Raw genomic sequence first — 56,201 nt, forward strand, 5'->3', positions numbered from 1 at the left:
GGGGAGGGGGGGGACCCGGGGGGGTGGGGGGGGGGGGAGGGGGGGGGGGGGGGGGGGGGTGGGGGGGGGGGGGGGGGGGGGGGGGTTGGCGACGGGGACGCCGGGTCCTGTCGAGCCGCTGACGGTGGCGGGTTTGTGCCGGGTCGCCGACGGTGGCGGGTTTGTGCCGGGTCGCCGACGGTGGCGGGTTTGTGCCGGGTCGCCGACGGTGGCGGGTTTGTGCCGGGTCGCCGACGGTGGCGGGTTTCTGTCGGGTCGCCGACCGTGGCGGGTCCTGTCGAGCCGCCGACGGTGGCGGGTTTGTGCCGGGTCGCCGACCGTGCCGGGTTCTGCCGGGCCGACGGTGCCGGGCCGCCCGCCGGTGCCGGGTTCCGCCGGGGCGGATGGTGCCGACTGCCGCCGGGGCGGCGACGCCGGGTCGAATGCGGCCGGCGGTGCCGGTCCTGGCTGACTGGTGGTGCGGGGTGTTACGGGACTGACGGTGCGGGTCCCGTAGGCCGCGAGCGCTGGACCCCGCCGGGCGCCGGCATCAGGCCCTACCGAGCCGAGGAAGCCAGGTTCCGCTGGGCTGGTGACGCCGAGTCGAACTCGACTGACGGTGCCGGGTCCGGGCCCGATCGACGGTACCGGGCTACGCCGAACCGGTGGTGCGTGGGCCGACGGTGCCGGGTGTCGCCGGGCGCTCGACGCCGGGGCCCATCTGCCAAGCGGCACGCGACCCCGCCGGGCCGGGGCAGCGCCGGAACGCTTCGGGCCGAGGGCATCTGGTCCAGCCTCACCGAAGACGCGGAGTCCCCACGGATCGAGGGCGCCCGGTCCGACCTGACCGTGGACACCGGGCCCCGGATGACAGGAGGCGCCCGCTCCCGCGCCGCCAAGGACACCGGGCCCCTCTGAACGAAGGGCGCCCGGTGATCGGGGGTGTGGGTGGCGAAGCCCCCACCACGCGCGGCGAAGCCGCGCAGAAACAGAGATGGCGAGCCGGTCCGCGCTTTCCGCGGACAAGACTCGCCATCGCCATCGTGCGCCGCCAGGGACTCGAACCCCGGACCCGCTGATTAAGAGTCAGCTGCTCTAACCAACTGAGCTAGCGGCGCCTGCTGACGTCGTAGACCTTAGCATCCTGATCGGCGGGAGGAAAAATCGATATCCGCACCGCCGACCGGGCGGCACGTACCGCCGCCCAGAGCACGACTTCGGGGCCGGGCAGCCAGGGATGCCGGGTGTCGGGGGCGACCAGCCAGCGGGCCGTGCCCGAGTCCTCCGCGCAGCCCGGCGCCGGGACGGTCACCGCGTCGCCGGGCCCGTGGCACAGCAGCGGCGGCACCGCGTCGGCCCGGCAGGCGTGGGAGCCCCACTCCTCCCAGGACATCAGCGAGGGCAGCCGCTGGGCCGTACCGGGGGAGGTGAACAGCAGCACACGGCCCCGGAACATCGCGACCGGACCCGAGCCGGGGCCGTCCTCCCATAACCGGTCCAGCATCCGCCGCCCGAAGATCGCCGGCGCGCTCACCACGTCGAAGACGGTGCCGCAGGGCAGGGCGACCGGGGCGTCCGGCTGCTCCTCCCCGTGGGCCGGCGCGCCGCGCGGGAATGTTCTCGCCGAGGCCAGCCAGGCGGCGCCGTCGGCGGTGGCACAGGTGACGTCCGGTGTGCTGCTCATGTCGTCAACAAGTACCGGTAGTGAGCGCTTGGTTCCCCTGGGTTGCCGAAAACCGGGACAGGGGCACGCGCGACGGAGTATCTTGCCCGCCCGGCATATGCCAGGTGCGGACTGACAGCGGTCTACAGCGGATCCGCGGACACCCGCCCCTCGTCGCCGCCCCGCATCAGGTCCCGGCCGAACTCGACCATCTTCTTCGCGTAGTCCTCGGTCCACTCCGCGCGGTCGGCGATGTCCCCCGGGGTGAGCCGGTCGAAGCGGCGCGGGTCGGCGAGCTGGGCCGCCGCCATCGCCTGGAACTCCACGGCCCGGTCGGCGGCGGCGCGGAACGCCTGGGCCAGTTCGGTGGCCCGGGACAGCAGGGCGCGCGGATCCTCGATCGACTCCAGGTCGAAGAAGTGCTCGGGATCCGAGGACGCCTCCGCGGGCTCGAAGAGCAGGGGCGCGGGGCGTAGCCGCGGTTCATGAGGACGCGGCGTGGGCTCCGCCATGTCTGGTCTCCTCCTCGTTCGTTCGCTCGGCACCGCCTTCCGGCGGACCACCGTCCATTCTCCCGCGCCCACGCAAGGGGCCCCCATGGCCGCGGTTTCACCCGCCGTCGACGCCGACGCGGCCCGGGTTCCGGGCTTACGGCCGCCAGGTCACCCGGTGTTCCGCCAGATGAGCCAGCACCGCGTGATTGGCCTCCCAGCCGTCCGGGAACTTCACCAGGGTTCCCAGCTGGACCGGTTCCGTGGACGGGTAGTCGTCCAGCAGCTCGGTGACGCCGGCGCGGCAGACGACGACGCAGGCGTGCCGGTGCCGGGAGGCCAGGACGCACAGGCGGCCGGTCTCCAGATGGAAGGCGGTGGCGTCGGGGCGCCCGGAGAGCGGGTGCAGGACGACCGTGACGTCGTACTCGCGGCCCTGCAACCGGTTCGCGGTGTCCACCGTCACGCCGGACACCCCGAGGTCGGCCAGGGCCGCGCGGACCGCCGCCGCCTGGTCGCGGTGGGCGGTGCCGACGGCGATCCGGCCGGCGGTGAGCGGCACGGGGTCGGGGGAGCGCTCGGAGACGGCCGCGCCGCCCCGGTCCAGCAGCCGCCGTACGACCGCCGCGACCGCGCGCACCGCCTCCGGGTCCGTGCGCGGGGTGTGCCGGGCGGGCAGCTCCAGCAGGCCCCAGCCGGAGCCCGCCGCCTCGTCGATCACCCGGTCCGGGCCCGAGCCGTCGGAGGGCACCGCGAAGGACAGCCGGCGGTCGCCGTGCCCGGTGCCGCTGCGGAACGGGGTGAAGGGGTAGAACGCGTCCGAGACCAGCGGCGCCGCCGAGGCGGGCAGCCGCCAGGACACCGGCAGCCGGTGCTGGGGCAGCCCCGGATTGTGCGCCAGCAGCGTGCTGACCGCCGAGGCCGACGGGTCGTACGACAGCCCCGCCCACTGCTCGCTGCCGACGATCGCGAACGGGTCGAGCTGCCCCGGGTCGCCCACGAACAGCGCCCGCTCGAACAGCCCGGCCACGGCGAGCAGCGCGTCCGAGCGCATCTGGTACGCCTCGTCCACGATCGCGTGCTGCCAGGGCTCGTCCACCGTCACGTGCGCCCACTTCGCGGCCGTGGACAGCACCACCGGCAGACCGGCCAGGTCGGCCGCCTTCGCCGACGTCCGCACGTGCGGCAGCGCGTCCAGCGCCTTGTCGTAGGCGTCCGCGTCGCTGCTGTGCAGCCGGCCCACCGGCAGCTCCGGGTCCTTCTCCGCGAGCCGCAGCACCAGGTCGTCCACCTGCGCGTTGGTCTGCGCGACCACCATCAGGGACCGTCCCGCGCCGGCCAGTTCCAGCGCGGCGCGGACCACCAGCGTGGACTTGCCGGCGCCGGGCGGGGAGTCCACCACCACACCCCGCTCGGTGCCGTGCAGGGTGTCGTGCAGGATCGCGTCCGTGGCGCGGGCGGCGGCGGCTCCGGGCTCGAAGTCGACGGTCGTCACAGCACATCCCCCTCGGTGACGGTGTCGGGCGCCTCGGCCACCGGCTCGCCGGGCGGCCCGCCGTGGGTCCAGGGCGTCTCCTCCGGGTCGGGCAGCTTCGCCCCGCCGCGCTGCTCGTGCTCGAACAGCGTGAAGCAGACCCGGTCGCCCTTCTCCGGCACCGAACCCGGCTCCGGCTCCTTCCCGCGGCCCATCTTGTCCAGGATGCGCAGCACCAGGCCGCCCCCGTCCGCGTAACCGGCGAACTCCGCCGACTGGGGTCTGCCGCCCAGCGAACGGAACACCTTCGCGCGCTCCGCCAGCCGGGGCTCGTCGTCCGTGCGGACGGTCACCAGCGGGCGCGGGCTCGGCCGCCTGCCCTCGCTGTACGCCATCACCACATCGGTGACCTCGCCCGCGAAGGCCTCGCCGGCCAGCCGCCGCCCGGCCATCTCCAGCGGGTCGTCCAACGCCTCCTGCGCCTCCAGACGGGCCTGCTCGCGCTCGCGCGTGGCCAGCTTGTTCGCCGCCGTCACCGCGTCGTCCCGGCGCGGCTGCGGCGGCTCGCCGGCCAGCACCCGGTCGCGGTGCCCGGTGAACGACCAGCGGTCCCGGGTCCAGCGCTCCGCCACCCGGGCGCCCTCGGGCAGCGCCCACAGCAGGTCCAGGCCCCGCCAGACCGCGTCCCAGGTGGGCCGCGTCCGGCTCTCGACCAGCTCGCGGACCGCCCGCTCGGCGACGGTGAGCGCGGCCAGCCGCTCGTCCGCCTCCACCGGGTCCTCGGCGGCGGCGAGGGCGGTACGCGCACGGTCGTAGCGCTCGAACGCCGGGGCCAGCAGCTTGTTGTCGAACGCCGGGTCGGTGGCCGGGCCGGCCGGCGGGCACAGCAACTGCCCGGCCGCGTCCCGCGCCAGCTCGGCCCGCCGGGCCGCCTCGGCGCCGCTGGTGCCCGCGGGCGGGTCGATCCAGGCCAGCAGCGCGCCCAGGTGCTGGTCCTCCAGGCCGGACTGGCCGGTCGCCCAGTGCCGGGAGAGCAGGTCGGTCAGTGCGAGCAGCAGCGAGGAGCCGGGCACCCGGGCCCGCTCGCCGTAGTGCGTCAGCCAGCGGCCCAGCAGCGGCACCCGGGGCGGTGCCGGGTAGGGCGCCTCCGGGTCCTGCTCGGCGGTACGGCGAAAGCGCGTGGAGCGGCCGAGCAGCCGCACCAGGTCGAGGCCGGCCCGGCTCGGCACGATCAGCTGGGGTGCGTCCGCGCACAGCTCCGTCTCGACCTTGACCCGCTTGCCGGTCTCCGGGTCGGTCTCGGTGCGCTCGGCCGCCTCCACCGACTGCGCGTAGGAGTCGAGGTACGGCAGGATGACATCGGCGAGTTCGGCCAGGAACGTGAAGCGCAGGTCGCGGTCGCGGGGCTGCGGCACGACCAGCAGCCGGGGCGCGTCCCGGTCGGTGCCGACCAGCGCGCCGAGCGGGGCGCCCGCCTCACCGGCCGTGATGAGCGGCACGAACACCAGCGGGCGGTCGGACAGATGCCGGTGCCGGACGGTCGCGGCGGCCCGCGCGCACCCGCTGTCGACGGCCTCCAGCCGGGCGAGGGTGGTGATCAGGGACATGAGACCGCCCCCCGCCCACCGGGTACGGCCTTCTCGGGCCGCTCGTCGGATACGGCCGCCTCTGCCCTCCCGTGGGGCCCGGCCGCCTCGGCCCGCGCGTGGGGTACGGCCGCCTCCGCCAGCGCCTCCGCGCGCAGTCTCGCCGCCCGGCGCAGGGCGGCCACCGCCGGGTCGTCCGGGTCGCCGCTCTCGCCGCGGGCCGCCGCGAGGACGTCCCCGACCGTGGCAAGCCCGCCCAGCTCGGCCCGCAGCGGGCGGCCGAGCCGGGTGACCGCGCCGGCCGCGCGGGAGCGTTCCCGGCAGTGGAAGGCCAGCTCGCAGGCGGCCAGGCACTCCGGCGCGTACTCCGCCGGTACGGCCTCCACGGCGGCCGTCAGCTCCTCGGGGTCTTGGTCGGGCGCGAAGCAGGTGCCCTCCGGCAGGGCGCCGGCGATCTCCTCGACGCGGGTGAGCCGGGCCAGCTGGCGGGCGGTGACGGCGCGCTGCTTGCGGACGTCCACGGCGGAGCCCGCGGGCAGGTTGGAGAAGTCCTTGGGGCACACCAGCAGCACCCGATGCCGTACCGGCGGGGCGGGGTCGAGGCGGGCGGCGACCTCCTCCAGCGCCAGTACGTACACCGCGGCCTGCCGGGCGGCGGCGCCCACCTTCGCCGGGTCGGCGGCGCCGTCCAGCATCGGGAAGGACTTGATCTCCACCACCGACCAGCTGCCGTCCGGGTGCACCACGACCGCGTCCGGCTCCAGGAAGGCGAGCGAGCCGGCCACGTCCAGCGCGAGCATCGGGTGGTCCAGCAGGGTCCAGCCGCCCGCGCGCGTGGCCTCGCGCAGCGCCAGCGCCGTCCGCGCGGTGCGCCCCTCCGGGCCGTGCGCGGTCAGGTCGGGCAGCGCGGCGCCCTCGGGCGGTGCCGCGCCGGGGTCCAGGCGGGCGTGGGCCAGGCGGAGCAGCTCGGCGCCGTCGTCCGCCTTCACCCTCGCCTCGAACGCGTTGCCCCGGGTCAGCGCGAACTGCGACTGCCCGAAACCGGACGGCGCGCCCAGCGCGCTCGCCAGCCGGGCCTTGTCCACCCCGGCGCCGTCCAGGATCGCCCGCCGCGCGCAGCCCGGGTTCGCGGCGAGCGCCGCGAGGGCGCGCGCGTCCAGCGACTTGGCCGGTACGTCGGGACCGCGCAGCTCAGCGAGCCGGTGCCGGAGCGCCGTCCCCCGCGTCCGTGGGGGCGGTGTCCGGTTCGCCTCCGGCGTCGAGCCGCGATGCGCGCTGCCGTGGAATTCGCTCACCCGCGGAAGTCTGGCATCCGGCACTGACAATCGGGGAACCCGTGACCGCCGGGACGGGTGCGGAGCGTGGGAACAGCCGGGCGCGCAGCGCGTCCGCGGCCCGGGTGACCCGCGGTGCCAGCAGCAGGCCGACGCCCATCACGGCGACGCCCGCGACGGCGTCCAGGAAGTAGTGGTTGGCGGTGCCCATGACGACGATCGCGGTCAGCAGCGGGTAGGCCACGCCGAGGACCTTCGTCAGGCAGTTGCCGCCGAAGCGCCACAGCATGACCCCGCACCACAGCGCCCAGCCGACGTGCAGGCTCGGCATCGCCGCGTACTGGTTGGTCATGCCGCCCATGCCCCGGGGCGCGCTGGCCTCGCCGCCCCACCAGCCGTACGAGCTGTACTGGGCCATCGTGTCCACGAAGCCGTGTCCGGCGGACAGCAGCCGGGGCGGACAGGTCGGCAGCAGCGTGAAGCCGATCAGGCCGATGAACGTGGACGTCATCAGCCAGGTCCGGGCCGCCCGGTAGTGCGCGGCACGGGACCGGAACAGCCAGACGAGCACGACGGGCGTGACCAGGTAGTGCAGCGAGGCGTACCAGAAGTCGGCCGGTATCCCGATCCAGGGCTCGCGCGTGAACAGCCGGTTCAGCGGGTGCTCGGCGTTCAGGTACAGCGTCTTCTCGACGCGCAGGATCGCCAGGCCGTGGTCGACGGCGCCGGAGACGTCTCCGCGCGCGAGGAGGCGGCCGGCCGAGTAGCAGCCGTAGACCAGGACGATCAGCGGCAGCTCGGTCCACCAGCGCAACCGGGGAGGTGCCACCTCGGTGCCCGGTGTCTCGGTCTGCGGCATCCGATCGCCCTCCCCCTGCTCGCTGTACGGCGCGCCCCGGCGGGCGACCGTGCCACTTTACGATGTTCGTACGCCGCCCCCGCAGGCGCTTCGGTCCTCCAAGACGCCGAGAGCGGCCGACGGGTTGCCCCGGACGGGTGAGCGATGATGGAGGGGACTCGGCATATCACCCTTTCGTCGGAGAGGTCTCTTCATGGCACCGCGCATCCTGTTGGCCCGGCACGGACAGACCGAGTGGTCGCTGTCCGGCAAGCACACGGGCCGCACAGATGTGCCGCTGCTGGAGGAGGGGCGGCGCGGCGCGAAGCTGCTGGGCGAGCGGCTGCACCGGGCCCCACTGGACGGCCTGCCGGCGGCGGAGGTGCGCACCAGCCCGCTGTCCCGCGCGCGTGAGACGTGCGAGCTGGCCGGCTTCGGCGACCGCGCCGAGCACTGGGACGCGCTGCTGGAGTGGGACTACGGGTCCTACGAGGGCATGACCCCGGCCGAGATCCAGGCGGTGCGGCCCGGCTGGCTGATCTGGCGCGACGGCGTCCCCGACGGCGAAAGCCTCGCGCAGGTCACGGCACGCGCCGACGAGGTCGTGGCATGGGCCCGCGCGGCCGACCGGGACGTCCTGGTCTTCGCCCACGGCCACATCCTGCGCTCCATCGGCGCCCGCTGGCTCGGCCTCCCCCTCGACTTCGCCGCCCGCATCCGCCTGAACCCCACGTCCCTCTCCGTCCTCGGCTGGGCCTACGGCGAACCGGCCCTGGAGAACTGGAACGACGTGGGGCACCTGGCGGCCTGACGCGTCCTGGCCTGATGCGTCCTGGGCCGGCGCGTCCGCCCTTCGGGGGCCTACGCCGGCGTGGTCCGCGGCAGCGAGGCGTGCCGGTCCAGGAAGGCCGCCACCCCCGATGCCCGCCGGTGCGGCAGCAGTACGCGCGCGGTGGCCGCCAGCATCGTCTGGATGCGGGACGACTGGACCTGGTCGAGCAGGGTCAGCACGCGCAGGCCGGCCTCGGCCGCCTCGTCGGGGCGGCCCTCGCGCGCGAGGTCGTCGGCCAGCTCGGCCGTGTAGAGAGCGATGTTGCGGGTGAAGTGCGGGTCCTGGAGCCGGGCCGCGCGCCGCGCGTGCCGGGACGCCCGCCGCCAGTCGCCCAACGTGGACCAGCACTGCGCCTCCAGGCCCGCCAGCTCGGCCTCGCCGTAGAAGCTCATCCACTCGGGGTCGGCGTCCGAGTGGCCGCGGGCGAAGAGGGCCTGCGCCCGCACCAGTGCCTGTTCGCACCCCGTGCGGTCGGCGAGCCCCGCCCAGCCGCCCGCCTCCCGCAGCGCGAGCAGGGACATCAGCCGCGCGGAGCCGAGCGGACGCGCGGCCCGCTGGGCGGCCTGCGCGGCCCGGACCGCCTCCCGGGGGCGGCCGGCGTCCCGGGCCAGGAACGCGGTGTTGCAGAAGGCGTGCGCCTCAAGGCCCGGGTCCCCGGTCATCCGGGCCGTGGCCAGCGCCTCCGCGTAGTGCGAGCGGGCGTCGTCGAAGCGCCCGGAGTCGTGGGCGAGCCAGCCCACCGAGATGGCCAGTTCACCGGCGCCCGCGTGCAGCCGGTCGACGGTGGTCTGCCGGGTCGCGCCGGCGTCCAGCAGCGCGTAGGCGGCGCGCAGCGGAGCCGCCGCGCGCTGGTACAGGCCGTCCGCGCCGTGCCGGTCGTCGAGCAGCCGGATACGGCGGACGGCGTCCTCCAGGGCGACCGCCTCGGCGCCGCCGGGCCGGCGCGGGGCCCGTACGGCGGCCGCTGCGCCGGTGGCGAGCCCGAGCGGGCCCAGGGCGGCGGCTGCCACGGTGGCGCCCCCGGTCATGAATGCGCGACGCAGCACGTCGCTCTCCTCGTGGTTCAGGTGGTCACTCGCGTACGCCTCACGTGGGCCGTACGGTTCGATCGGGGCGGACGGTTCGGGTGGGTCGGTCAGTTCGTGCGGGTCGCTCAGTTCTCGCGGGTCGTACGGCCCCTCCGTGTCATACGGCCTCCCCGTGTCATGCGGCCCCTCCGTGTCATACGGCTCGGCCGTCTCCTCCGTCTCAAACGCGCTGCCACTCTCGTCGGTGACCTCGGCCGCCGGCCGTGCCGCCCGGCCGCGGACCGAGGAGCGCGGTGCGAAGCCGAGGTCGCTGAGGGTGCGGCCGGGGAACATGTGCAGGAACACCCGCTCGTACGCGTAGTTAGGGCAGCGGATCTCCCCCGCCTCGACTCGGCCGACGTAGCGCGCGTCACAGCTCACCCGCTCACCGATCTCGCGCGCGGCACGCCGTACGAGCGCCGCGAACTCCGCCGGTGACCGCCTGCCGCGCAGGTGCCGGAAGGCGAGGTTGGGCCGGGACGGCCGGTCGGGCTGTGACGAGGCAGCGTATGACGACGCCATGGCCGGTCCTCTCGTGCGAACCGTCGAACCGTCGATCCGTGCCGGTGCCGGGGCGATTCGGGACGAGTTGTCCGAGTGACGCCCTGGTTCCGGCGGGCATGAACGTACCGGCTGTGCGGGACCCGCCACGCGGTGTTTGGCTACAAACCGGATATCTCATCCACGATCTGCCATGAAGTGCCATCCTTTGCGGCGCACTTGTGCCGTAGCCGTTGACACGCTCGCGCGTTGGACTCCATGGACCGCAACAGGGCTGTGTGGTGGAGGCCGGCATGGCGAGCAGCGCGAGCAACGAACCGTGTACGTCACCGCTTTCGGTGCCGTCCGCTCCGGCGGGTGACCCCGAGTGCGATCTGGTGACGGTACCGGCCCGGCAGGGCCTGGAGGCGGTCGACATCCTGCGCCGGGCAGCCGCGGCCGCGGTGGGACCCGTGCTGCACGACGACGGCGACGGCACCCTCGGCTTCGTGGTGCCGGCCGGCACCGCCGCCTGCTGGGACGTGCCGGGCAGCACCTGCACCGGGACCGACGGCCGGGGACTGCGCCTGAACCCGGAGCCGCCGGTGGCCGGCTCCGACTGGCTGCTGCCGCCGGGCGAGGCCGACCTCGCCACCGACCCGGTGGTGCTGCGCCGGGCCCTCGGGGAGGCGGCCCGGCTGATCGAGGCGGCCGACAGCTGCCGGTGAAGCGCCCGCTCCGGTCACCTGCCAGACTGGACGGATGGGCAGGTCCAGGAACACGCGGCGCGGGCCGGGCGCCGTCGAGGCGGTCGTGGAGGCGGTCGACGGCGGGCTCGCCCAGCTCGTCCCGGACCCTGACCGGGCCCGCGCCTGGACGCTGCTGATCGACGGGGCACCGCAGTCCCACGTCGACCTGGACGACCCGGCGTACCTCTCCTTCGAGTACCAGCGCCGCCTCGGCCATGTCATCGACCTGGTCGCCCCGCCCGGCAAGCCCGTGCACGTCGTGCACCTCGGCGGCGGCGCCCTCAGCCTCGCCCGGTACGTCGCGGCGACCCGGCCCCGGTCGACCCAGCAGGTCGTGGAGCGGGACACCGGTCTCGTCCAACTGGTCCGGCGGGAGTTGCCGTTGGACCCGAACGCGCGGATCCGGGTGCGGTCGGCGGACGCCCGCGCGGGGCTGGCCAAGGTGCCGGACGGCTGGGCCGACCTGGTCATATCCGACGTCTTCAGCGGCGCCCGCACCCCGGCCCACCTCACCTCCACGGAGTTCCTCGACGAGGTCCGCCGGGCCCTGAAACCCACCGGGACGCACGCCGCCAACCTCGCCGACGGCCCGCCGCTCGCCCACCTGCGCGGCCAGATAGCCACCGCCGCCGCCCGGTTCGCCGAACTCGCGCTGATCGCCGACCCGGCCGTACTGCGCGGCAAACGCTTCGGCAACGCCGTCCTGGTCGCCGCCGACCAGCCGCTGCCGCTGGCCGAACTCACCCGCCGCGCCGCCTCCGACCCGCATCCCGCCCGGGTCGAACACGGCCGCCCGCTCATCGACTTCACCGGTGGCGCGGCCCCCGTCACGGACGCGGCGGCGGTCGCCTCCCCGGCCCCGCCGCCCTCGGTGTTCCGCTGAACGGCCGGCAGGCGCCGGTCGACAGCGCCGGTCAGTAGGTGCCGATCTCCACGTGTGGCGGCCCGTCGTGCCAGGTGCAGAACACCGACACCCGGTCCGTGCCCCGCGCGAACTCCACCCGGATCCACGTCTCGGTCTTCCACACCTGCATCGACCAGCCGGTTCCCGGCGTCGCCGAGACCAGCGTCGCGTCGGCCGCGCCCAGCTCGAACACCGCCCGCCCGCCGTCGGTGTCGTACGCCTTGACGTGACCGGACGCAGAGGATGCGGAGGGCGCGGAGACGCTCGGGGACGGGCGGTTCGTGTCGGCCGGGGTGCGCGACGCGGACGGGGCCGGTGCGGGGGACCGGTCACGCGCCGGTGCCGAGGACGGCGGACTCGACGGCGCCTTCGCCTCCCGGGCCGGTGCGCCCGCCGCCGTGACCGGCAGGGCGCGCGGCGGGTCGTACGCGGTGCCCGCCAGCACCGAGTGCACACCCCACCACGACAGCGTGACCGCCGCCGCCGTCGCCAGCAGCCACGCCAGTACGTGTACGAGTCCTCTGCGCATCGCGCCCATACTGCCCCACCGGCACCGCCTGCCGCACCGCTTGTCCACAGCGCTGTCCCCAGGGCACACACTCGGTCCGGAGTAGTCAGACAACCCCGCCCCGGGCGGCCTCGCCCGAGGCCAGGGAACGGCTGACAGCCGAAACACCTCCTGCGGAAGCGCATTGAGGACGGTTCGGGACGAGGGCACATCCCTTGGGGTGTCGGCAGGCCCCGGCCTGAGCATGCTCGGCCGGGGCCTGTTCAGGCACCAGTGGGTTCAGGACTGAGGCGCTGCCTCGTGCAGTCGGTCGTGCGCGGCTCTCATCAGGCCCCGTGACCACTCGGCACGCGTGACGCCCTCGGGCGGCCCCATCGACTCGGCATGGCCGGCACCCAGCGCACGGGCGATCGCCTCGACGGCGAGGCGCCGCACGAGATCGTCGTCGTACTCACCGCGGCCCTCCTGGGCGAGCTTCAAGAGGGCGCGCAGCAGTCCAGCGTCGAACGCGTCGTGCAGAATCTCCCCCGCGCCCGAGACCGCGGCTATGAAAGCGTCGTCATTGAGGTCCCAATCGGGAGAACCCAGCAACTCGATGATCTGCTTCCGGTACTTCGCTCCCACTCGCCAGTGCCCGGTGAGTACCTGTACGGCGAGCGCTGAGACCTCCGGGTCCTCAGGATGGATCAGATAACCGGCTACCAGCGACTCGTATGCCGGACCACCCGCGCGGGCCACGGCGTACAACAGCCGGTAGAGGTCACGGCCGGCCCGCCCCTCTGAGAGGGTCTGGGCGATCTCCCTCACCTCTCGCTGCGGGATGGTGCCGTCCTTCGCCCGCGCCGTCAGTTGCCGTACGTATTCGTCATGCGTCACTGTCACGCTCCAATCACCCCCTAGGGACGAACTGCTCGGAGAAGTCCAACATCCTGCTGGCCCGACCCAGGTCCGCGACGAGAAGGTCCCGTTCGGCACCACTCGTCTTGGGATGGGCCATTTTCCTGTTGATGTTGCCGATCGTCTTGGTGCCGGTGACCTTCAGCGGGAGCTCGGCCGCGGCGTCGCCGTCGCCGGGGCCCTCGGCCTGCGCTGCGCCTGCGGCAGCGGTCCGGACGAGTTGTGTGGCGACGCAGGCAGAGGCAGAGCCGTTGGCCGGTGTGTCGCCTGCCGGGTCCCACATCCGCCCCGCCGGGCTTTCGAACACCGGGCTGCCGTCACCGTCGCGCGCGACGAAACCGCCGTCCGCTGTCGGGACGATGTCCAGACCGCCCCCGGAGACGGTCATCCTGATCTTGGCGAGCGCCGGATTCCAGGCCGCCTCCGCGGTCTTGACCACGAGCACGGACGTGTAGCCGGAACTCTGCGCGGTCACTCTCAGATCGACGTCCGGGAGGATCCTGCCGTACGTGGCAGTGTCGCCGTCGAGCCGGGGCTCGGGGAGCGCGGTCGGCCAGCCGAGCCGCAACTCCTGCCCCTCGTCCGTCAATGTCACCAATGCGGCCTCGGTACCACCCCCGGAGAAGGCGATGTCGGCCGTCGTGTTCTTCGCACGCACAGAGCCATCGGCTTTGCGCACGAGGATGGTGTCGATGGGCGCCCAGCTTCCGTCGTCCTTCCGGGCGCGGACGGGGGCAGCACTCATCTCCCGGGTGAAGGTACCGTCCGGGTTCGCGAAGACCTGGGAGGACTCGTCGATCGCCGACTCCACTGCTACGCGCTCACCTGACTCCGCCGCGAGAGCGCTCGCCTTCGACTCCGGTGTGCCTGCCGCTGTCGCGGGCGCACGCTCGCTTGCCTGTGCGATGGCCGTCCCAGCCCCCGCTACGGGTACTGCGGTCCCCAAGAGGGCAAGGGCTATCGCCCCGACCCACACCCCGTGACGCCGACCGCGCCACCCATGCCGCGTAAACACACCCCGCCCTGCCCTTATGTGTTTCTTACCAAGATCATGTGTTGCGCTTAACCGAGGGTTCGGGCTTGCTTGCGTGTGTGGGGGCGCGGGCAAGCCGCGACGCGCATGGACGCCTGTGGGGGAAGTGGACGGAGGAAGCGTCTGGTGAGTGGTGCACGGGTGTGCAGCGGCCTCGCAGACAGGAGGAAGCGGGGTTCCACCGCTTGATCCACGGTCCGGCGCATGACTCGTGTGCTCAGCGGTGCATCCGGTAAGACCGATCGCCCAGGCGCTCGGCAGACGCCTTTCCACCTGATGGGCCCGGCCGTATCCGGCCGGGCCGGAGTTGTCCACAGGCCCCGGCCGGGTCCGTCCGCATGGCGTACGGTGCGGCGCATGGCAAGTGTGCTCGTGGTCGAGGACGACCAGTTCGTCCGCTCGGCGCTCATCCGGCATCTGACCGACGCCTCGCACATCGTGCGCAGCGTCGGCACGGCACTGGAGGCGCTGCGCGAGGTCGCCCATTTCCGCTTCGACGTGGTCATCCTGGACCTCGGACTGCCCGACCTGGACGGCTCCGAGGCCCTGAAGATGCTGCGCGGCATCACCGACGTGCCCGTCATCATCGCCACCGCCCGGGACGACGAGACGGAGGTCGTCCGGCTGCTGAACGCGGGCGCGGACGACTACCTCACCAAGCCGTTCTCCGTCGAGCACCTCTCCGCCCGTATCGCCGCCGTGCTGCGCCGCTCCCGCGCCGGGGCGGCCGAGGCACCGCCCCCCTCCGTGCTGCGGGTCGGCGGCCTGACCGTCGACCCGCGGCGCCGCCAGGCCGAGCTGGACGGCACCCGACTCGACCTCACCCGCCGCGAGTTCGACCTCCTCGCCTTCCTCGCCGGCCGCCCCGGCGTCGTCGTCCCGCGCCGGGAACTCCTCGCCGAGGTCTGGCAGCAGTCCTACGGCGACGACCAGACCATCGACGTCCATCTGTCCTGGCTGCGCCGGAAACTGGGGGAGACGGCGGCCCGGCCCCGCTATCTGCACACCCTGCGGGGCGTCGGCGTGAAGCTGGAGCCACCGGTGGACGGAGGCCCGCGATGAGGTGGGCCCTGGTCAAGGTCTGCCTGGCCGTCACCACCATGGTCGTGGTCGCCTTCGCGGTGCCGCTCGGCCTGGTCGTCAAGGAGATGGCCCGCGACCGCGCCTTCGCCAACGCCGAGCGGGAGGCCGCGGCGGTCGCGCCCGCGCTGTCCATCACCACCGACCGGGACAAGCTGGAGCGGGTGGTGGCCTCCGCCGGCGCCGACTCCGGCATGGCCGTGCACCTGCCTGGCGACGGCGGCCGGGCCGCCCTCGACCTCGGCCGGCAGCGCGCCGCCGACCGCGACATCCGGGCCGTGCGCGCCATGGGCCGCGCCTCCACCACCACCGTCACCGGCGGCTCCACCCTCCTCCAGCCGGTGGCACTCGGCACCGGCTCCATCGCGGTCGTCGAGGTCTACGTCCCCGAGGCCGAGGTCACCCACGGCGTCGGCACCGCCTGGGCGGTCCTCGCGGCCGTCGGTCTCGCGCTGATCGTCGGCTCCGTCGCCGTCGCCGACCGGCTCGGCGTGCGCATGGTGCGCCCGGCCCAGCGCCTGGTGAAGGGCGCGCACGAACTGGGCGAGGGCAGACTGGGCTCCCGTGTCCCGGAGGACGGCCCCACCGAACTGCGGCTGGCCGCCGTCGCGTTCAACTCGATGGCCGACCAGGTGGTCCAGCTCCTCGCCAACGAACGCGAACTGGCCGCCGACCTCTCGCACCGGCTGCGCACCCCGCTCACCGTCCTGCGGCTCAACACCGCGTCCCTGGGCGCCGATCCGGCGGCCGAGCAGACCCGGGCGGCCGTCGCCCAGCTGGAGCGCGAGGTCGACACCATCATCCGCACCGCCCGCGAGGCCAAGCCGCAGACGGCGGCGCCCGGACCCGGCGTCGGCTGTGACGCGGCCGAAGTGGTCCGCCGTCGCATGGAGTTCTGGTCCGCGCTCGCCGAGGACGAGGGCCGCACCTGGCGGCTGGCCGGCGTCGACCACCCGGTGCGGGTCCCCGTGGCCCGCACCGACCTGGCCGCCGCGCTCGACGCCCTGCTCGGCAACGTCTTCCGGCACACCTCCGAGGGCACCGCCTTCGCGGTCGACGTGCACAACGCCGAGGACGCGGTGATCGTGCTGGTCTCCGACGCGGGCCCCGGCATACCCGACCCGGACGCGGCGATGGCCCGAGGCCAGGGCTCCGGGCACGACGGCTCGACCGGGCTCGGCCTCGACATCGTGCGCCGCCTCGCCGAGTCCACCGGCGGTGACGTCCGGATCGGCTCCTCCGTCCTCGGCGGCACCGAGGTGCGCCTCTGGCTCCAGCTCGACAGCCGGCGACCGGTCGGCCGGGGCCACCGGGGGGCCGTGCGAAGACGGCGAACGGGCAAAGCGGGCGCGACCTTTAACCGGCTCCGATCGCTTCCTTAAGCGAACCCTAAGGTCGTCGGCAGCCGTCCCGATCAGCCCGTTTGCCCGTTTCCCGGCCGCTAGCGTGCTCCCGCACCTCACCCCCGTGAACAGCGAAGGCAGGCACGCGCATGAGCACGCACCGGCGCAGGATCAGTGGCAGGAACAAGGCGATAGGCGGTCTGGTCGCCGCGGCCGTGATCGGTGGCGGCGCGGTCCTGCTCACCGGCACCGCCAACGCGGCCGGGGTGAACGCCGCCTACACCAGGACCAGCGACTGGTCGTCCGGGTACAGCGGCCAGTACGTCGTCACCAACAACAGCGGCGGCACCGAGAAGACCTGGACGCTGGAGTTCGACCTCCCGGCCGGCGCTACCCTGTCCTCCCTGTGGAACGGCGAGTCCACGGTCAGCGGCCGGCACGTCACCGTCAAGCCCGCCAAGTGGGACACCGAGGGCCTCGCCGTCGGCAAGTCGGTGACCGTCGGCTTCGTCGTCAACGGCAGCGGCGCCCCGAGCGGTTGCCGGATCGACGGCACCACCTGTTCCGCCGACGGCGGCGCCACCCCCGAGCCCAGCGGCCGGCCCACCGACCCCCAGACCCCGGCCCCGACGCCGACGCAGACGGCCACCCCCACCCACAGCGCCACCCCCACCCCCACCGGCGGCACCGGCAGCGGCACCGCCGACTCCGCCGGCTTCGCCCCCTACGTCGACACCTCCCTCTACCCGGCCTTCGACCTGCTCGGCGCCGCCGACGCCACCGGCGTGAAGAACTACAACCTGGCCTTCGTCACCGACGGCGGCGGCTGCACCCCCAAGTGGGGCGGTGTCACCGACCTCACCGCCGACGGCGTGGCCGCGCAGATCGGCTCGCTGCGCGCCAAGGGCGGCGACGTCCGGGTTTCCTTCGGCGGCGCCTCCGGTTCCGAGCTGGCCACCACCTGCTCCTCGGCGGACGCCCTGGCGGCGGCGTACGGCAAGGCCGTGGACGCCTTCAAGCTCACCAAGGTCGACTTCGACGTCGAGGGCGGCGCGCTGCCGAACACGGCCGCCAACACCCGCCGCGCCCAGGCCATCGCCAAACTCCAGGCCCAGCACCCCGGCCTGGACGTCTCCTTCACCCTCCCGGTGATGCCCGAGGGCCTCACCCAGGACGGAGTGAACCTGCTGTCCAACGCCAAGTCCAACGGCGTGAAGATCAACACCGTCAACATCATGGCGATGGACTACGGCGCCTCGTACAGCGGTGACATGGGCGGCTACGCCGAGCAGGCCGCGACCGCCACCCAGGCGCAGGTCAAGAGCGTGCTGGGGTTGTCGGACACCGCCGCCTGGAAGGCCGTCGCGGTCACTCCGATGATCGGCGTCAACGACGTCTCCTCCGAGGTCTTCAAGGTCGACGACGCCACCCAGCTGGTGAACTTCGCCAAGTCCAAGGGCCTCGGCTGGCTCTCCATGTGGTCCGCCACCCGCGACAAGCAGTGCGACGGCGGCACCAAGCCCACCGCCGACGCCACGTGCAGCTCCGTCACCCAGGACAAGTTCGCCTTCTCGAAGGCGTTCGGAGCGTTCCACTGAACTGATCCACTGAGCTGATCCGCTGACGGGTCCCTTGAGCGGGGGCGCGGTGACTCCGGGGGGAGGGCCGCGCCCCTTTCCCGTGGGCCCGGAACCCGGGGGCTCAGACCTCGGCCGTCACCGGCGGCAGCACACCCGTCCGCGCCGCCCGCGCGTACCACCGCGCGCTCGACTTCGGCGTCCGCTCCAGCGTCGCGTAGTCCACGTACACCGCGCCGAACCGCTTGCCGTACCCGTACGCCCACTCGAAGTTGTCCAGCAGGGACCACAGGTAGTAGCCGCGCACGTCGGCCCCGTCGGTGAGGGCGCGGCGCACCTCCGCCAGGTGGCCGTGCAGATAGGCGATGCGCTCGGGGTCGTGCACCCGGCCCTCGGCGTCGGGCTTGTCGTCGTAGGCCGCGCCGTTCTCCGTGACGTACAGCGGCAGCCCCGGGGCCTCGCGGGTGTAGCGCATCAGCAGGTCGTACAGGCCCGTCGGATCGATCGACCAGCCCATCTCGGTGCGCTCGCCCGGCGTCTGGTGGAACAGCACGTCGTCGGCGCCCGGCCAGGGCGAGTGCTCGCTGGCACCGTGCCCGTCCGCGCGCGGACCCGCGACCCGGTCCGGGGCCGCCGAGACCAGCGCCGGCGTGTAGTAGTTCAGACCGAGCGCGTCCAGCGGCGCCGCCTTGATGATCCGCAGGTCGGCGTCGCGCACGTACGACCAGTCGGTGATCGGCGAGGTGGCGTCGATCAGCGAGGAGGGGTACGAGCCGTGCAGCAGCGGCCCGTGGAAGACCCCGTTGGCCAGGTCGTCGATCCGGCGGGCCGCGGCCAGGTCGGCCGGGTCCTGGGAGAGCGGCCGTACCACCGAGGAGTTGAGGCTGATCGCGATCTCGTTGCGGGCCGGCATCACCGCGCGCAGCGCCGTGGCGGCCAGCCCGTGCGCGAGGTTGAGGTGGTGCGCGGCGCGCAGCGAGGCCACCGGGTCGGTACGGCCCGGCGCGTGCACCCCCGAGCCGTAGCCGAGGAAGGCGCTGCACCAGGGCTCGTTGAGGGTGATCCAGTGCTCCACCCGGTCACCGAGCGCCTCGCCGACGACGGACGCGTACTCGGCGAAGCGCAGCGCGGTGTCCCGCTCCGGCCAGCCGCCCGCGTCCTCCAGCTCCTGCGGCAGGTCCCAGTGGTAGAGGGTGACCGCCGGCCGGATGCCCTTGGCGAGCAGCTCGTCCACCAGCCGGCGGTAGAAGTCCAGGCCCACCTGCACCGCCGGGCCGCGTCCGGTCGGCTGCACCCGGGACCAGGAGACGGAGAACCGGTAGGCGTTCAGGCCCAGGTCGGCCATGAGCGCCACGTCCTCGCGGTAGCGGTGGAAGTGGTCGACGGCGATGTCACCGGTCTCACCGCCGGCCGTCTTCCCCGGTGTGTGGCTGAAGGTGTCCCAGATCGACGGCGTACGGCCGCCCTCCCGCACCGCGCCCTCGATCTGGTACGCGGAGGTCGCCGAGCCCCAGAGGAAGGCGGGCGGAAAAACGGAGTCAGACATGAAAGCGCTCCCAGGGGGGTCGTGAGAGGACCGACGAGGTGAGGAAGGAGAAGAAGGAAAGAAAAGCGAAAGAGGGGAAGGAGCCGGGACGGAGACGACCCGGCCCCCGGGCACCGACCCACACGTCAGCCCTTGATCGCGCCCTGCATGATCCCGCCCACGATCTGCCTGCCGAACAGCAGGAAGGCGAACAGCAGCGGCAGCGTGCCCAGCAGCGCGCCCGCCATGATCACCGCCTGGTCCGGGACGTACCCGGTGCCCAGTGAGTTCAGGGCCACCTGCACGGTCGGGTTCTGCTGGTTCAGGGCGATGATCGGCCACAGGAAGTCGTTCCAGGCGAACACGAAGGTCAGCAGCCCGAGCACCGCCATCGCGGGACGCGCCGCCGGGAACACCACGTGCCAGACCACCCGGAGACTGCTCGCCCCGTCCACCCGGGCCGCCTCGATCAGCTCCGTCGGCAGCGCCTGCAGCAGGTACTGCCGCATGAAGAACGTGCCGAAGGCCGTCACCAGGCTCGGCAGGATCACCGTCTGGAGCTGGTTCGACCAGCCGAGGTCCGACATCCACAGGTACAGCGGTACGACGGCGAGCTGCGGCGGGATCATCATCGTGCCGATCGTCAGCAGCAACAGCAGTCCCGAGAACCGGAACCGGAGCTTGGCGAAGGCGAAGCCGGCCAGCGTGGCGAACAGCACCGTGCTCACCGTGATCGTGCCCGCCACCAGCACCGAGTTGACCATCGCGGTGCCGAGCCCGGCCTGGTCCCACGCGGTCTCCAGGTTCCGGAACAGGTTGCCGCCGAACCACAGCGGCGGCGGGGTCTGCGCGAGCCGCCGGTCGGTGCGCGAGGCCGCGACCGCCGTCCACACCAGCGGGGCCAGCGACACCAGCGCGAACACCGTCAGCACCACGTACGTCACCGGACCGGCGTGCGACTGCTTGCCCGCGCCGCCCGGCATCCGCCGCCGGCGCCGCGGTCTCGCGGTCTTCGGCAGTGTCAGTTCAGTGGTCGTCATGAGGTCTTCCTCAGCCGTCGGGTGAGCAGCAGATTGACCGCGGCGACGAGCAGCAGGATGAGGAACATCGACCAGGCGATGGCGGACGCCTTGCCCAGGTTGCCGATGATCCAGCCCTGGTCGTACATGTACAGGCCGAGCGTCTGGTACTGGTGCTCGGAGCCGCCCTTGGACCCGCTGACCCCGCCGAACAGCAGCGGCTCACCGAAGAGCTGGGTGGCGCCGATGGTGGAGACGACCACCGTGAACCAGATCGTCGGCCGCAGCTGCGGCACGGTCACATGCCGGAACTGCTGCCAGCGGTTGGCGCCGTCGAGCGCCGCCGACTCGTACAGGTCGGCCGGGATGGCCTGCATGGCGGCCAGGTAGATCAGCGCGTTGTAGCCGGTCCACCGCCAGATCACGATGGATGACACCGCGAACCGCGAACCCCAGTCGGACTCGCGCCAGTTGACCGCGTCCACGCCGAAGAAGTGCAGGATCCAGTTGACCATCCCGCCGTCCCACGAGTAGAGCAGCGAGAAGACCAGCGTCGCCGCCGCCACCGAGGTCGCGTACGGCGTCAGCATCACGACCCGCCACCCGGTCGAGCCGCGCAGCTTGTAGTTCAGCAGGTGCGCGAGCCCGAGGGCGGCCAGCAGCTGCGGAACGGTCGAGATGACCCCGATCATGAAGGTGTTCCGGAGCGCGTTCCAGAAGAAGTCCGAGGACAACAGGTTGCGGTAGTTGTCCAGGCCGGTCCAGGTCTGGTGGTCCAGCGCCGACAACTGCACGTCGTGCAGCGAGTACCAGGCCGTGTAGAGCAGCGGGACCAGGGTGAAGGCCCCGAACAGCACGAAGAAGGGGGCCACGAACGCGTACGGCGACGCCTTCGTGTCCCAGCGGTAGAACCGGCCGCGCCAGGAGTCGGCGCCCGCCGGCGTACCGCGACCCTGAGCGCCCCGGGCCGCGCCCGGCGGGGTGCCGGGCGCGGCGTCGGCGCTCGACGCGGTGCGCGCGAGGGCCTGCTTGGGGCTGGTCACTGGCCGAGCACGTCCTTGATCTCCTTGGCCGCCGCGTCCCAGCCCTGGGACGGCGACTTGCCCTTCTGCTCGACCTGGAGGATGCCGACATCGCTGATGGCGCTGTCGATCGGCTTGTCCTTGGGGCCGAGGGGCTGGCTGGGGATGGTCTTCGCCGCGTCGGAGAAGATCTGGGTGAGCGGCGCGTCGGAGAAGTAGGCGGTGGTGTCCGCGGCCGGCTTGAGGTCCGCGTAGGCGGCCGGGGTGGAGGGGAAGCTGGCCTGCTTGGCGAAGACCTTGGCCTGCTGCTCGGGCGCGGTCAGCCACTTCGCCAGGGCGATGGCCTCCTTCTGGTGCTTGCTCGCGGTCGGCACCCCGAGGAAGGAGCCGCCCCAGTTGGACGCCGCCGGCGCCGCCGCCACGTCCCACTTGCCCTTGCCGGAGTCGCCGGACTTCTGCTCGATGTAGCCGACCATCCAGGCCGGGCAGGCGACGGAGGCGAAGGTGCCGTTGGCGAAGCCCTGGTCCCAGGTCGGGTCGAACTGCTTCAGCTTCGCCGACATGTCACTGGTGGCCACGCTCATGGCGGTGTCCCAGGCCTTCTTCACGCCCGGCGACTTGTCCCAGACGACGTTGCCGTCCTTGTCGTAGTACCGCTCGCTCGCGCCGCCCACCGCCGCGTTGTAGACGGAGGACGCCGAGTCCACGAACTTGGTGCCCTTGGGCGCCTTCTTCATGTACTGCTTGCCGACGTCGACGTACTTGGCCCAGTCGCCCTTCCACAGCTCGGCGAGCTTGGTGCGGTCGGTGGGCAGCCCGGCCTTCTGGAACAGGTCCTTGCGGTAGCAGATCGCCATCGGGCCGGTGTCGGTGCCGAGCCCGATGAGCTTGCCGTCCTCGGTGGTGGCCTGGGCGTTCTTCCAGTCCAGCCACTGCGACTTGTCGACGTCCTTGCCGAGGTCGACGAACTTGTCCCCCTGCGTCCGCACCGCCTCGGTGATGTTGCCGACCTCGATGGCCTGGATGTCGTCGGTGCCCGCTCCGGCCTGGAGGCGGGTGAGCACCTTCGGCCAGTACACGTCGGTCCGGGTGGTGACGTTCTCCTTGATGGTGATGTCCTTGTGGAGCTTCATGTACTCGTCGTAGAGGCCGGCCTGCTTGTAGCCGAAGACGCCGAAGGTCCCCACGGTCAGCGTGGTCCTGCCGCCGCCGTTGCCGCCGTCCGAGCCGCCGGACGCGCCGTCGTCCGAGTCGTCGGCGCAGCCGGCCAGCAGACCTGTGGTCAGCGCGGCGACGGCCACCAGGGCCCCCAGCCCGCGTGACCCGCGGATGGTCGTGCGCATTGCGTCCTCCTGTTGCCTGACGTGCCGACCCCCCGGCCAACTGCATGGAAAACGGGCCCGTTCGTGCTCGCTGCGGCTCGGGCGGGGAACGTGCGGGATGTGTATGAGTCAGGTACCGTGGGAGCGCTCCCACCGGTGATGGGTTGAAGAGTCCCGGCTCCGGCGCGGGGTGTCAAGGGACCGGACGACGGCAACCGCGTTCAGTTATCGGCCTGTTAAGTGGACCACCGGCCTCCGGCGATTGTGGTCCCGGCGTACAGGAAAAGCGCGCCCCTTGCCGCCGGGCGAGGGGCGTTCCGGCCATGGTGAGCAGGCCGCCGTGCCGGAGCGGGCTGTTACATTCCAGGCCGGCAGCGGGAATTCGGTCGTACGAGGTCGAGAGGGGCGGAGCCGATGGCAGGCCACGGCGGGCGGGGCCGGAGCGAGGGGCGGGGCCGGAGCGGCGGGCGGCCCACCCTCGAAGAGGTCGCGGCCCGGGCCGGGGTGGGCCGGGGCACGGTGTCCCGGGTGATCAACGGCTCGCCCCGGGTCAGCGACGCCACCCGGGCCGCCGTCGAGGCCGCCGTCGCCGAGCTGGGCTATGTGCCCAACACCGCCGCGCGCGCCCTGGCCGCCAACCGCACCGACGCGATCGCCCTGGTCGTCCCCGAGCCGGAGACCCGGTTCTTCGCGGAGCCGTACTTCTCCGACATGCTGCGCGGCGTCGGCGCCGAACTCTCGGACACCGAGATGCAGTTGCTGCTGATCTTCGCGGGCAGTGACCGGGAGAGACGGCGGCTCGCGCAGTACCTCGCCGCCCACCGGGTCGACGGTGTCCTGCTGGTCTCCGTGCACGCCGACGACCCGCTGCCCGACCTGCTGGCCCAGCTGGAGATCCCGGCCGTGATCAGCGGCCCGCGCTCGGCCGGCGAGACGCTCACCTCGGTGGACTCCGACAACTACGGCGGCGCCCGCTCGGCCGTGGAGCACCTGCTCTCCCGGGGCCGCCGCCGCATCGCGCACATCACCGGCCGGCTCGACGTCTACGGCGCCCAGTGCCGCGTCGACGGCTACCGCGAGGCGCTGCGCGACGCGGGGTACGGGACCGGTGAACTCCTCATCGAGTCAGGGGACTTCACCGAGGAGGGTGGACGCCGGGCGATGTCCGCGCTGCTGGCCGCTCATCCGGACCTGGACGCGGTCTTCGCCGGTTCGGACGTGATGGCGTCCGGCGCCCGCCAGGTGCTGCGCGACGCGGGCCGCCGCATCCCGGACGACGTGGCCCTGGTCGGCTACGACGACTCCGCCATCGCCCGCCACATGGACCCGCCCCTCACCAGCGTCCGCCAGCCCATCGTTGAGATGGGCCGCGCCATGATCGACCTGCTCCTCGCCGAGATCGCCGACCGCCGCCCGGCGCCGGTCCGGAGCGTCGAACGCCGGCACGCGGTGCTGCCGACGGAACTGGTGACCCGGGCGTCGTCGTAGCCGTTCGCGGGCCGGGAGCAAGGTCCTACGCGGGTCCTACGCGCTCCGCTCCCGGTCCGGCCGCACCCCGTGCCACCCCCGCTCCAGCAGGTCGAAGGCCGCCTCGATGGTGGCGGCGGGGGTGGGGGCCGTGCTGGTGAGGGCCCGGGTCTCCAGGGTGAAGTGGGCCAGAGCCGTGCAGGTGGGGTCGTCGGTGTCCACCCCGAGGTCGGCGGCGATCGCCTCCGCCAGGGCGCGCGCGTGGCGCATCCACATGCGGCGGTAGTAGTCGAACAGCGCCGGGGTGCTGTTGATCAAGTCGTGGAACGCGGTGATCTGCCGCTCGTGCTCCGGCTTGAAGACCCGGGCGTGCAGCATGTGCCGGCGCAGGGCGTCGAGCAGGGGAGTCCCGGGGTCGCGGTCGCGGACCGCCGTGACGAGGGCGGCCTCGACGTCCGCGTCCATGTCGAAGACCAGCGCCTCCTTGCTCGGGAAGTGCTTGAACAGCGTGGTCGTGGAGACGTCCGCCGCCTCGGCGACGTCCTTGATGCTCACCGCGTCGAAGCCGCGCTCCAGGAACAGTTCCAGGGCCGCGTCCGCCAGCGCCTTGCGGGTGGCGGCCTTCTTCCGCTCGCGGCGGCCCGGGACCGGCCCGGCCCCGGCGGTCGTCGTCTCCGTCATGCACGGCAGCCTAGCGCGGCGGGTTGCCTCGGACAAAAAGTTGAGTCATTGCACTTATTTATCGAGTGTGCTTTTCTGGGACCCTTCCCGCCCCCTCCCTCCCTGAGGAGCACTCACCCATGCCCACGCCCATGCCCGTCGCACACGTCCGCTGGACGTTGCTCGGCGTCATGCTCGCCATGCTGCTGGCCATGCTCGACAACAACATCGTCGGTACGGCGATGCCCACGATCGTCCGGGACCTCGGGGGCGCCGAGCACCTCTCCTGGGTCGTCACCGCCTACACGCTGGCCACCGCCATAGCCACCCCGGTATGGGGCAAGCTCGGCGACCTCTACGGCCGCAAGACGCTGTTCCAGGCCTCGGTCGTCGTCTTCCTGATCGGCTCGCTGCTGGCCGGCGCGGCCCACTCGATGGCCCAGCTCATCGAGTTCCGCGCCCTCCAGGGCATCGGCGCGGGCGGCCTCGGGGCCGGGGCGTTCGCGCTGATCGGCACCCTGGTGCCGCCCCGCGAGCGCGGCCGGTACCAGGGCATGACGGCCACCGTCATGGCGGTCGGCGTGGTCGGCGGCCCGCTGGTCGGCGGCCTCGTCACCGGCCACCTCGGCTGGCGCTGGGCGTTCTACGTCAACCTGCCGCTCGGTCTCGTCGCCCTGGTCTGGGTGCAGCTCATGCTGCGGCTGCCCGCACCGCCCGCCCGGGTCCGGCCGCGCGTGGACTGGGCCGGCATCGCCGTACTGGCACTCGCCGTCGGCGCCGCCGTGCTCGCGGCGACTTGGGCCGGTACGACCTACCCCTGGACCTCCTGGCAGATCGTGGCCCTGTGGGCGGTGGCCGTGCTCGCCACCGGGCTCTTCGTCCTGGTGGAGCGGCGGACGGCCGAACCCCTCCTGCCGCCCCGGGTGTTCACCGGGCACCGCAACTTCCCGCTGGCGATCGGGCTGCTGGCGGCCGTCGGTGTGGTGATGTTCGGCTCGGCGCTGTACCTGCCGCTGTTCCAGCAGAGCGTCCAGGGGGCCACCGCCACCAGCTCCGGGCTGCTCCTGCTGCCGATGATGGTCCCGGTGGTCATCGCGTCCAACATCGCCGGCAAGGTCATGTCCCGCACCGGCCGGTACAAGGTGTTCCCGGTGCTCGGCACGCTGCTGCTGACGGCGGGCGCGGCGCTGCTCGCCACGGTGGACACCGGCACCTCCCGGTTCACGGCCGGGTGCGCCATGGCGCTGCTCGGGACCGGCCTGGGCTTCACCATGCAGATGGGCACCACCCTCGCCCAGAACAGCGTGGACCTACGGGACATGGGAGCGGCCTCCGCCGCGGCCAACCTGTTCCGCACCCTCGGCGGCTCCCTCGGCGTCGCGGTCTTCGGCTCCCTGTTCACCCGGGCGGTACCCGAGGGGGCGACGGGGGAGGCGTACCGCCAGGGGGTGGCGAGCGGCACGCAGCACGTCTTCCTCACGGCGGCGCTGGTGTGCGCGGTGGCGTTCCTGCTCGCGTTGTCGCTGGAGGAGGTGCCGTTGCGGAGCGGGCCGGGCGGGGCGGCGACGAAACAGCCGGTGACCCGCCTCTCGACGAAGTCCCCGGCTGATGGCAAAGGGTGAGTGACGGGACCCGAACCCCACTGTTCCGCTGTTCCGCGCGGGTGACTACTCAGGGCCCGCCGCTGCCGCCGGCGGCTTGCGGTGCCGCCCGGTGCCGGCGCGAAGGGGATTCGGCGCCTGCCCGGGGGCCTGTACGGGCGGCTCCTGGGCCGCGGGATACAGGACGCGCTTCGCCTCGGCGAGGTCGGCCGCGAAGCCGTATGCCTCCCAGGTGTACCCGTTCCACCGCTGGATCAGGCGAGGCGCCTCCGGTGCCAGGTGTCCGGCCCGCGGGCCGTCACCGGGGATCAGCGGGACGGCGCGAAGCCGTCCGATCCTGGCGTCACGGCGGTCCGCCCATGCGGACAGCGGTTCGTCGTCCACTCCGCTTCCCCATGACTCGACGGCTGCTCGTCCAAGAGGGTAGTGCCCTGGCTCGGTTGAGGCGGCGCTTCCGAGTTCCCGGCGCGGTTGACGGAGCGGCCCGGCTCACAGATCAGTTCGGCCCAGGCCACCACCCGGCTTGCCCTGGCCCAACTCCACCAGCGGGGCATCGACCAGGCGTGTGCCACAGCCTCCGGGGCCTTCGACCATATGAAGGGAGGTCCTCTTCCGGGCCGGATGCGCACCCTGCTGGGCGACTTCCAGCGGGACCTGATCACCCTTGCGCCGGACGCCTGGACCGCACAAGAGCGGGCGGACCCCTACCGCACCGAAGGGAGCAGGACCTGAACTCCTCGCTGCCGTCCTCTTGGAGGACGTCACGCATCCCAAGGTTCAGGACTCCTCCGTCAGCTCGCGTAGCGAGCGGACTGCGAAGAGAGGGATGCCGCGCCACCCACGAGGGCACCGCCGAAACCGATCAGAGCCGAGAAGAGCTGGTGGTCCGGGCGTCGCCGGAAACGCAGCAGCCGGTGACCCCGTCTTGCGACGGAGTCACCGGCTGACTGCTCAGGGTGAGTGACGGGACTTGAACCCGCGACTTCCTGGACCACAACCAGGTGCTCTACCAGCTGAGCTACACCCACCATGACCGGCGTTGGAGCTTTTCGTTTCCCCGACCGGCTGAGAAGAAGTCTACAGGGTCCGAAGGGATGCTCGCGCACACGTTTTCGCGCGAGCCCCTCGGGCGGGCTACCCCGCGGGCAGGACGTGCTTGGCGGCGATCGTCTTCGCCGTGTCGGAGTCCGGGCCGGGCTGCGGGACGAAGATCGCCTCGCGGTAGTAGCGCAGCTCGGCGATCGACTCGCGGATGTCGGCGAGCGCCCGGTGGTTGCCGTTCTTCTCCGGGCTGTTGAAGTAGGCCCGCGGATACCAGCGCCGGGCCAGCTCCTTGACGGAGGAGACGTCGACGATCCGGTAGTGGAGGTAGTCCTCCAGGGTCGGCATGTCGCGCAGCAGGAAACCGCGGTCGGTGCCGACGGAGTTGCCGCACAGCGGGGCCTTGCCGGGCTCCTTGACGTGCTCGCGGACATAGGCGAGCACCTGCTCCTCGGCGTCCTGGAGCGTCGTACCGGCCGCCAGCTCGTCGAGCAGTCCGGACGCGGTGTGCATCTGGCGCACCACCTCCGGCATCGTCTCCAGCGCCCGGTCCGGCGGACGGATGACGATGTCCACACCGTCGCCGAGCACGTTCAGCTCGGAGTCGGTGACGAGGGCGGCCACCTCGATGAGAGCGTCGTCGGACAGCGAGAGGCCGGTCATCTCGCAGTCGATCCACACCATGCGATCGTTCATGCGACCACCCTAAAGCGGGTGTGCGGTTTTGGATGCCCCCCGGACCCTCAGACCCCCAGGCCCCTGGCGGCGGAGGGCGGGAACGCGCGCGGCCCCGCCGCCGGGCCCGGGAAGAGCCCGGCCGCGAGGCCGGTCGTTCGTGGCCTCCGCCGGAGGCCGTCCGCCGGACGTCAGCCGCCGCTGCGCGGTCCCGGCAGCAGGCTCACCGCGCCGGCCGGCGTCCGCCGGCTCTGCATCGGCACACCGCTGTCCGGGTGCAGCAGGGGCATGTGCCCCATCGGTCCGGGACCGGTGGCCAGTCCCGGGGGCGGACCCGGCTGGCCGGCCGTCGCCATCGGGGCCTCCGGCTCACCGGGGCGTTCGCCCTGCGGCCGGCGGGCCCGGTAGGCCGCGCGGTAGGCAGCCGGGGACGAGCCGAGCTGGCGGCGGAAGTGCCCGCGCAGCGCGACGGGGGAGCGGAAGCCGCACCGGCCCGCCACCTCGTCCACCGAGTAGTCGGACGTCTCCAGCAGCCGCTGCGCCTGCAACACCCGCTGCGTGATCAGCCATTGCAGCGGCGCGCTGCCGGTCAGCGAGCGGAACCGGCGGTCGAACGTACGGCGGCTCATGTAGGCGCGTGCCGCCAGGGTCTCCACGTCGAACTGCTCGTGGAGGTGTTCCAGCGCCCAGGCGACGACCTCGGCGAGCGGGTCGGCGCCGATCTCCTCTGGTAAAGACCTGTCCAGGTAGCGCTCCTGGCCGCCGCTGCGGCGCGGCGGGACCACCAGGCGCCGGGCGAGCGCGCCGGCCGCCTCGTTGCCGTGGTCCGTCCGCACGATGTGCAGACACAGGTCTATCCCGGCCGCGGTGCCCGCCGACGTCAGGACGTCCCCGTCGTCGACGAACAGCTCCCGCGGATCGACGTGCACCGACGGGTAGCGCTTGGCCAGCGTCGGTGCGTACATCCAGTGGGTGGTGGCCGGCCGGCCGTCCAGCAGTCCGGCCGCGGCGAGCACGAACGCGCCCGTGCACAGCCCGACGATGCGGGCACCCTCCTCGTGCGCCCGGCGCAGTGCGTCGAGCGCTTCCTCCGGCGGTGGTGAGGTGATCGAGCGCCAGGCCGGTACGACGACCGTCCCTGCGCGTGAGATCGCCTCCAGCCCCTGTGGCGCGGTGAGTTCCAGGCCCCCTGTGGTCCGCAGCGGGCCTTCCTCGCCCCCGCACACCAGCAGTCGGTAACGGGGCACGCCGGCGTCCTGGCGGTCGATCCCGAACACCGACAGCGGAATGGAACTCTCGAAGATGGGGCCGCCGCTGAACAGCAGCACCGCGACGATCTCCTTACGGCGTCGCCCGGAGAGTTTCCGGGCCACGGCTTCCGGCGCGGCGGTGGAGTCGTGGCTCATACTGCTAAGCCCCCCTCGGTGGTCGCGGCTCCTCGGTTGTGTGGCTCCTGCACGTTTCCCCTCGGTCCTGCACGAGTCCCCCGCCGTAAAGACAGTCAAGATCGAAATCTACTGGCTGCCGCGGTCTTACGGTGGCCAGTTCGACACGCCGAAGATTGTCGACATGACAACTTGGCGTGAAGCATTCGATCACGAAGGGTTGCACTCGCGGACCCCGCAGGGAAGTACGCCTCGTACCAGTGGCCAAACCGCGTAGGGTGCGCAGCGCCCCTGAGACCCTTTCCGTGCAGGTGGAACGGGGGTTGGGGGGTGGTCGGACCCCCTCCGGGGCGATATCCAGAAGTTGGCTGAAAAGATGCGTCCGAGGGTGCGGAAACCGGTCAGTCGACCGGTGTCCGGGTCCGGGTGTGACGTCCACCTCTTTGCGCGGCGCAACGCTCGGCGTACCGCTCGGCGCACCGCTCGGACCGGCGCAGCAGTACCCGGCAGACGGCCGTGACGGCGGCCAGGCCCAGCGCGGTGCCCGTCGCGCCGGCCAGCGAAGTGCCGAACCAGAGCAGCACCACGGGGACGAGTACGCAGCTGAAGGCAGCCCAGCGGATCAGGTCGCTCACGGTGTCCGGCCTGGCGCGCGGTCCGGCGTCGGGGCGGGGTCCGGGCATCTCGTACTCCCTGGGGCGGTGGCTCACCCCGGTTCAACGCGCGGGCGGCACGACGGTCACCGGGCGCGCATTCGTGAACGCCGTGCAAACCGCCTGTACGGGGCAGCAACCATTGCGTTACGGGCGCGGCTCGTGCATGCTCCGGGGAACCCCTACGGACAACGGGGTCACCGCTCACGGAGCGTGCGCGGTATCTGGGCGCGAGAGGCGTGCCGCCGTACCCTTGGGGGTATGGGGTTGGGAAGATGTTTCCCGGACACAGCTCCGCCGCACCCCTCCGCCGCACCTCGTCGTCCCACCCATAAAAGGATCACAACGCCGAGACAGTCATGGCCGGTCACGAATACTTCGAACCCGCGGACCGCAAGCGGCCGGTCGCCGATCCCACGGCGGCCGACCCCCAGGCGGCGACAGAGGCGCGCCCGTCCTGCGACCCCGCCTTCCGGCACGGAGTGGTGGTCGGCTTCGACGGCTCCACCTCCAGCGAGCGTGCCCTGTCCTACGCGATCGGCATGGCCCACCGCTCCCACTCCGGCCTGATCATCGTGCACGTGGCCAACCGGCTGCCCACCACGGTGTGGGCCGGCTGCGAGCCGCCCGTCTTCGTCGACGTCCCGGACCACCGCACCGAGGTGCTCGGTCTGGAGCTGGCGTGCGCGGACTACCTGGCGGAGGTGCCCTGGATCCTGGTGGAGCGGGGCGGCGACATCTGCCACGAACTCGAAGAGGTGGGGCGGGAGTACGAGGCCGACGCGATCGTCGTCGGCTCCACCCACGGCATCGTCGGCCGCATCTTCGGCTCGGTCGCGGGGCGGCTCGCCAAGCGGGCCCAGCGGCCCGTCATCGTCATTCCCTGAAGCAGCCCCTGAAGCAACCCCTGAAGCAGCCCCCGAAGCATCCCCTGACGGGAAACTACCCGCGCGTAGAGGTGGGTTGTGCCCTGCTGAGGGGCATATACCCGGCACCGCACGACGGCAGACGACGACTCACGACGGCACAGGCCGTGCCGCCGGCCGGGGGGTGACGGCCACCGGCTGATAGCAGCGGCACGGAACGGACCCCCACGCGCACGGGTGGCACGCGTGGGGGTCCGCTCTGTGAGGTTCCCGGCCCGCTACTCGACCGTGACCGACTTCGCCAGGTTGCGCGGCTTGTCGATGTCCCGGCCCAGGGCCTTCGCCGTGTGGTAGGCGAGGAGTTGGAGCGGGATGCCCATCAGGATCGGGTCCAGCTCGTCCTCGTTCTTCGGGACCACGATGGTCTGGTCGGCCTTCTCCTGCGGCTGGTGGGCGACCGCGAGGATCTTGCCCTCGCGGGCCTTGATCTCCTCCAGGGCCGCGCGGTTCTTCTCCAGCAGGTCGTCGTCGGGGACGATCGCGACCGTCGGCAGCGCGGGCTCGATGAGGGCCAGCGGGCCGTGCTTCAGCTCGGAGGCGGGGTAGGCCTCGGCGTGGATGTAGGAGACCTCCTTGAGCTTCAGGGAGGCCTCGCGGGCGACCGGGTAGCCCCGGACGCGGCCGATGAAGAGCATCGAGCGGGCGTCCGCGTAACCCTCCGCGAGCTGCTTGATCTCCTCCTCCTGCTTGAGGATCTCGGTGATCTGCTGCGGCAGCCGGCGCAGGCCCTCGATGATCCGCTTGCCGTCGCGCACGGACAGGTCGCGGGTGCGGCCGAGGTGCAGGGCGAGCAGCGCGAAGGCCACCGTGGTGTTGGTGAAGCACTTGGTGGAGACCACGCACACCTCGGGACCGGCGTGCACGTAGACGCCGCCGTCCGCCTCGCGGGCGATCGCCGAGCCCACCACGTTGACCACGCCGAGCACCCGGGCGCCCTTGCGCTTCAGCTCCTGGACGGCGGCGAGCACGTCGTACGTCTCACCGGACTGGGAGACCGCGATGTACAGGGTGTCGGGGTCCACGACCGGGTTGCGGTAGCGGAACTCGGAGGCCGGCTCGGCGTCGGCGGGGATGCGGGCCAGCTCCTCGATCATCTGGGCGCCGATCATGCCCGCGTGGTACGAGGTGCCGCAGCCGAGGATCTTCACCCGGCGGATCTGCCGGGCCGCGCGGGCGTCCAGGTTGAGGCCGCCGAGGTGCACGGTGGAGAACCGGTCGTCGATCCGGCCGCGCAGCACGCGGTCGACGGCGTCGGCCTGCTCGAAGATCTCCTTGTGCATGTAGGTGTCGTGGCCGCCCATGTCGTACGACTCGGCCTCCCACTCCACCGTGGTCGGCTCGGCGGTGGTGCGCGTGCCCTCGGTGGTGTAGGTGCGGAAGTCGTCGGCCTTGAGGGTGGCCATCTCGCCGTCGTCCAGGGTCACTATCTGGCGGGTGTGGGTGACCAGGGCGGCGATGTCCGAGGCGACGAACATCTCCTTCTCGCCGATGCCGAGGACGACCGGGGAGCCGTTGCGGGCCACCACGATGCGGTCCGGGAAGTCGGCGTGCAGCACCGCGATGCCGTAGGTGCCCTCGATCAGCCGGACCGCCTGGCGGACCTTGTCCTCCAGCTTCTCGGCGGTGGCGCGGGCGATGAGGTGGGTGAGGACCTCGGTGTCGGTCTCGGAGAGGAACTCGACGCCGTCCGCCTCCAGCTTGCGGCGCAGGTCGGCGGCGTTGTCGATGATGCCGTTGTGCACGACGGCGACCTTGTTGTCGCCCGACATGTGCGGGTGGGCGTTGGCGTCGGACGGCGCGCCGTGGGTGGCCCAGCGGGTGTGGGCGATGCCGGTGGTGCCCTTGAAGCGGGCCGGGACCTTGGCCTCCAGGTCCCGCACCCGGCCCTTGGCCTTGACCATCTTCAGGCCGGGCGCCTTCGGGGAGGTGACGACGATGCCCGCCGAGTCGTACCCGCGGTACTCCAGGCGCTGGAGGCCCTCCAGCAGGAGAGGGGCGACGTCACGCTTCCCGATGTATCCGACAATTCCGCACATAGATATAGATATCCCTTGGGTGTCGCTGGTCCGGTCCGGTCGGCGCTCAGCCGTAGACCATGCGGCGCAGCTGCCTGAGCGTCAGCTCCGGCGGCGCCACCGCCCGGTAGTGCAGGTCCGCCTCGATCCGGTCGAAGATCTCCGTGTTCACCAGGCCCTGGGCCTGGAGTTCGCGGTGGCGGCGACGGACGAACTCCGGGGTCGTCTCGTCGAAGTAGGCGAGCACGTCCTGGACCACCCGCAGCGCCTCGCCCCGGTTCAGGGTCGTGGACCGCGTCAGATGATCAACCAGTTCGTCGTGCACTCGGTAGATCCTGGAGTACCGGACGCCGTTTCGCAAGAATCCTGCCCGATTCCGGGCAGCGGCCGGTTGGTGCTTTCATGGTGCGCTGTTCGCGGGCCCGTCACTCCATGTCCTGTGTCCCGTTGCCCGGACCCACGAGTTTCGGACGCCATGGACATTCCTCGTATGGGCGTTCCCGAGAAGCTTGCCGCGCGCCTGAGCATGGCGGAGCAGCACGAGTACCTGCGTTCCAAGTTCTCGCGGCGCAGCATGATCCGGGGCGGCGCCGTCACGCTGGGCGCCGTCGCGGGCGGCGCGTTCGTGCCGGGCGCCACCGCCCAGGCCGCCGCGCCGACGGCCGCGCGCACCACCTCCACCGAGCCGGTCGACGGCGCCCTCGTCGCCCCCTTCGCCCGTCACCTCGCCTTCGGCAACGACCCGCGCACCGAGGTCACCGTCTCCTGGCAGGTGCCGGTCGCGGTGAAGAAGCCCTTCATCCGCATCGGCGCCCACCCGTGGGACCTCTCCCGCAAGATCCCCGCCGAGGTCCGCACCCTCTACACCCCGGCCGGTGTCGGCGCGAGCGGCGACCACACCCAGTACTACGTGCACGCCAAGCTCACCCACCTGCGCCCCGGGAAGACCTACTACTACGGCGTCGGCCACCAGGGCTTCGACCCGGCCCAGCCGCACCTGCTCGGCACCCTGGGCACCTTCACCACCGCCCCCGCCCACAAGGCGCCGTTCACCTTCACGGCCTTCGGCGACGAGGGCGTCGGCTACCACGGCCTGGCCAACAACGCCCTGCTGCTCGGCCAGAACCCGGCCTTCCACCTGCACGCCGGCGACATCGCCTACGCCGACCCGTCCGGCGCGGGCAAGACCGCCGACACCGGCTTCGACTCGCGCACCTGGGACCAGTTCCTCGCCCAGACCGAGTCGGTCGCCAAGCAGGTCCCGTGGATGCCGGCGTTCGGCAACCACGACATGGAGGCCTGGTACTCGCCGAACGGCTACGGCGGCGAGGAGGCCCGCTGGAACCTTCCGGACAACGGTCCGGACAAGGCGAACCTGCCCGGCGTCTACTCCTTCGTCTACGGCAACACCGCGGTCATCTCGCTCGACGCCAACGACATCTCCTTCGAGATCCCGGCGAACCTGGGCATATCGGGTGGTACCCAGACCAAGTGGCTGGAAAGCCAGTTGAAGCGGTACCGTGCCGCGCACGACGTCGACTTCATCGTGGTCTTCTTCCACCACTGCGCCTACTGCACCTCCACGGCCCACGCCTCGGAGGGGGGCGTGCGCCAGGAGTGGGTGCCGCTGTTCGAGAAGTACACGGTGGACCTGGTCATCAACGGCCACAACCACCAGTACGAGCGCACCGACGTCATCAAGGGGAACAAGGTCGCCAAGGAGCTGCCGATCGGCGGTACCGCCTACCCGGAGACCGACGGCGTGGTCTACGTCACCGCGGGCGCCGCGGGCCGCAGCCTGTACGCCTTCACCGCGCCGGACTCCTACGAGGGGCACGAGCACGACACCGACTCGGTCGCCTCGTTCGTCAACACCAAGGACGGCAAGGTCAACGAGACCGTCGCCTGGTCCCGGGTGCGCTACCTCGACTACTCCTTCCTGCGCGTGGACGTGGTGCCCGCGCCGAAGGGCCGGCACACCACGCTGAAGGTGTCGGGCATCGCCGAGACCGGCGACCGCATCGACCACTTCACGGTCTCCCGCCGGGCCAAGTAGCCGCCGACGCTCTTCGGATGAATTCCGCGGCGCGGGGATTGTTTCCCCGCGACCGCGGAAGAACAGGTCTCGACCCCATCCGAAGGGAGCGCATGTGACACCGAACCACAGCACGACTCCCCGAACCGCCCGAACCACCCGGACTCCCCGCCTCCTCGGCGCGCTGCTGCTGGTCGCCGCCGCCGGAGCCGCGACCCTCGGCGCCGCGCCCGCCGCGAGCGCCGCCGCGCCGACCCCGCTGGACCGGGTGATCCCGGCACCCGCCTCGGTGCGGCCCGGCGGCGGCGCGTACCGCGTCACGAGCACGACGGCGGTCCGCGTCGACGACTCCGCCGCCGTCCGCGCCGTCGGCGGCTACCTCGCCGGCCTCCTGCGGCCCGCCACCGGCTACCGGCTGCCGGTCACCGACCAGGGCACCGGCGGCATCCGACTCACCCTCGCCAAGGGCGACTTCGGCGCCGAGGGCTACCGCCTGCACAGTGCCGCCACCGGTGTCACCCTCACCGCGGCCACCACCACCGGCCTCTTCCACGGCGTCCAGACGCTCCGTCAGCTCCTCCCCGCCGCCGTCGAGAAGCGGACGCGCCAGAGCGCCACCTGGCAGATCGCCGGCGGCACCATCGAGGACCGCCCCCGCTACGCCTACCGGGGCGCCATGCTCGACGTCGCCCGGCACTTCCGCCCGGTCGCCGAGGTCAAGCGGTACGTCGACCAACTCGCCCTCTACAAGATCAACGAGCTGCATCTGCACCTCAGCGACGACCAGGGCTGGCGGCTCGCCATCGACTCCTGGCCGCGCCTGGCCACCTACGGCGGCTCCACCCAGGTCGGCGGCGGCAGGGGCGGCTACTACACCAAGGCCGAGTACCGCGACATCGTCCGGTACGCGGCCTCCCGCCACCTGGAGGTCGTCCCCGAGATCGACATGCCCGGCCACACCAACGCCGCCCTCGCCTCCTACGCGAAGCTCAACTGCGACGGTGTGGCACCCCCGCTCTACACCGGCACCCAGGTCGGCTTCAGCTCGCTGTGCGTGTCCAAGGGGGTCACCTACGACTTCGTGGACGACGTCATCCGGGAGCTGGCCGCGCTCACCCCGGGCCGCTATCTGCACATCGGCGGCGACGAGGCGCACTCCACGAGCCACGCCGACTACGTGACGTTCATGGACCGCGTCCAGCCGGTCGCCGCCCGGTACGGCAAGAAGGTCATCGGCTGGCACCAGCTCACCGGCGCCCACCCGGCGGCGGGCGCCCTCGCCCAGTACTGGGGCGTGGACGGCACCAGCGCCGCCGAGAAGGCGCAGGTCGTCGCCGCGGCCAAGAAGGGCACCGGGCTGATCCTGTCCCCGGCCGACCGGCTCTACCTGGACATGAAGTACACCGAGGACACCCCGCTCGGCACCAAGTGGGCGGGCTACGTCGAGGTGAAACGCGCCTACGACTGGAATCCGGGCGCCTACCTCGCCGGGGCGCCCGCCTCCGCGATCCGGGGCGTCGAGGCACCCCTGTGGTCGGAGACCGTGAAGAGCGCGGCCGACCTGGAGTACCTGGCGTTCCCGCGGCTGGCCGGCGCGGCCGAACTGGGCTGGTCACCGGCCGCCACGCACGGCTGGACCGGCTACCGGACGCGGCTGGCGGCCCAGGGCCCGCGCTGGGACGCCCTCGGCATCCACTACTACCGCTCGCCGCAGGTCCCCTGACCCGCACGCTGACGGGACGGCAGACGGCACGGGCACCCCGGAGGACCGTCTCCGGGGTGCCCGCGGGTCGCGGTCACCCTCAGCCGAGCTTCTTGGCCTTCTCCAGCGCCTCCGCCAGGCTGGTCAGCAGCGGCACGCACTTGTCGTAGGACAGGATCGGCTCGGGGGAGCGGGAGATGACCTGCCCGGCCTTGACGGCGGGCAGCTTCTTCCAGGTCGCCTTGGTGATGTCGGCGGGCTGGATGGCCGAGGTGCGGTCGTCCATCATGATGATGTCGGCGTGGTACTTGTCGACGTTCTCCCAGCTCAGGGACTCGTACCAGCCGCCGCCCTTGGCCTTGGCGCTCTCCGGGGGCTCGACGAAGTCCACGCCGAGGGACTTGAAGTACTCCAGGTCGATGGAGAGGTTGCTGCCGGAGACGTAGAACAGCGGGTCGCTGGCGCTGCCGACCAGCACCTTGATGCCGGGCTTGGCCTTGGCCGCGGCGCGCAGCCGGGCCGCCGCCGCCTCGAACCGCTTCTTGGCGTCCGTCACCTTGGCGGCCTTCAGGTCACCGCCGAGCGAGTCGGCCAGCGCCCACATGCGCTCCAGGGAATCGGTGAGCTTGCGGTCGTAGACGGAGATACCGACGCTGGGAGCGAGCTGGGCGATCTTCTTCTTCGACTCCTCCGGCACGTACCAGAGCGTGCCGGCCTTGTCGAACATCGTGGAGACCAGCACGTCCGGGGCGAGCGAGGCGTACTTCTCGATGCTGAACTGGCCCCAGGTGTTGCCGATGACGGTCACCTTGCTGACGTCCATGTCGCCGGCCTGGACATCGGCCTTGCCGTCCTTGGTCTTCGTCGGGCCGAACACGCCCTTGACCTGGATGCCGTAGTCGTACAGCGCGGCGGCGACACCGGTGAAGGCGACGATGTTCGCCGGGACCTTGTCCAGCTTCACGGTCGTACCGCGGTCGTCCTTGAACGACCAGCCCCCGGACTTCCCCGAGCCACCCTTCCCCGACCCCGCGTCCTTCCCCTTGCCGTCCCCGCAGGCGGCGAGCACGGCCCCGAGGCCGAGGGCACCGCCGGCGGCGAGGAGTCCGCGGCGGGTGGGGCGGGTGGCACGGGCATACGACATCGAGGTGACTGCTTTCGAACGGGGCAGGGCGCCCGCCGGACAGGTTCGCGGTCAGGTTAGCCTAACCTCATCCAATGTCCAGAAGGTGCCCTCCCCGCGCTTCCGCCACTGGGTCGGTGCCGCGATCGGCGCACATGACGACCAGCCATGGCGGTGCGCTGGTCAGGTCCGGATGGCCGCGTCAGCTCACCAGCCCCAGCTCCCGTGCGATCAGCATGCGCTGGACCTCGCTCGTGCCCTCGCCGATTTCCAGGATCTTGGAGTCGCGCCACATGCGGGCGACCGGGTACTCGTTCATGAAGCCGTAGCCGCCGTGGATCTGAGTGGCTTCGCGGGCGTTGTCGACGGCGACCGTGGAGGAGTAGAGCTTGGCGAGGGCCGCCTCCTTCTTGAAGGGTTCGCCCGCGACCAGGCGGGAGGCGGCGTCGCGCCAGGCGAGGCGGGCCGTGTGGGCCTTCATCTCCATGTCGGCGAGCTTGAACTGGACCGCCTGGTTGGCGCCGATGGGCCGGCCGAAGGCGTGCCGCTCCTTGGCGTACTTCAGCGACTCGTCCACGCAGCCCTGCGCGAGGCCCGTCCCGAGGGCGGCGATGGCGATGCGGCCCTCGTCCAGGATGCGCAGGAACTGGGCGTAGCCGCGGCCCTCCTCGCCGAGCAGGTTGGCGGCCGGGACGCGGACGTCGGCGAAGGACAGCTCGCGGGTGTCGGAGGCGTTCCAGCCGACCTTCGAGTAGGGCGGCGCCACCGTGAAGCCGGGCGTGCCGGAGGGGACGATGATCGCCGAGATGCGGGGCCTGCCGTCCGGTTTGCGGCCGGTGACGGCGGTGACCGTCACCAGGCCCGTGATGTCGGTGCCCGAGTTGGTGATGAAGCACTTGGTGCCGTTGATGACCCATTCGCCGGTGTCCGGGTCGAGGCGGGCGGTCGTCCGGGTCGCGCCCGCGTCCGAGCCGCCGTCCGGCTCCGTCAGGCCGAACGCGCCCAGGATCTCGCCCGAGCACAGGCAGGGCAGCCACTCGCGCTTCTGCTCCTCGGTGCCGAACAGGTGCAGCGGCATCGCGCCGAGCGAGACCCCGGCCTCCAGGGTGATCGCCACCGAGGAGTCCACCCGGGCCAGCTCCTCCAGGGCGATGCCGAGGGCCAGGTAGTCGCCGCCCATGCCGCCGTACTCCTCCGGGAACGGCAGTCCGAACAGGCCCATGCGGCCCATCTCGCGCACGATCTCGTACGGGAACTCGTGCCGCTCGTAGAAGTCGCCGATCTTCGGCGCCACCACGTCGTGCGCGAACTCCTCGACCGTGCGGCGGAGTTCTTCCAGCTCGGGGCTGAGACGATGGTCCATGCTGATCACTGGTCCTTGTGGGAGAGAGCGCGGACGGTGCGCGAGGGGCTCGGGCGGTCGAGGTGGGCGGCCATCCAGACGCTGGCGGCGGTCAGCCGGGCGAGGTCCACCCCGGTCTCGATGCCGAGGCCCTGGAGCATCCAGACCAGGTCCTCGGTGGCGAGGTTGCCGGTGGCGGACCTGGCGTAGGGGCAGCCGCCGAGGCCGCCGGCGGACGCGTCGACCGTCGTCACGCCGTGTTCCAGGGCCGCGTAGGTGTTGGCGAGCGCCTGGCCGTAGGTGTCGTGGAAGTGCACGCCGGTCTCGCCCACCGGGACGCCCGCCTCGGTCAGGAGACGCAGCAGCTCGCGGACATGGCCGGGGGTGGCGACGCCGATGGTGTCGCCGAGGCTCAGCTCGTGGCAGCCCATGTCCCGCAGCGCCGTGCAGACCCGGACCACCTGGGGGAGCGGCACCGGGCCCTCCCACGGGTCGCCGAAGCACATCGACACGTATCCGCGCACGTGCAGGCCTTCGTCCCGGGCCCGGCGCACCACCGGCTCGAACAGCGTCAGCGACTCGTCCAGGGTGCGGTTGAGGTTGGCCTTGGCGAAGGACTCGGTGGCGCTGGCGAACACCGCCACCCGGCGCACGCCCAGCGCCAGCGCCCGCTCCAGGCCCCGTTCGTTGGGCACCAGCGCCGGCAGCTCCGCGTCCAGGTCGCTCACCATCGGGAACAGCCGCTCGGCATCGGCCAGTTGGGGCACCCACTTGGGGTGCACGAAGCTGGTCGCCTCGATGCTGCGCAGACCCGCGTCGGCCAGCTTGCGGATGAAATCCGCCTTCACCTCGGTCGGGACGACCGCCTTCTCGTTCTGCAGCCCGTCGCGCGCGCCGACCTCGTGGATCCGCACCCGGGCGGGCAGCCCCGGCGCCGGTACGGTCATGGGCAGATGTCCGGTGCTCACTCGGCCCCCTCCGCCAACTGCTCGACGGGCGCGATGACGGCCAGCACCTGGTCCATGGCGACCGTGCTGCCCGGGGACACGTCCAACTCGGCGACCGTCCCGGCGTGCGGGGCGGAGATCACGTGCTCCATCTTCATCGCCTCCACCACCAGCAGGCTCTGTCCCGCGGCCACCTCGTCCCCGACGGCCACCTTCACCACGGTGACCGTGCCGGGCATGGGCGCGGTCAGCGAGTCGGCGCCCGAGCGGGCCGCGCCGCTCAGCGAGGCGGCCACCGGGTCGTGGTCGCGCACCTGCCAGGCGTCGCCGTCCCGGCCGATCCAGTCGCCGGCCCGGCGGAAGGTGTGCCGGACGCCGTCGAGGGTGACGGCCACCCGGTCGCCGCTGACAGTGTGCGTCCCGCGCGGGGTGTACGTCACCGGGTCCTGGACGCGCAGCGGGAACGCGGGCGGCTTCGGGGTGCCGCCGAGCCGCCAGCCGCTCGGCACCGAGAAGGGGTCGGTCCAGCCCTCGCCGCTCGGTTCCAGGGCCTTGAGGCGGACGGCCGCCGCCGCCTCGTAGACCTCCTCCGGCACGCCGTCCGGCACCAGCTCGTCCACCGCCCGCTCCACCAGGCCGGTGTCCAGCTCGCCCGCCACGACCGCCGGGTGGGCCAGCAGCCGGCGCAGGAAGCCCGCGTTGGTCGGCACGCCGAGGGTGACCGTCTCCGCGAGGGCGGAGCGGAGTCTGCGCAGCGCCGTCGCGCGGTCGGGGCCGTAGGCGATCACCTTGGACAGCATCGGGTCGTACAGGCTGCCGACCTCGGTGCCCTCGCTGAGCCCGGAGTCGGTACGGACGCCGTCGCCCTCGGGCTCGCTGAGCAGCAGCACCGTGCCGCCGGACGGCAGGAAGCCGCGCGCCGGGTCCTCGGCGCAGATTCGGGCCTCGACGGCGTGCCCGGTCAGGGCCACGTCCTGCTGCGCGAAGCCCAGCGGCTCGCCGGCCGCCACCCGCAGCTGCCACTCCACCAGGTCCAGGCCGGTGACCAGCTCGGTGACCGGGTGCTCCACCTGGAGGCGGGTGTTCATCTCCATGAAGTAGTACGCCGACGGGTCGCCGCCCGGCACGATGAACTCGACCGTGCCCGCGCCCCGGTACCCGCACGACCGGGCCGCCTGCACGGCCGCCTCACCCATCGCCGTGCGCGTGGCCTCGTCGAGGAGGACGCTCGGCGCCTCCTCGATGATCTTCTGGTGGCGCCGCTGCAGCGAGCACTCGCGCTCGCCGAGGTGGACGACGTTGCCGTGGCCGTCGGCCAGCACCTGGATCTCGATGTGCCGGGGGCGGTCCACCCAGCGCTCCACCAGCAGCGTGTCGTCGCCGAAGGAGGCGCGGGCCTCCCGGCGGGCGGCGGCGATCTCCTCCTCCAGCACCGTCAGATCCCGCACCAGGCGCATGCCCTTGCCGCCCCCGCCGGCCGACGGCTTCAGCAGCACCGGCGCGCCCAACGCGCGGGCGGCGTCGGCCAGTTCGGGGTCACGGCCGCCGGGTACAACCGGTACGCCGGCCGCCTGCACGGTCTCCTTGGCGCGGATCTTGTCGCCCATCAGCGCGATGGCGTCGGCGGGCGGGCCGATGAACACCAGGCCCGCCGCCTCGCAGGCCCGCGCGAAGCCGGCGTTCTCGGCGAGGAAGCCGTACCCCGGGTGGACGGCCTGGGCGCCCGTGCGGGCGGCGGCCTCCATCAGCCGGTCCACGGACAGATAGCTCTCGGCGGCGGGCGCCGGGCCGATCCGTACCGCCGTGTCGGCCTCGCGCACATGCCGTGCGTCGGCGTCGGCGTCGGAGAAGACCGCCACCGAGCGCACGCCCAGCGAGCGGAGCGTACGGATGACGCGTACGGCGATCTCGCCCCGGTTGGCGACCAGCACTGTGTCGAACACGGTTCCCCTCCTCACATCCGGAAGACGCCGAACTGGGGGTCTCCCAGGGGCGCGTTGGCGCAGGCCGTCAGGGCGAGCCCGAGCACCTGACGGGTCTCCAGCGGGTCGATCACGCCGTCGTCCCAGAGCCGGGCGGTGGCGTAGTAGGCGCTGCCCTGGCGCTCGTACTGGGCACGGATCGGTGCCTTGAAGGACTCCTCGTCCTCGGCGGGCCACTGCTCGCCGCGCCCCTCCAGCTGGTCGCGCTTGACGGTGGCGAGGACGCCGGCGGCCTGCTCGCCGCCCATCACGGAGATCTTGGCGCCCGGCCACATCCACAGGAAGCGGGGGGAGTAGGCCCGGCCGCACATCGAGTAGTTGCCCGCGCCGTAGGAGCCGCCGACCACGACCGTCAGCTTCGGCACCCGGGTGCAGGCGACGGCCGTCACCATCTTGGCGCCGTGCTTGGCGATGCCGCCCGCCTCGTAGTCCCTGCCGACCATGAAGCCGGAGATGTTCTGGAGGAAGACCAGCGGGATGCCGCGCTGGTCGCACAGCTCGATGAAGTGGGCGCCCTTCTGGGCGGACTCGGAGAACAGGATGCCGTTGTTGGCGACGATCCCGACCGGGTGCCCGTGGATCCGGGCGAAGCCGGTGACCAGGGTCTGCCCGAACTCGCTCTTGAACTCGGCGAACCGGGAGCCGTCCACCACGCGCGCGATGATCTCGCGGACGTCGTAGGGGGTACGGGAGTCCACCGGGACCGCGCCGTACAGCCCGTACGGGTCCACCTTGGGCTCCACCGCCGGCTGTACGTCCCAGGGTGGGGACTGCGGGGCCGGGAGGGTGGCGACGATGTTCCGGACGATGCGCAGGGCGTGCGCGTCGTCCTCCGCGAGGTGGTCGGTGACGCCGGAGGTGCGGGAGTGCACCTCGCCGCCGCCCAGTTCCTCGGCGGTGACCACCTCGCCGGTCGCCGCCTTCACCAGCGGGGGGCCGCCGAGGAAGATGGTGCCCTGGTTCCGGACGATCACGGCCTCGTCGCTCATCGCCGGCACGTACGCGCCGCCCGCGGTGCACGAGCCGAGCACCGCCGCGATCTGCGGGATGCCGGCGCCGGACATCCGGGCCTGATTGTAGAAGATGCGGCCGAAGTGGTCGCGGTCCGGGAACACCTCGTCCTGCATCGGCAGGAAGGCGCCGCCGGAGTCCACCAGGTACACACAGGGCAGCCGGTTGTCCAGGGCCACCTCCTGGGCGCGCAGGTGCTTCTTGACCGTCATCGGGTAGTACGTGCCGCCCTTGACCGTGGCGTCGTTGGCGACGATCACGCACGGGCGTCCGCTGACCCGGCCGATGCCGGCGACCACCCCCGCCGCCGGTGCCTGCCCGTCGTACAGCCCGTCGGCCGCGAGCGGGGCCAGCTCCAGGAACGGCGAGCCGGGGTCCAGCAGTGTGTCCACCCGGTCGCGCGGCAGCAGCTTGCCGCGCGCGGTGTGCCGGGCCCGCGCCTTCTCGCCGCCGCCGAGCGCCACCGCGGCCAGCTTGGCGCGCAGCTCCCCGACGAGGGCGAGATGGGCTTCCTCATTGGCCCGCCACGCTTCCGACGCGGGATCAGCCGCGCTCAAAAGCTCCGGTGCCTCGTGCATCCTGCGGTCCCCTCACGCGGTGATCGAACCTGTGCTCCGCTGTTAATGAGCGTTAACCTCTCCCTTCAGGTTAACGACCGCTAACCTCGCTGTCTAGAATTGACCGCATGGTCACGAGAACCGACGCGCCCACCCGCCGCGAGCAGATCCTCAGGGAGGCCGCCCGGCTCTTCGCCGAGCGCGGCTTCCACGGCGTCGGCGTGGACGAGATAGGCGCCGCCGTCGGCATCAGCGGCCCCGGTCTCTACCGGCACTTCCCGGGCAAGGACGCCATGCTGGCCGAGCTGCTGGTCGGCATCAGCGGCCAGCTCCTCACCGGGGCCAAGCGGCGCCTCGCGGAGAGCGACGGGGACGGCGGCGGCGCTCCGGAGGTGCTGGACTCCCTGATCGAGGGCCACATCGACTTCGCCCTGGACGACCGCCCGCTGATCACCCTGCACGACCGCGAGCTGGACCGGCTGCGCGACAGCGACCGCAAGCTGGTGCGCCAGCTCCAGCGGCAGTACGTCGAGCTGTGGGTGGAGGTGGTCCGCGAGGTCTATCCGGCCCTCACCGAGCCCTCCGCCCGCTCCGCCGTCCACTCCGTCTTCGGTCTCCTCAACTCCACCCCCCACCTGGGCCGCGCCGGCACCCTCCCGGGCCGCACCACCACGGCGACCCTGCTGCACCGGATGGCGCGGGGGGCGTTCGCGGCGGCGGGGGTGGCGGAGGAGGGCTGAGCCGGACCGGCTCGGCTCCACGTCGATACGCTGGGGCCGTGCCCACGGACTACGCCACGATGCGCGCCATCGCCGAGGAACTCGGGGCCCATGCCGAGCGGCTCGAAGGGGCCTGGAGTGTGGAGATCGGCCGCTCGGGCCCCGCGCTCTTCAGGACGTCCGCGCCCACCCGGCACGAGGGCACCGTTCGCCGCGTCCGCGAGCAGCTGGACAGGCAGGTGCCGTCCACGCGTCCGGGCCACGTCTGCGCCCGCCCCCATGTCGAGCACCCGGCGCTCGGCCGTATGCGGCGCCCCGACGCGGTGGTCATCCCCGAGGCCGCTCTCGACGAGGAAGGGCTCGCCGTGGACGCGACCCAGGTCCTCGCCGCCGTCGAGATCGTCTCGCCGTCCAACCCGGACAACGACTACGTCGAGAAGCTCGACGACTACCCGGCGATGGACATCCCGCTCTACATGATCGTCGACCCCCGTACCGGCACCATCGAGATCCACTCCGAGCCGTGCCGGGGCCGCTACACCCGCAAGGACCCCTACATCTACGGGGACTCCGTCCCCTTCGGCCCCTGGGTGGTCGACACGGCCGCCTTCCGGCGGTACGGCAAGGCCGGCAACTGAAGCGACGGGTGGTGCAGCTCACCCTGGACGCCCCCCGTACTCGCCGGTACGGTTGGGTGAGCAAGCGCTTAGACATGGTGCTGTCCAGGCTGAGGTACGTGGAGGTGGCGGCGTGCGCCGTACGGTGTTCAACGAGGATCACGAGGCGTTCCGGGAGACTCTGCGCGCCTTCATCGAGGCCGAGGTCGTGCCGGTCTACGACGAGTGGTTCGCCGCCGGCCAGGCGCCGCGCGACTTCTACCACAAGCTCGGCGACCTGGGCATCTTCGGCATCAACGTGCCCGAGGAGTTCGGCGGCGCCGGCCTGGACAGCCACAAGTTCGAGGCCGTCCTCTACGAGGAGACCGCCCGCGCCGGCGTCCAGTTCGGCGGCTCCGGCGTGCACGTGCTGCTCGCCCTGCCGTACATCAAGATGCTCGCCACCGACGAGCAGAAGAAGCGGTACCTGCCGAAGTTCGTCACCGGCGAGGAGATGTGGGCCATCGCGATGACGGAGCCGGGCACCGGTTCCGACCTCGCGGGCATGAAGTCCACCGCCAGGCTCTCCGAGGACGGCACGCACTACGTCCTCAACGGCGCCAAGACCTTCATCACCGGCGGTGTGCACGCCGACCGCGTGATCGTGTGCGCCCGCACCTCCGCGCCCACCGCCGAGGACCGCCGCCACGGCATCTCGCTGTTCGCCGTCGACACCAAGTCCGAGGGCTACTCCGTGGGCCGCAAGCTGGACAAGCTCGGCCTGAAGACCTCCGACACCGCCGAGCTGGCCTTCGTCGACGTCAAGGTCCCGGTCGAGGACCTGCTCGGCGAGGAGAACAAGGGCTTCTATTACCTCGGCCACAACCTCGCCTCCGAGCGCTGGGGCATCGCCTTCGGCGCCTACGCGCAGGCCAAGGCCGCCGTCCGGTTCGCCAAGAGTTACGTGCAGGAACGTACCGTCTTCGGCAAGCCGGTCGCCCACTTCCAGAACACCAAGTTCGAGCTGGCCGCCTGCCAGGCCGAGGTGGACGCCGCCGAGGCCGTCGCCGACCGCGCCACCGAGGCCCTCGACGCCGGCGAGCTGACCCCCGCCGAGGCCGCCTCCGCCAAGCTGTTCTGCACCGAGGTCGCCCACCGCGTCATCGACCGCTGCCTCCAGCTGCACGGCGGCTACGGCTACATGAACGAGTACCCGATCGCCCGCCTGTACGCGGACAACCGCGTCAACCGCATCTACGGCGGCACCAGCGAGATCATGAAGTCGATCATCGCCAAGGACATGGGCCTGTAGGGCGCACGCCACCGCCGGCCGCCGTCACACCGCCATGAGCCAGGCACTCCAGGACCTCCTCGATCTGCTCGACCTGGAGCGGATCGAGGAGGACATCTTCCGCGGCCGGTCCCGCTCCGCCGTCGTCCCCCGGGTCTTCGGCGGGCAGGTCGCGGCGCAGGCGCTGGTCGCCGCCGGCCGTACGGTCCCCGCCGACCGGCCCGCCCACTCCCTGCACGCGTACTTCCTGCGCCCCGGGGACCCCGGCGCGCCCATCGTCTACACCGTGGACCGCATCCGCGACGGGCGGTCCTTCACCACCCGGCGCGTCGTCGCCGTCCAGCACGGCAAGCCGATCTTCCACCTCTCGGCGTCCTTCCAGGCGTACGAGGAGGGCCTCGACCACCAGGCTCCGATGCCGCCCGCGCCCGACCCGGCGACCCTGCCGACCTCCCCGGAGCGGCTGCGCGGCTACGCCCACCTCGCGCCCGACGTGGTCGAACGCTTCCTGGAGGCCCGCGAGGCCATCGACCTCCGATACGTGGACGAGCCGCCGTACGGCAGGTTCGGCGAGCCGCGCGAGCCGCACAGCCAGGTCTGGTTCCGCACCAACGGCAAGCTGGACGACGACCGGCTCCTCCACATCGTCCTCGCCACCTACGTCTCCGACATGACCCTGCTGGACTCCGTGCTGCTCGCGCACGGCCGCGGCGGATGGGCCGTCGGCGACGTCGTCGGGGCCTCGCTGGACCACGCGATGTGGTTCCACCGGCCTTTCCGTGCCGACGAATGGCTGCTCTACGACCAGGAGTCGCCCTCCGCGCACGGCGGCCGCGGCCTGGGCCAAGCCCGCATCTATACCCAGGACGGACAGCTCGCCATCTCGGTCGTCCAGGAGGGGGTTGTCCGCATTCCGAGACGGATGTGACAGGGGTGTCTTTCGACGTGACGTATGACGCAAGCGGGACTAGGCTCTTGGAGTGAAAGCCGCAGCGGACGGCACGCTCGGCCGGCGAGGTCTCGGACCTCGGGATCTCAGCCGCAGCACCCGGAGGGCGCACAAGCGTCCGGGCGGGCTGCAGGCGTCGGCGCCAGGGCGAATGCCGACTCACATCCACGCGTTGCGGTGACACCTCAAGACCGTGCCGCACATCTCCTGTTTGCCGGCGGCACGGCCATCCACCTCGCCTCTTCCTCAGGGGAGCCGCGAGAGACGATGGAGATGGAAGGTATTCCCATGCGAGCACACCGCACGAGGCGTCTTGTCGCCATGTCCGCCACCGGACTGCTGCTGGCCGGCGGAGCCGCGATCGGCACGGCAGGCACCGCCTCGGCGTCGGACCACGGTGACCACTCCTACAGCCACAGCAGGAGCTGGGACGACCACGGCAGGGGTCATCACAACAACTGGTGGAACGACGATGACGACGACTACGGCTACGGCGGCCACGGCGGCTGGGGCTGGGGCAACGACCACGGCGGCTACGGTGGCCACGGCGACCACGGCGGCTATGGCGGAGGCCACGGCGGCTACGGCGGCGGCCACGGTGGTGGCCACGGCGGAGGCCATGGCGGCGGAGGACACGGAGGTCGCTGATCCTGGCAACTGACCGACCACAACCCCGATGTGACGGTGCGGCGCCGGTACCCGGTGCCGCATCGCCGCTCTCACCGGCCGTCGCCGCGTTCCCGGTGACCTGTCAGACCAGGCCCGTCTCCGCCAGCAGATACGCCGTCATCGGGTCGTAGAAGCGGGGGCTGACGACGTGGTCGTCGAGCGGCACCACCACCTGTACGGTCCCCTCGGACTCGGCGAGGAACAGCGCCGGGTCGTTGCAGTCGGCGTAGCCCACGGAGTCCACGCCGTGCTGTCCCGCGTAGCCCGCCCAGCCGTGGTCGGCGACGACCAGGTCCGGCAGTGGACGGCCCGCGCGCTCAAGTCCGGTCAGGATGGCCCGCATCGGCTCCCCGGAGTGGGTGTGCCACAGCGACGCGCCGTGCTCCAGGACGGCCACGTCGGCGAACTGCTGGACATAGCCCTCGTCCGTCTGGAGCCCCTCCGGGATCACCACGATCTCGCAGCCGGCGGTGCGCAACGCGTCGGCGGTGGCCCGGTGCACGTCGAGCAGGCCGCCCGGGTGCCCGGTCGCGAACAGCACCCGCTGCCGGTCCTCGGCCGCCTTGCGCAGCCGCGCCGCCATCCGCTCCAGGGCGTCGACGGTCAGCTCCGGGTCGATGGTGTCCTGGCCGTACCGGTACTCGGGGTCGTCGTTCACCCCGACCCGCTCCGCCATCACCGCGAGCACGTCCTGCTCGTCCGTCCAGCGGTCGCCCAGCTCCAGGCCGAGCCAGTAGTTGCGGACGCCGTTGGCGAGCTGGCGGTAGTGGGAGAGGTTGTTCTCGCGGGGCGTGGCGACGTCCCCCGCGATACGGGTCCTCACCAGATGGTCGACGAGCTGAGCACGGCTGGGCGTCCCGGATATCGGCATGCCCCCCATTGTGAGGCAGACGGGGACGGCCGTCCCGGGCATACCGGAGCGTGGGACGGGCCGCACCCGCCCTCAGCTGCGCCGCAGCGCGAACCACAGCTCCATGCGGACGTCCGGGTCGTCCAGGTCGGTCCCCAGCAGCGCGGCGCAGCGGGCGATCCGCTGGCGGACGGTGTTGCGGTGCACGCCGAGCGCGACCGCCGTACGATCCCAACTGCCGTGCAGCGACAGCCAGGCGCGCAGGGTCTCCGTGAGGGAGGGCTGTCCGGCGAGGGGGGCGAGCAGGGCGGCGGCGTGCGCCCGCGCGTCCGCCGTGGGCACCAACTCCGCGAGCCCCGTACGGGTGCCGTGCCGGACCAGCGGTGCGCGGGTGGCACGGGCGCGGGCCAGGGCGCGGGCCGCCTGTGTGTCCCCGTCGGGCCACTGCTCGGGCCCGGCACCGGCACTGACCCCGAGCGTCCATCCGGGCTGCGGCTCGGGGTTCCGCCCGGCCGGCACCAGGACCCGTACGACGTCCCGGCCGAGGTCGACCAGCGGGGAGCCCAGCGCGGCGCCCAGCGCGGAGGCGGCCATGGCGTCGGCGGGCTGCCCCTCCGGCCGCGCGTGCACCACCAGCCACCGGCCGGTGCCGAGCAGCGGAGCCACCTCCTCGGGCGCCGCGCCGAGCAGCAGCCGTACCAGCGCCGAGGACCGGGCCGCCCCGGCCTCGCTCTGCTCCCGTCCGGTGAGCAGTGACAACAGCACGGCGGCGACGGACGCGATGGTGTGATCCCCGGCCTCCCGCCGCCCCGCCACCACCCCGAGCACGAACCCGTCCCCGGACCCGAGCGCGTAGGCGGCGAGGTGCGTGTCGCCGAGGGTGTCGGTGGCGGAGGCGGGCGTCGGCGGGGTGGTTTGTACGGCCGCGGGGGCCGGTGCCGGCGGGGACGAGGAGGTTCCCCGGCCGGTCCCCGGGAGGTGCGCGTCGGCCGGAGGGGACGCGGGCCCCGAGTCGGCAGCCGGGCCGGGGCGACCCGGCGGGGGCGTCGGCCCGGGGACGGCGGCCGGATCGGGGGCCGCGCCCCGGGGCGGCCGTACCACCTCCGCCAGGCGGGTCAGCGCGCGCTCGGCATCGTGCGGGATCTCCCGGCCCGCCGCCGCGGTCCGCGTGCCGTCGGGGCCGTACAGGACCGCGCGGCCGCCCACGTGCCGGGCGAGCCGGCGCAGGACGGCGGGGACCGGGGCCGGGCGGGAGGCCGCCGCGGCCAGGCTCTGCTGGGCCTCGGTGACCCGGCGCAGCTCGGCCAGGCGGGCCTGGGCCATCAGCTGCCAGACCGCGCGGGCCACTCCGGAGAACGTGGTCCGGGGCGGCACCTCCAGCAGGGGCAGCCCGTAGGTGTCGCAGGCCGCGACCAGCGCCCGCGGCACCGTGTCGTGCACCGGCGCCAGACCGAACCCGAGGGCCGCGCCGCCCGCCGCGACGATCCGGGAGACGTAGTCGGCGAAGTACGTGCCCGACCCGGCCGCCTCCGGGATGTGCACCCCGGCCGTCAGCAGCAGCTCGCCGCCGAGCAAGTAGGGATAGGGGTCGGCCATCTCCGAGGTGTGCGCCCAGTGGATCACCGTGCCCGGCGCGGCGGGCCCCGCGAGCTGCCGCAGCCCCAGGTCCTCCCGGGCCAGCAGCGCCGCGAGCGGCACCGGTGGGGTCGGGGGAACCGCGGGTCCGGCCGTCTCCGCCATGGTGTGCGTTTCCTCCATTCACCCCCGCCCCGATGGATGAAACGTACTCTTCGCAGTCGCTTTCCGGCCACCTAGGGTCATCAGGAACCGGCAGCCGCGGGTACGGGCGGATGTCCCCGCGCACCGCTGCCGGCGTGCCTCCCCTTCCGGAGGAACCCTCCCTCCCGGAGGGACCCCATCTCTCTGCACGACACGCCACCGACCGTGAGCGAAGGAGGGCCCCATGGCCGTCGACTACACAGTGATCGTCGTCTATCTCGCCGGCATGCTGGCGATGGGCTGGTGGGGCATGCGCCGCGCCCGGTCCAAGAGCGAGTTCCTGGTGGCCGGCCGCCGCCTCGGCCCCGTGATGTACTCCGGCACCATGGCCGCGATCGTGCTCGGCGGCGCCTCCACCATCGGCGGGGTGGGCCTCGGCTACCGGTACGGCCTCTCCGGCGCCTGGATGGTCCTCACCATCGGCCTCGGCCTGCTGGCCCTGTCCGTCTTCTTCTCCGCCCGCATCGCCCGCCTGAAGGTCTACACCGTCTCCGAGATGCTCGACCTGCGCTACGGCGGCCGGGCCGGCGTGATCTCCGGTGTGGTCATGTGGGCGTACACCCTCATGCTCGCGGTGACGTCCACCATCGCCTACGCCACGATCTTCGACGTCCTCTTCGACCTGAACCGCACCGTCGCGATCGTCCTCGGCGGCACGATCGTCGTCGCGTACTCCACCCTCGGCGGCATGTGGTCGATCACGCTGACCGACATGGTGCAGTTCGTCGTCAAGACCATCGGCGTCCTGCTGCTGCTCCTGCCCGTCGCCGTGGTCAAGGCGGGCGGCTTCTCCGCGATGAGGGCCAAGCTGCCCACCGAGTACTTCGACCCGCTGGGCATCGGCGGCGAGACGATCTTCACCTACGTGCTCATCTACACCTTCGGCATGCTGATCGGCCAGGACATCTGGCAGCGCGTCTTCACCGCCCGCAGCGACCGGACGGCCCGCTGGGGCGGCACCGTCGCCGGCACCTACTGCCTGGCCTACGCCCTCGCCGGCGCGGTCATCGGCACCGCCGCCAAGGTCATGTACCCCAAGCTGGGCAGCCCGGACGACGCGTTCGCCACCATCGTCAAGGACGAACTGCCCGTCGGGGTGCGCGGCCTGGTGCTGGCTGCCGCTCTCGCCGCGGTCATGTCCACGTCCTCCGGCGCGCTGATCGCCTGCGCCACCGTCGCCAACAACGACATCTGGTCCCGGCTGCGCGGCGCCGCCAAGCGCTCCGAGGACCACGACGAGGTGGCCGGCAACCGCGCCTTCATCCTGGTCATGGGCCTCGCGGTGATCGGTACGGCGATCGCCCTCAACGACGTGGTGCAGGCGCTGACCGTGGCGTACAACCTGCTCGTCGGCGGCCTGCTCGTGCCCATCCTCGGCGGCCTGCTGTGGAAGCGCGGCACCGCGCAGGGCGCGCTGGCCGCCGTGGCCGTCGGCGGCCTCGCCGTGATCGGCCTGATGGCGGGCTACGGCATCCTCGCCAACGAGCCCGTCTACTACGGCCTGCTCGCCTCCCTCACCGTCTATGTCGCCGTCTCCCTGGCGACCCGGCCCACCGACGAGGCCGTCCTCGCCGTCTGGCGGGAGCGGCTCGCCGGACGGTCGCCCGAACTCGTGTCCGAACCGGTCCCGGCTCAGCAGTAGAGTCACCGGGAAAGCAGTACATGCGCGACGAAGCGCAGGAAAGAAGGCAATCCACATGAGCAGCAACGAGACGCCCCGCGGTCCCGTCGACTCCTCCCGCGTCCCGCGCTACGCCGGTCCCGCGACCTTCGCCCGGCTGCCCCGCCTGGACGAGGTCGGCACCGCCGACGTCGCGGTGGTGGGCGTGCCGTTCGACTCCGGCGTCTCGTACCGGCCCGGCGCCCGCTTCGGCGGCAACGCCATCCGCGAGGCGTCCCGGCTGCTGCGCCCGTACAACCCGGCGCAGGACGCCTCCCCGTTCGCCCTCGCGCAGGTCGCGGACGGCGGCGACATCGCCGTGAACCCGTTCAACATCAACGAGGCCGTCGAGACGATCGAGGCCGCGGCCGACGACCTGCTCGGCACCGGCGCCCGCCTGATGACGCTCGGCGGCGACCACACCATCGCACTGCCGCTGCTGCGCTCGGTGGCGAAGAAGCACGGCCCGGTCGCCCTGCTGCACTTCGACGCCCACCTCGACACCTGGGACACCTACTTCGGCGCCGAGTACACCCACGGCACCCCGTTCCGCCGGGCGGTGGAGGAGGGCATCCTCGACACCTCCGCCCTCTCGCACGTCGGCACGCGCGGCCCGCTGTACGGCAAGCAGGACCTCACCGACGACGAGAAGATGGGCTTCGGCATCGTCACCTCGGCGGACGTCTACCGGCGCGGCGCCGACGAGGTCGCGGACCAGCTCCGCCAGCGGATCGGGGACCGGCCGCTGTACATCTCCATCGACATCGACTGCCTCGACCCGGCCCACGCGCCCGGCACCGGCACCCCCGAGGCCGGCGGCATGACCTCCCGCGAGCTGCTGGAGATCCTGCGCGGCCTGGCATCGTGCAACCTGGTGTCGGCGGACGTCGTCGAGGTGGCCCCCGCGTACGACCACGCGGAGATCACCTCGGTCGCGGCCTCCCACACCGCCTACGAACTGACCACCATCATGAGCCGCCAGATCGCGGCGGCCCGGAAGGACGCGGAAGCGAAGTGACCCACGACCACGACCTGGTACTCCGCCCGACCGCCGCCCAGCAGGAGGCCGCGCTGAACCCTCCCCCCGGCCGCAACGGCGGGGACCTGGTCGTGGAGACGCTGGCCGGGCTCGGCGCGACGACCGTGTTCGGCCTGCCCGGACAGCACGCGCTCGGCATGTTCGACGCCCTGCGCCGGTCCTCGCTGCGCTATGTGGGCCTGCGGGTGGAGAACAACGCGGGCTTCGCGGCGGACGCGTACGGCCGGGTCACCGGTGAGGCGGCCCCGCTGCTGCTCTCCACCGGCCCCGGTGCGCTGACCTCGCTGGCGGCCCTCCAGGAGGCGGCGGCGGCCTCCGCGCCCGTGCTGGCGATCGGCAGCCAGATCCCGACGGCCGGCCTGGGCGGCGGCCGCCACGGCTACCTCCACGAACTCCCGGACCAGTCCGCCTCCTTCCGGGGCGTGGTCAAGTCGGTCCACACGGTCCGCACCCAGTCACAGATCCCGTCCGCCGTCGCGGAGGCCTGGAAGTCGGCGCTGACCGCCCCGCACGGCCCGGTGTGGGTGGAGATCCCGCAGGACGTGCTGCTCGCCCCGACCCCGCTGCCGGTGGTGACGGCCCCGGACGCGACCCCGGAGGACGTGGTCCCCCGCCCCGAACTGACGGCACTGGCGGCTCACTTGCTCTCGACGGCGACCCGCCCGGCGATCATCGCAGGCGGCGGCGTGGTCCGAGCGGACGCCGCGGGCAAGGTGAAGGCCCTGGCCGAGCGGCTGAACGCCCCCGTGGTGACGACGTTCGGCGGCAAGGGCGCCTTCCCCTGGGAGCACCCCCTCTCCCTCCAGTCCTGGCTGGAGGACCGGCACACCACGGACTTCCTGGAGGACGCGGACGTCCTGCTGGTCGTCGGCTCGGGCCTCGGTGAACTCTCGTCTAACTACCACACGTTCAAGCCCCGGGGCCGCGTCATCCAGATCGAGGCCGACCTCGGCAAACTGGAGTCCAACCACCCCGCCCTGGGCATCCACGCCGACGCCCGCCTCGCCCTCCAGGCCCTGCTGGAAACGGCGGAGCCCCGCCCGGACGCCGAGGCCCCGGCCCGCGTGGCGACCCTCCTGTCCAAGGTCAACTCCCGCATCATCTCCCAAAACCTGACCCTGGAACAGCAGTTGCTGTCCTCGATCCGCACCGCCCTCCCCGCCACCTCCCCCTCCTTCTGGGACATGACGATCCTGGCGTACTGGGCGTGGTCGGCCTTCGACCCGCGGGGCACCAACACCATGCACTCGGCCCAGGGCGCCGGCGGCCTCGGCTACGGCTTCCCCGCCGCCCTCGGCGCCGCGGTCGCCGACCCCACCCGCCCGGTCCTCGCGGTCTCCGGCGACGGCGGCGCCCTCTACTCCATCGCCGAACTGGCCACGGCCCGCCAGTACGACCTCCCCGTCACCTGGCTCATCGTGGACGACGGCGGCTACGGCATCCTCCGCGAGTACATGACCGACGCCTTCGGCCAGCCGACGGCAACAGAACTCACCCGCCCCGACTTCGTCGCCCTCGCGGAATCCTTCGGCGTCCCCGCCCTCCACACCACCCCGGAAACCCTGCAAGCGGACCTCACGAAGTCCCTGTCGACACCGGGCCCGTCGGTGCTCGTGCTCCCGGCGGTACTGCGGATGTTCGCGGCTACGCATCTGGGCTAGCCGGGGGGCGGCAACACCGCCTCGGGTCACCTCCCGGCGCGGGCGGCCGCCGTACCGCGCCACGCGCACACCGCCGGCCCGCCCGTGCGCCGCGACCCCCCTCCCCTTCCAGGCCCCCGGTGCCTAAGGTCTCCAGGGACAACCGGAGGGGGAGGTCTGGATGAAGGTCCGGCGCCGAGGCATCGAGCGGCTGGCGCGGGCGCGGTGGGGCGAGGGCCGTTCGGTCTGGTCGGCCGACATCGGGGACCGCGAACTCGTCGTGGACTCCGTCGAGGTGGGCCGGGAGCCCGCGCCGTCCGCCGTCGCGGCGGTCATGGGCCTGGACGAAGGCACCGAGGTCTGGGTACGGCGTCGCCGCTTCGTCCTCGAAGGCAAGCCGGTGCTGCTCTCCACGTCCCGTCTGCCGGCCGACCTGGTCGAGGGCAGCCCCATCACCCGGCCGGACACCGGACCCGGCGGCACGTACGCACGGCTCGCGGACCTCGGACACGCCCCGGTCCGGTTCCGCGAGGAACTCCACTCCCGCATGCCCGCCCAGGACGAGGCCGAACGGCTGGCCCTGCCTTCGGGCGTACCGGTGGTCCTGATCGCCCGCACCGCCTTCGACGCCGGGGGCCGGGTCGTGGAAGTGAACGAGATGACGCTCGACTCCGCCGCGTACGTCTTGGAGTACGACTTCGAGGCGTGACACGACGCTGAGCCTCGGAACAGGCCCTCTGCGAACACCCGTACAACTTCCGATCCCCCTGGCGAGTCAATCAAACGGGCGCGGGGGTGCGCCCGTACGTCGTTCTCAGGGGGACCCTTCCATGACTTTTCGCATGACCTCGTGTGCCCGCGTGCTGGCGGCGGCCCTCGGTGCGGGGGTGCTCATACCCGGGGTGGCGGTGGCCACTCCGGCCGCTGCCGCCGCCGCGCCCGCCGTCAGCTGTACGTCGGCCAAGGCGGGCCTCGCCGACAAGCTGAAGACGGACATCACGGCCGCGCTGAAGAACCGGAAGGGTACCGTCGCCGTCGGGCTGTACGACCGTGCCACGGACACCACCTGCACGCTGCGGGCCACCAGTGCCTTCGACTCGGCCAGCACCGTCAAGGTGACCGTGCTCGCGGCGCTGCTGTGGGACGCGAAGAAGCGTGACCGGTATCTGACGAGCACCGAGACCAGGCTCGCCACCGCCATGATCACCCAGTCGGACAACGACG

49 protein-coding genes, 2 tRNA genes and 1 pseudogene (1 of these 52 running past the window's edge) are annotated in these 56,201 nt (G+C 72.4%); 22 read left to right on the forward strand and 30 right to left on the reverse strand.

The features are described 5' to 3' along the window. Positions 1 to 1,023: 1,023 nt before the first annotated feature. The 7 genes from NX794_RS29415 to NX794_RS29445 form a co-directional block, all read right to left on the reverse strand. Positions 1,024 to 1,097, reverse strand: a tRNA-Lys gene (locus tag NX794_RS29415). Further along, entirely contained in the window at positions 1,088 to 1,663 is a 576-nt protein-coding gene (locus tag NX794_RS29420; RefSeq protein ID WP_258782363.1) for a bifunctional DNA primase/polymerase, read from the reverse strand. Before NX794_RS29420 ends, NX794_RS29415 begins: the two co-directional genes overlap by 10 nt. 122 nt (positions 1,664 to 1,785) lie before the next feature. Beyond that, entirely contained in the window at positions 1,786 to 2,154 is a 369-nt protein-coding gene (locus tag NX794_RS29425) for a hypothetical protein (protein WP_258782365.1), read from the reverse strand. A 136-nt stretch (positions 2,155 to 2,290) separates the two neighbouring features. Then, positions 2,291 to 3,628, reverse strand: a complete 1,338-nt coding sequence (locus NX794_RS29430; protein ID WP_258782366.1) for an AAA domain-containing protein — start codon at positions 3,626 to 3,628, stop codon at positions 2,291 to 2,293. Beyond that, the gene (locus NX794_RS29435; RefSeq protein ID WP_258782367.1) at positions 3,625 to 5,214 is read right to left on the reverse strand and encodes a hypothetical protein; all 1,590 of its coding nucleotides are present in this window, start codon (positions 5,212 to 5,214) and stop codon (positions 3,625 to 3,627) included. The genes NX794_RS29430 and NX794_RS29435 overlap by 4 nt, the downstream gene beginning before the upstream one ends. Continuing rightward, positions 5,205 to 6,488 (reverse strand): hypothetical protein, encoded by a 1,284-nt coding sequence (locus NX794_RS29440; protein WP_428985982.1) that lies wholly within the window; start codon positions 6,486 to 6,488, stop codon positions 5,205 to 5,207. Before NX794_RS29440 ends, NX794_RS29435 begins: the two co-directional genes overlap by 10 nt. Continuing rightward, positions 6,385 to 7,326, reverse strand: coding sequence for a phosphatase PAP2 family protein (locus NX794_RS29445; protein ID WP_258782368.1), 942 nt, complete (start codon positions 7,324 to 7,326; stop codon positions 6,385 to 6,387). The genes NX794_RS29440 and NX794_RS29445 overlap by 104 nt, the downstream gene beginning before the upstream one ends. Positions 7,327 to 7,519: 193 nt before the next feature. Between NX794_RS29445 and NX794_RS29450 the strand changes: the two genes are divergently transcribed. Continuing rightward, complete coding sequence (locus NX794_RS29450) at positions 7,520 to 8,116, forward strand: histidine phosphatase family protein (protein WP_258782370.1); 597 nt, start codon at positions 7,520 to 7,522, stop codon at positions 8,114 to 8,116. A 50-nt stretch (positions 8,117 to 8,166) separates the two neighbouring features. On the opposite strand, the gene NX794_RS29455 is transcribed toward NX794_RS29450, so the two are convergent. Beyond that, entirely contained in the window at positions 8,167 to 9,726 is a 1,560-nt protein-coding gene (locus NX794_RS29455) for an NsdA family TPR-like regulatory protein (protein ID WP_258782371.1), read from the reverse strand. A 272-nt stretch (positions 9,727 to 9,998) separates the two neighbouring features. Here NX794_RS29455 and NX794_RS29460 point away from each other — a divergent pair, with 272 nt between their 5' ends. Further along, on the forward strand, positions 9,999 to 10,412 hold the full coding sequence (locus NX794_RS29460) for a hypothetical protein (RefSeq protein WP_258782372.1): 414 nt from the start codon (positions 9,999 to 10,001) through the stop codon (positions 10,410 to 10,412). A 34-nt stretch (positions 10,413 to 10,446) separates the two neighbouring features. Continuing rightward, positions 10,447 to 11,316, forward strand: a complete 870-nt coding sequence (locus NX794_RS29465; protein WP_258782373.1) for a spermidine synthase — start codon at positions 10,447 to 10,449, stop codon at positions 11,314 to 11,316. Between the two features lie 31 nt (positions 11,317 to 11,347). Here the strand turns inward: NX794_RS29465 and NX794_RS29470 are convergent, their stop codons facing one another. From NX794_RS29470 to NX794_RS29480, 3 genes are all read right to left on the reverse strand, one after another. Continuing rightward, positions 11,348 to 11,866: a hypothetical protein gene (locus NX794_RS29470; protein WP_258782375.1), complete on the reverse strand. Its 519-nt coding sequence runs from the start codon at positions 11,864 to 11,866 to the stop codon at positions 11,348 to 11,350. A gap of 258 nt (positions 11,867 to 12,124) precedes the next feature. Beyond that, positions 12,125 to 12,727, reverse strand: coding sequence for a hypothetical protein (locus NX794_RS29475; protein ID WP_258782376.1), 603 nt, complete (start codon positions 12,725 to 12,727; stop codon positions 12,125 to 12,127). 7 nt (positions 12,728 to 12,734) lie between these two features. Beyond that, positions 12,735 to 13,553 carry a hypothetical protein gene (locus NX794_RS29480; protein WP_258782378.1) on the reverse strand — a complete coding sequence of 273 codons (819 nt, stop codon included), beginning with the start codon at positions 13,551 to 13,553 and terminating at the stop codon, positions 12,735 to 12,737. 579 nt (positions 13,554 to 14,132) lie between these two features. On the opposite strand from NX794_RS29480, the gene NX794_RS29485 reads away from it, so the two are divergent. From NX794_RS29485 to NX794_RS29495, 3 genes are all read left to right on the forward strand, one after another. After that, a complete protein-coding gene (locus NX794_RS29485) occupies positions 14,133 to 14,837 on the forward strand; it encodes a response regulator transcription factor (RefSeq protein ID WP_258782379.1) in 705 nt (234 codons plus the stop codon). After that, positions 14,834 to 16,237, forward strand: coding sequence for a sensor histidine kinase (locus NX794_RS29490; RefSeq protein WP_258782380.1), 1,404 nt, complete (start codon positions 14,834 to 14,836; stop codon positions 16,235 to 16,237). The genes NX794_RS29485 and NX794_RS29490 overlap by 4 nt, the downstream gene beginning before the upstream one ends. A gap of 110 nt (positions 16,238 to 16,347) precedes the next feature. Beyond that, positions 16,348 to 17,796 (forward strand): glycoside hydrolase family 18 protein, encoded by a 1,449-nt coding sequence (locus NX794_RS29495; protein WP_258782381.1) that lies wholly within the window; start codon positions 16,348 to 16,350, stop codon positions 17,794 to 17,796. Positions 17,797 to 17,899: 103 nt separating this feature from the next. On the opposite strand, the gene NX794_RS29500 is transcribed toward NX794_RS29495, so the two are convergent. The 4 genes from NX794_RS29500 to NX794_RS29515 all read right to left on the reverse strand — a co-directional run bounded on the left by NX794_RS29500 (position 17,900) and on the right by NX794_RS29515 (position 22,684). Further along, a complete protein-coding gene (locus NX794_RS29500; RefSeq protein WP_258782383.1) occupies positions 17,900 to 19,321 on the reverse strand; it encodes a GH1 family beta-glucosidase in 1,422 nt (473 codons plus the stop codon). A 125-nt stretch (positions 19,322 to 19,446) separates the two neighbouring features. Then, positions 19,447 to 20,340, reverse strand: coding sequence for a carbohydrate ABC transporter permease (locus NX794_RS29505; RefSeq protein ID WP_258782384.1), 894 nt, complete (start codon positions 20,338 to 20,340; stop codon positions 19,447 to 19,449). Then, positions 20,337 to 21,362: a carbohydrate ABC transporter permease gene (locus tag NX794_RS29510; RefSeq protein ID WP_258782387.1), complete on the reverse strand. Its 1,026-nt coding sequence runs from the start codon at positions 21,360 to 21,362 to the stop codon at positions 20,337 to 20,339. The genes NX794_RS29505 and NX794_RS29510 overlap by 4 nt, the downstream gene beginning before the upstream one ends. Continuing rightward, positions 21,359 to 22,684, reverse strand: a complete 1,326-nt coding sequence (locus NX794_RS29515) for an ABC transporter substrate-binding protein (RefSeq protein WP_258782389.1) — start codon at positions 22,682 to 22,684, stop codon at positions 21,359 to 21,361. Before NX794_RS29515 ends, NX794_RS29510 begins: the two co-directional genes overlap by 4 nt. A 393-nt stretch (positions 22,685 to 23,077) precedes the next feature. On the opposite strand from NX794_RS29515, the gene NX794_RS29520 reads away from it, so the two are divergent. Next, positions 23,078 to 24,151, forward strand: a complete 1,074-nt coding sequence (locus NX794_RS29520) for a LacI family DNA-binding transcriptional regulator (RefSeq protein WP_258782390.1) — start codon at positions 23,078 to 23,080, stop codon at positions 24,149 to 24,151. A gap of 36 nt (positions 24,152 to 24,187) precedes the next feature. Here the strand turns inward: NX794_RS29520 and NX794_RS29525 are convergent, their stop codons facing one another. Then, positions 24,188 to 24,811 (reverse strand): TetR/AcrR family transcriptional regulator, encoded by a 624-nt coding sequence (locus tag NX794_RS29525; RefSeq protein WP_258782391.1) that lies wholly within the window; start codon positions 24,809 to 24,811, stop codon positions 24,188 to 24,190. Between the two features lie 119 nt (positions 24,812 to 24,930). On the opposite strand from NX794_RS29525, the gene NX794_RS29530 reads away from it, so the two are divergent. Beyond that, positions 24,931 to 26,412 (forward strand): MDR family MFS transporter, encoded by a 1,482-nt coding sequence (locus tag NX794_RS29530; RefSeq protein ID WP_258782392.1) that lies wholly within the window; start codon positions 24,931 to 24,933, stop codon positions 26,410 to 26,412. A 45-nt stretch (positions 26,413 to 26,457) separates the two neighbouring features. On the opposite strand, the gene NX794_RS29535 is transcribed toward NX794_RS29530, so the two are convergent. Further along, entirely contained in the window at positions 26,458 to 26,775 is a 318-nt protein-coding gene (locus NX794_RS29535) for a DUF6087 family protein (RefSeq protein WP_258782394.1), read from the reverse strand. Positions 26,776 to 26,862: 87 nt separating this feature from the next. On the opposite strand from NX794_RS29535, the gene NX794_RS29540 reads away from it, so the two are divergent. After that, positions 26,863 to 27,123, forward strand: a complete 261-nt coding sequence (locus NX794_RS29540) for a hypothetical protein (protein WP_309506043.1) — start codon at positions 26,863 to 26,865, stop codon at positions 27,121 to 27,123. A 223-nt stretch (positions 27,124 to 27,346) separates the two neighbouring features. Here the strand turns inward: NX794_RS29540 and NX794_RS29545 are convergent. The 4 genes from NX794_RS29545 to NX794_RS29560 form a co-directional block, all read right to left on the reverse strand. Continuing rightward, a tRNA-His gene (locus NX794_RS29545) sits at positions 27,347 to 27,419 on the reverse strand. A gap of 106 nt (positions 27,420 to 27,525) precedes the next feature. Further along, the gene (gene orn / locus NX794_RS29550) at positions 27,526 to 28,128 is read right to left on the reverse strand and encodes an oligoribonuclease (protein WP_258782396.1); all 603 of its coding nucleotides are present in this window, start codon (positions 28,126 to 28,128) and stop codon (positions 27,526 to 27,528) included. 170 nt (positions 28,129 to 28,298) lie between these two features. Next, the gene (locus NX794_RS29555) at positions 28,299 to 29,513 is read right to left on the reverse strand and encodes a GlxA family transcriptional regulator (RefSeq protein ID WP_258782397.1); all 1,215 of its coding nucleotides are present in this window, start codon (positions 29,511 to 29,513) and stop codon (positions 28,299 to 28,301) included. Between the two features lie 380 nt (positions 29,514 to 29,893). After that, complete coding sequence (locus NX794_RS29560; RefSeq protein WP_258782399.1) at positions 29,894 to 30,175, reverse strand: hypothetical protein; 282 nt, start codon at positions 30,173 to 30,175, stop codon at positions 29,894 to 29,896. Positions 30,176 to 30,504: 329 nt separating this feature from the next. Between NX794_RS29560 and NX794_RS29565 the strand changes: the two genes are divergently transcribed. Next, positions 30,505 to 31,032 (forward strand): universal stress protein, encoded by a 528-nt coding sequence (locus NX794_RS29565; RefSeq protein ID WP_258782403.1) that lies wholly within the window; start codon positions 30,505 to 30,507, stop codon positions 31,030 to 31,032. A gap of 257 nt (positions 31,033 to 31,289) precedes the next feature. On the opposite strand, the gene glmS is transcribed toward NX794_RS29565, so the two are convergent. Next, positions 31,290 to 33,107: a glutamine--fructose-6-phosphate transaminase (isomerizing) gene (gene glmS, locus NX794_RS29570; RefSeq protein ID WP_258782405.1), complete on the reverse strand. Its 1,818-nt coding sequence runs from the start codon at positions 33,105 to 33,107 to the stop codon at positions 31,290 to 31,292. 46 nt (positions 33,108 to 33,153) lie between these two features. Next, positions 33,154 to 33,411 (reverse strand): hypothetical protein, encoded by a 258-nt coding sequence (locus tag NX794_RS29575; protein ID WP_258782406.1) that lies wholly within the window; start codon positions 33,409 to 33,411, stop codon positions 33,154 to 33,156. Between the two features lie 165 nt (positions 33,412 to 33,576). Here NX794_RS29575 and NX794_RS29580 point away from each other — a divergent pair, with 165 nt between their 5' ends. Together NX794_RS29580 and NX794_RS29585 are read left to right on the forward strand one after the other, a co-directional pair. Next, the gene (locus NX794_RS29580) at positions 33,577 to 35,142 is read left to right on the forward strand and encodes a purple acid phosphatase family protein (protein ID WP_258782408.1); all 1,566 of its coding nucleotides are present in this window, start codon (positions 33,577 to 33,579) and stop codon (positions 35,140 to 35,142) included. Positions 35,143 to 35,236: 94 nt separating this feature from the next. After that, entirely contained in the window at positions 35,237 to 36,844 is a 1,608-nt protein-coding gene (locus tag NX794_RS29585; RefSeq protein ID WP_258782409.1) for a beta-N-acetylhexosaminidase, read from the forward strand. Between the two features lie 79 nt (positions 36,845 to 36,923). On the opposite strand, the gene NX794_RS29590 is transcribed toward NX794_RS29585, so the two are convergent. The 5 genes from NX794_RS29590 to NX794_RS29610 form a co-directional block, all read right to left on the reverse strand. Then, positions 36,924 to 37,967: an ABC transporter substrate-binding protein gene (locus tag NX794_RS29590; protein ID WP_258782410.1), complete on the reverse strand. Its 1,044-nt coding sequence runs from the start codon at positions 37,965 to 37,967 to the stop codon at positions 36,924 to 36,926. A 181-nt stretch (positions 37,968 to 38,148) separates the two neighbouring features. Further along, on the reverse strand, positions 38,149 to 39,309 hold the full coding sequence (locus NX794_RS29595; RefSeq protein ID WP_258782417.1) for an acyl-CoA dehydrogenase family protein: 1,161 nt from the start codon (positions 39,307 to 39,309) through the stop codon (positions 38,149 to 38,151). Between the two features lie 5 nt (positions 39,310 to 39,314). Continuing rightward, entirely contained in the window at positions 39,315 to 40,235 is a 921-nt protein-coding gene (locus NX794_RS29600) for a hydroxymethylglutaryl-CoA lyase (protein ID WP_428985984.1), read from the reverse strand. 17 nt (positions 40,236 to 40,252) lie between these two features. Further along, positions 40,253 to 42,178 (reverse strand): ATP-binding protein, encoded by a 1,926-nt coding sequence (locus NX794_RS29605; RefSeq protein ID WP_258782423.1) that lies wholly within the window; start codon positions 42,176 to 42,178, stop codon positions 40,253 to 40,255. Between the two features lie 11 nt (positions 42,179 to 42,189). Beyond that, positions 42,190 to 43,806 carry a carboxyl transferase domain-containing protein gene (locus NX794_RS29610; RefSeq protein WP_258782425.1) on the reverse strand — a complete coding sequence of 539 codons (1,617 nt, stop codon included), beginning with the start codon at positions 43,804 to 43,806 and terminating at the stop codon, positions 42,190 to 42,192. A 107-nt stretch (positions 43,807 to 43,913) separates the two neighbouring features. Between NX794_RS29610 and NX794_RS29615 the strand changes: the two genes are divergently transcribed. The 5 genes from NX794_RS29615 (at position 43,914) to NX794_RS29635 (ending at position 47,988) form a co-directional block, all read left to right on the forward strand. Continuing rightward, a complete protein-coding gene (locus NX794_RS29615; RefSeq protein ID WP_258782427.1) occupies positions 43,914 to 44,525 on the forward strand; it encodes an SACE_7040 family transcriptional regulator in 612 nt (203 codons plus the stop codon). 59 nt (positions 44,526 to 44,584) lie between these two features. Further along, positions 44,585 to 45,142, forward strand: a complete 558-nt coding sequence (locus tag NX794_RS29620; protein ID WP_258782479.1) for a Uma2 family endonuclease — start codon at positions 44,585 to 44,587, stop codon at positions 45,140 to 45,142. 112 nt (positions 45,143 to 45,254) lie between these two features. Further along, a complete protein-coding gene (locus NX794_RS29625; RefSeq protein WP_258782431.1) occupies positions 45,255 to 46,412 on the forward strand; it encodes an acyl-CoA dehydrogenase family protein in 1,158 nt (385 codons plus the stop codon). 34 nt (positions 46,413 to 46,446) lie between these two features. Further along, positions 46,447 to 47,319, forward strand: a complete 873-nt coding sequence (tesB, locus tag NX794_RS29630) for an acyl-CoA thioesterase II (protein WP_258782432.1) — start codon at positions 46,447 to 46,449, stop codon at positions 47,317 to 47,319. A gap of 309 nt (positions 47,320 to 47,628) precedes the next feature. Next, entirely contained in the window at positions 47,629 to 47,988 is a 360-nt protein-coding gene (locus NX794_RS29635; RefSeq protein ID WP_258782433.1) for a hypothetical protein, read from the forward strand. A 103-nt stretch (positions 47,989 to 48,091) separates the two neighbouring features. Here the strand turns inward: NX794_RS29635 and NX794_RS29640 are convergent, their stop codons facing one another. Further along, positions 48,092 to 48,880 (reverse strand): phosphatase, encoded by a 789-nt coding sequence (locus tag NX794_RS29640; protein WP_258782435.1) that lies wholly within the window; start codon positions 48,878 to 48,880, stop codon positions 48,092 to 48,094. 72 nt (positions 48,881 to 48,952) lie between these two features. Further along, positions 48,953 to 50,617, reverse strand: a complete 1,665-nt coding sequence (locus NX794_RS29645) for a PucR family transcriptional regulator (RefSeq protein WP_258782436.1) — start codon at positions 50,615 to 50,617, stop codon at positions 48,953 to 48,955. A gap of 205 nt (positions 50,618 to 50,822) precedes the next feature. On the opposite strand from NX794_RS29645, the gene NX794_RS29650 reads away from it, so the two are divergent. The 5 genes and pseudogenes from NX794_RS29650 to NX794_RS29670 form a co-directional block, all read left to right on the forward strand. Continuing rightward, the gene (locus NX794_RS29650; protein ID WP_258782438.1) at positions 50,823 to 52,280 is read left to right on the forward strand and encodes a sodium:solute symporter family protein; all 1,458 of its coding nucleotides are present in this window, start codon (positions 50,823 to 50,825) and stop codon (positions 52,278 to 52,280) included. 55 nt (positions 52,281 to 52,335) lie between these two features. Further along, positions 52,336 to 53,316, forward strand: coding sequence for an agmatinase (speB, locus tag NX794_RS29655; protein ID WP_189294408.1), 981 nt, complete (start codon positions 52,336 to 52,338; stop codon positions 53,314 to 53,316). Next, complete coding sequence (locus NX794_RS29660) at positions 53,313 to 54,998, forward strand: thiamine pyrophosphate-binding protein (RefSeq protein WP_258782440.1); 1,686 nt, start codon at positions 53,313 to 53,315, stop codon at positions 54,996 to 54,998. The genes speB and NX794_RS29660 overlap by 4 nt, the downstream gene beginning before the upstream one ends. A gap of 166 nt (positions 54,999 to 55,164) precedes the next feature. Beyond that, a pseudogene (locus NX794_RS29665) lies at positions 55,165 to 55,686 on the forward strand (GntR family transcriptional regulator); the annotation flags it as partial. A 133-nt stretch (positions 55,687 to 55,819) separates the two neighbouring features. Beyond that, positions 55,820 to 56,201: the beginning of a class A beta-lactamase-related serine hydrolase gene (locus tag NX794_RS29670; RefSeq protein WP_258782442.1), read on the forward strand. The gene runs 530 nt beyond the window's last position; only the first 382 of its 912 coding nucleotides appear in the window; the start codon lies at positions 55,820 to 55,822; its stop codon lies off the right edge, out of view.

The sequence above is a fragment of the Streptomyces pyxinicus genome, from assembly GCF_024753135.1.
Lineage (GTDB): Bacteria > Actinomycetota > Actinomycetes > Streptomycetales > Streptomycetaceae > Streptomyces > Streptomyces pyxinicus.

Excerpts from the sequence above, each read along its gene's own strand:
- NX794_RS29505 (WP_258782384.1), bottom strand. The coding sequence starts at position 20,340 with ATGACGACCACTGAACTGACACTGCCGAAGACCGCGAGACCGCGGCGC.
- NX794_RS29520 (WP_258782390.1), top strand. The coding sequence starts at position 23,078 with ATGGCAGGCCACGGCGGGCGGGGCCGGAGCGAGGGGCGGGGCCGGAGC.
- NX794_RS29610 (WP_258782425.1), bottom strand. The coding sequence starts at position 43,806 with ATGCACGAGGCACCGGAGCTTTTGAGCGCGGCTGATCCCGCGTCGGAA.
- NX794_RS29465 (WP_258782373.1), top strand. The coding sequence starts at position 10,447 with ATGGGCAGGTCCAGGAACACGCGGCGCGGGCCGGGCGCCGTCGAGGCG.
- NX794_RS29580 (WP_258782408.1), top strand. The coding sequence starts at position 33,577 with ATGGGCGTTCCCGAGAAGCTTGCCGCGCGCCTGAGCATGGCGGAGCAG.
- NX794_RS29450 (WP_258782370.1), top strand. The coding sequence starts at position 7,520 with ATGGCACCGCGCATCCTGTTGGCCCGGCACGGACAGACCGAGTGGTCG.
- NX794_RS29530 (WP_258782392.1), top strand. The coding sequence starts at position 24,931 with ATGCCCACGCCCATGCCCGTCGCACACGTCCGCTGGACGTTGCTCGGC.
- NX794_RS29600 (WP_428985984.1), bottom strand. The coding sequence starts at position 40,235 with ATGACCGTACCGGCGCCGGGGCTGCCCGCCCGGGTGCGGATCCACGAG.
- NX794_RS29615 (WP_258782427.1), top strand. The coding sequence starts at position 43,914 with ATGGTCACGAGAACCGACGCGCCCACCCGCCGCGAGCAGATCCTCAGG.
- NX794_RS29495 (WP_258782381.1), top strand. The coding sequence starts at position 16,348 with ATGAGCACGCACCGGCGCAGGATCAGTGGCAGGAACAAGGCGATAGGC.
- NX794_RS29420 (WP_258782363.1), bottom strand. The coding sequence starts at position 1,663 with ATGAGCAGCACACCGGACGTCACCTGTGCCACCGCCGACGGCGCCGCC.
- NX794_RS29560 (WP_258782399.1), bottom strand. The coding sequence starts at position 30,175 with ATGCCCGGACCCCGCCCCGACGCCGGACCGCGCGCCAGGCCGGACACC.
- NX794_RS29460 (WP_258782372.1), top strand. The coding sequence starts at position 9,999 with ATGGCGAGCAGCGCGAGCAACGAACCGTGTACGTCACCGCTTTCGGTG.
- speB (WP_189294408.1), top strand. The coding sequence starts at position 52,336 with ATGAGCAGCAACGAGACGCCCCGCGGTCCCGTCGACTCCTCCCGCGTC.
- NX794_RS29635 (WP_258782433.1), top strand. The coding sequence starts at position 47,629 with ATGCGAGCACACCGCACGAGGCGTCTTGTCGCCATGTCCGCCACCGGA.
- glmS (WP_258782405.1), bottom strand. The coding sequence starts at position 33,107 with ATGTGCGGAATTGTCGGATACATCGGGAAGCGTGACGTCGCCCCTCTC.
- NX794_RS29500 (WP_258782383.1), bottom strand. The coding sequence starts at position 19,321 with ATGTCTGACTCCGTTTTTCCGCCCGCCTTCCTCTGGGGCTCGGCGACC.
- NX794_RS29565 (WP_258782403.1), top strand. The coding sequence starts at position 30,505 with ATGGCCGGTCACGAATACTTCGAACCCGCGGACCGCAAGCGGCCGGTC.
- NX794_RS29595 (WP_258782417.1), bottom strand. The coding sequence starts at position 39,309 with ATGGACCATCGTCTCAGCCCCGAGCTGGAAGAACTCCGCCGCACGGTC.
- tesB (WP_258782432.1), top strand. The coding sequence starts at position 46,447 with ATGAGCCAGGCACTCCAGGACCTCCTCGATCTGCTCGACCTGGAGCGG.
- NX794_RS29455 (WP_258782371.1), bottom strand. The coding sequence starts at position 9,726 with ATGGCGTCGTCATACGCTGCCTCGTCACAGCCCGACCGGCCGTCCCGG.
- NX794_RS29470 (WP_258782375.1), bottom strand. The coding sequence starts at position 11,866 with ATGCGCAGAGGACTCGTACACGTACTGGCGTGGCTGCTGGCGACGGCG.
- NX794_RS29525 (WP_258782391.1), bottom strand. The coding sequence starts at position 24,811 with ATGACGGAGACGACGACCGCCGGGGCCGGGCCGGTCCCGGGCCGCCGC.
- NX794_RS29555 (WP_258782397.1), bottom strand. The coding sequence starts at position 29,513 with ATGAGCCACGACTCCACCGCCGCGCCGGAAGCCGTGGCCCGGAAACTC.
- orn (WP_258782396.1), bottom strand. The coding sequence starts at position 28,128 with ATGAACGATCGCATGGTGTGGATCGACTGCGAGATGACCGGCCTCTCG.
- NX794_RS29490 (WP_258782380.1), top strand. The coding sequence starts at position 14,834 with ATGAGGTGGGCCCTGGTCAAGGTCTGCCTGGCCGTCACCACCATGGTC.
- NX794_RS29485 (WP_258782379.1), top strand. The coding sequence starts at position 14,133 with ATGGCAAGTGTGCTCGTGGTCGAGGACGACCAGTTCGTCCGCTCGGCG.
- NX794_RS29515 (WP_258782389.1), bottom strand. The coding sequence starts at position 22,684 with ATGCGCACGACCATCCGCGGGTCACGCGGGCTGGGGGCCCTGGTGGCC.
- NX794_RS29445 (WP_258782368.1), bottom strand. The coding sequence starts at position 7,326 with ATGCCGCAGACCGAGACACCGGGCACCGAGGTGGCACCTCCCCGGTTG.
- NX794_RS29650 (WP_258782438.1), top strand. The coding sequence starts at position 50,823 with ATGGCCGTCGACTACACAGTGATCGTCGTCTATCTCGCCGGCATGCTG.
- NX794_RS29620 (WP_258782479.1), top strand. The coding sequence starts at position 44,585 with ATGCGCGCCATCGCCGAGGAACTCGGGGCCCATGCCGAGCGGCTCGAA.
- NX794_RS29435 (WP_258782367.1), bottom strand. The coding sequence starts at position 5,214 with ATGTCCCTGATCACCACCCTCGCCCGGCTGGAGGCCGTCGACAGCGGG.
- NX794_RS29590 (WP_258782410.1), bottom strand. The coding sequence starts at position 37,967 with ATGTCGTATGCCCGTGCCACCCGCCCCACCCGCCGCGGACTCCTCGCC.
- NX794_RS29645 (WP_258782436.1), bottom strand. The coding sequence starts at position 50,617 with ATGGAGGAAACGCACACCATGGCGGAGACGGCCGGACCCGCGGTTCCC.
- NX794_RS29425 (WP_258782365.1), bottom strand. The coding sequence starts at position 2,154 with ATGGCGGAGCCCACGCCGCGTCCTCATGAACCGCGGCTACGCCCCGCG.
- NX794_RS29640 (WP_258782435.1), bottom strand. The coding sequence starts at position 48,880 with ATGCCGATATCCGGGACGCCCAGCCGTGCTCAGCTCGTCGACCATCTG.